At 62.9% G+C, this 57,092-nt stretch carries 53 protein-coding genes and 3 tRNA genes (2 of these 56 only partly in view); 42 read left to right on the plus strand and 14 right to left on the minus strand.

Annotated features, from left to right (window positions below; genetic code table 11):
- The 9 genes from kynA to I6E58_RS02955 all read left to right on the plus strand — a co-directional run.
- Positions 1 to 565, plus strand: the 3' portion of a protein-coding gene (gene kynA / locus I6E58_RS02915; protein WP_197130216.1) for a tryptophan 2,3-dioxygenase. 293 nt of this gene lie to the left of the window's left edge; the window shows 565 of its 858 coding nt (coding positions 294-858); its start codon lies off the left edge, out of view; it ends in the stop codon at positions 563 to 565.
- Positions 562 to 1,710: an amidohydrolase gene (locus I6E58_RS02920; RefSeq protein WP_197130219.1), complete on the plus strand. Its 1,149-nt coding sequence runs from the start codon at positions 562 to 564 to the stop codon at positions 1,708 to 1,710. The genes kynA and I6E58_RS02920 overlap by 4 nt, the downstream gene beginning before the upstream one ends.
- Positions 1,707 to 2,942, plus strand: coding sequence for a kynureninase (locus I6E58_RS02925; RefSeq protein WP_129072354.1), 1,236 nt, complete (start codon positions 1,707 to 1,709; stop codon positions 2,940 to 2,942). The genes I6E58_RS02920 and I6E58_RS02925 overlap by 4 nt, the downstream gene beginning before the upstream one ends.
- Positions 2,943 to 2,948: 6 nt before the next feature.
- Complete coding sequence (locus tag I6E58_RS02930) at positions 2,949 to 3,767, plus strand: PaaX family transcriptional regulator C-terminal domain-containing protein (RefSeq protein WP_197130222.1); 819 nt, start codon at positions 2,949 to 2,951, stop codon at positions 3,765 to 3,767.
- Between the two features lie 254 nt (positions 3,768 to 4,021).
- Positions 4,022 to 8,212, plus strand: coding sequence for an ExeM/NucH family extracellular endonuclease (locus tag I6E58_RS02935; protein WP_231595128.1), 4,191 nt, complete (start codon positions 4,022 to 4,024; stop codon positions 8,210 to 8,212).
- A 179-nt stretch (positions 8,213 to 8,391) separates the two neighbouring features.
- Positions 8,392 to 9,330 (plus strand): cysteine synthase A, encoded by a 939-nt coding sequence (cysK, locus tag I6E58_RS02940; RefSeq protein ID WP_197130228.1) that lies wholly within the window; start codon positions 8,392 to 8,394, stop codon positions 9,328 to 9,330.
- Positions 9,331 to 9,384: 54 nt separating this feature from the next.
- Positions 9,385 to 9,954, plus strand: a complete 570-nt coding sequence (gene cysE / locus I6E58_RS02945) for a serine O-acetyltransferase (RefSeq protein ID WP_197130231.1) — start codon at positions 9,385 to 9,387, stop codon at positions 9,952 to 9,954.
- A gap of 100 nt (positions 9,955 to 10,054) precedes the next feature.
- Positions 10,055 to 11,011, plus strand: a complete 957-nt coding sequence (locus tag I6E58_RS02950) for an ABC transporter ATP-binding protein (protein ID WP_197130236.1) — start codon at positions 10,055 to 10,057, stop codon at positions 11,009 to 11,011.
- Positions 11,008 to 12,066, plus strand: coding sequence for an ABC transporter permease (locus I6E58_RS02955; RefSeq protein ID WP_197130239.1), 1,059 nt, complete (start codon positions 11,008 to 11,010; stop codon positions 12,064 to 12,066). The genes I6E58_RS02950 and I6E58_RS02955 overlap by 4 nt, the downstream gene beginning before the upstream one ends.
- A gap of 20 nt (positions 12,067 to 12,086) precedes the next feature.
- Here the strand turns inward: I6E58_RS02955 and I6E58_RS02960 are convergent, their stop codons facing one another.
- The gene (locus I6E58_RS02960; protein ID WP_231595129.1) at positions 12,087 to 12,800 is read right to left on the minus strand and encodes a DUF981 domain-containing protein; all 714 of its coding nucleotides are present in this window, start codon (positions 12,798 to 12,800) and stop codon (positions 12,087 to 12,089) included.
- Between the two features lie 261 nt (positions 12,801 to 13,061).
- Between I6E58_RS02960 and I6E58_RS02965 the strand changes: the two genes are divergently transcribed.
- The 3 genes from I6E58_RS02965 to I6E58_RS02975 all read left to right on the plus strand — a co-directional run bounded on the left by I6E58_RS02965 (position 13,062) and on the right by I6E58_RS02975 (position 16,556).
- A complete protein-coding gene (locus I6E58_RS02965; protein WP_197130242.1) occupies positions 13,062 to 14,393 on the plus strand; it encodes an ABC transporter substrate-binding protein in 1,332 nt (443 codons plus the stop codon).
- A gap of 64 nt (positions 14,394 to 14,457) precedes the next feature.
- Complete coding sequence (locus tag I6E58_RS02970; RefSeq protein WP_129072344.1) at positions 14,458 to 15,591, plus strand: carbohydrate ABC transporter permease; 1,134 nt, start codon at positions 14,458 to 14,460, stop codon at positions 15,589 to 15,591.
- A complete protein-coding gene (locus I6E58_RS02975) occupies positions 15,588 to 16,556 on the plus strand; it encodes a carbohydrate ABC transporter permease (protein ID WP_129072343.1) in 969 nt (322 codons plus the stop codon). Before I6E58_RS02970 ends, I6E58_RS02975 begins: the two co-directional genes overlap by 4 nt.
- A gap of 18 nt (positions 16,557 to 16,574) precedes the next feature.
- Here the strand turns inward: I6E58_RS02975 and I6E58_RS02980 are convergent, their stop codons facing one another.
- A complete protein-coding gene (locus I6E58_RS02980) occupies positions 16,575 to 17,453 on the minus strand; it encodes a DMT family transporter (RefSeq protein ID WP_129072342.1) in 879 nt (292 codons plus the stop codon).
- Positions 17,454 to 17,485: 32 nt separating this feature from the next.
- On the opposite strand from I6E58_RS02980, the gene recQ reads away from it, so the two are divergent.
- Positions 17,486 to 19,582 (plus strand): DNA helicase RecQ, encoded by a 2,097-nt coding sequence (recQ, locus tag I6E58_RS02985; RefSeq protein WP_374189182.1) that lies wholly within the window; start codon positions 17,486 to 17,488, stop codon positions 19,580 to 19,582.
- On the opposite strand, the gene I6E58_RS02990 is transcribed toward recQ, so the two are convergent.
- On the minus strand, positions 19,579 to 20,940 hold the full coding sequence (locus tag I6E58_RS02990) for a HAMP domain-containing sensor histidine kinase (protein ID WP_197130245.1): 1,362 nt from the start codon (positions 20,938 to 20,940) through the stop codon (positions 19,579 to 19,581). The genes recQ and I6E58_RS02990 overlap by 4 nt on opposite strands.
- Entirely contained in the window at positions 20,937 to 21,629 is a 693-nt protein-coding gene (locus I6E58_RS02995; RefSeq protein ID WP_197130247.1) for a response regulator transcription factor, read from the minus strand. Before I6E58_RS02995 ends, I6E58_RS02990 begins: the two co-directional genes overlap by 4 nt.
- Before the next feature lie 117 nt (positions 21,630 to 21,746).
- On the opposite strand from I6E58_RS02995, the gene I6E58_RS03000 reads away from it, so the two are divergent.
- The 7 genes from I6E58_RS03000 (at position 21,747) to I6E58_RS03030 (ending at position 28,060) form a co-directional block, all read left to right on the plus strand.
- Positions 21,747 to 22,436, plus strand: a complete 690-nt coding sequence (locus I6E58_RS03000) for a DUF2202 domain-containing protein (protein ID WP_197130251.1) — start codon at positions 21,747 to 21,749, stop codon at positions 22,434 to 22,436.
- 96 nt (positions 22,437 to 22,532) lie between these two features.
- On the plus strand, positions 22,533 to 23,027 hold the full coding sequence (locus I6E58_RS03005; RefSeq protein ID WP_197130255.1) for a helix-turn-helix domain-containing protein: 495 nt from the start codon (positions 22,533 to 22,535) through the stop codon (positions 23,025 to 23,027).
- A gap of 37 nt (positions 23,028 to 23,064) precedes the next feature.
- The gene (locus tag I6E58_RS03010; RefSeq protein WP_197130258.1) at positions 23,065 to 24,018 is read left to right on the plus strand and encodes a siderophore-interacting protein; all 954 of its coding nucleotides are present in this window, start codon (positions 23,065 to 23,067) and stop codon (positions 24,016 to 24,018) included.
- Positions 24,019 to 24,039: 21 nt separating this feature from the next.
- Positions 24,040 to 25,077: an iron ABC transporter permease gene (locus tag I6E58_RS03015; protein ID WP_197130261.1), complete on the plus strand. Its 1,038-nt coding sequence runs from the start codon at positions 24,040 to 24,042 to the stop codon at positions 25,075 to 25,077.
- Positions 25,074 to 26,123 (plus strand): iron chelate uptake ABC transporter family permease subunit, encoded by a 1,050-nt coding sequence (locus I6E58_RS03020; RefSeq protein ID WP_197130265.1) that lies wholly within the window; start codon positions 25,074 to 25,076, stop codon positions 26,121 to 26,123. Before I6E58_RS03015 ends, I6E58_RS03020 begins: the two co-directional genes overlap by 4 nt.
- On the plus strand, positions 26,120 to 26,917 hold the full coding sequence (locus tag I6E58_RS03025; RefSeq protein WP_197130268.1) for an ABC transporter ATP-binding protein: 798 nt from the start codon (positions 26,120 to 26,122) through the stop codon (positions 26,915 to 26,917). Before I6E58_RS03020 ends, I6E58_RS03025 begins: the two co-directional genes overlap by 4 nt.
- A gap of 132 nt (positions 26,918 to 27,049) precedes the next feature.
- Entirely contained in the window at positions 27,050 to 28,060 is a 1,011-nt protein-coding gene (locus tag I6E58_RS03030) for an iron-siderophore ABC transporter substrate-binding protein (protein ID WP_197130271.1), read from the plus strand.
- A gap of 92 nt (positions 28,061 to 28,152) precedes the next feature.
- Here the strand turns inward: I6E58_RS03030 and trxA are convergent, their stop codons facing one another.
- Positions 28,153 to 28,554 carry a thioredoxin gene (gene trxA / locus I6E58_RS03035; protein WP_129072333.1) on the minus strand — a complete coding sequence of 134 codons (402 nt, stop codon included), beginning with the start codon at positions 28,552 to 28,554 and terminating at the stop codon, positions 28,153 to 28,155.
- Between the two features lie 230 nt (positions 28,555 to 28,784).
- Here trxA and I6E58_RS03040 point away from each other — a divergent pair, with 230 nt between their 5' ends.
- On the plus strand, positions 28,785 to 30,908 hold the full coding sequence (locus I6E58_RS03040) for an acyl-CoA dehydrogenase (RefSeq protein ID WP_197130274.1): 2,124 nt from the start codon (positions 28,785 to 28,787) through the stop codon (positions 30,906 to 30,908).
- 115 nt (positions 30,909 to 31,023) lie between these two features.
- Here I6E58_RS03040 and I6E58_RS03045 read toward each other — a convergent pair whose 3' ends face one another.
- From I6E58_RS03045 to I6E58_RS03055, 4 genes are all read right to left on the minus strand, one after another.
- Positions 31,024 to 32,646: a DHA2 family efflux MFS transporter permease subunit gene (locus I6E58_RS03045; RefSeq protein WP_197130278.1), complete on the minus strand. Its 1,623-nt coding sequence runs from the start codon at positions 32,644 to 32,646 to the stop codon at positions 31,024 to 31,026.
- Entirely contained in the window at positions 32,643 to 33,440 is a 798-nt protein-coding gene (locus I6E58_RS03050; RefSeq protein ID WP_197130280.1) for a tryptophan-rich sensory protein, read from the minus strand. The genes I6E58_RS03045 and I6E58_RS03050 overlap by 4 nt, the downstream gene beginning before the upstream one ends.
- A 140-nt stretch (positions 33,441 to 33,580) precedes the next feature.
- Positions 33,581 to 33,712: a hypothetical protein gene (locus I6E58_RS14290; protein ID WP_255531452.1), complete on the minus strand. Its 132-nt coding sequence runs from the start codon at positions 33,710 to 33,712 to the stop codon at positions 33,581 to 33,583.
- 28 nt (positions 33,713 to 33,740) lie between these two features.
- A complete protein-coding gene (locus I6E58_RS03055; RefSeq protein ID WP_231595130.1) occupies positions 33,741 to 34,754 on the minus strand; it encodes a formylglycine-generating enzyme family protein in 1,014 nt (337 codons plus the stop codon).
- 129 nt (positions 34,755 to 34,883) lie between these two features.
- On the opposite strand from I6E58_RS03055, the gene I6E58_RS03060 reads away from it, so the two are divergent.
- Positions 34,884 to 35,750, plus strand: coding sequence for a neutral zinc metallopeptidase (locus I6E58_RS03060; protein WP_197130283.1), 867 nt, complete (start codon positions 34,884 to 34,886; stop codon positions 35,748 to 35,750).
- A gap of 105 nt (positions 35,751 to 35,855) precedes the next feature.
- Here I6E58_RS03060 and I6E58_RS03065 read toward each other — a convergent pair.
- The 3 genes from I6E58_RS03065 to I6E58_RS03075 all read right to left on the minus strand — a co-directional run bounded on the left by I6E58_RS03065 (position 35,856) and on the right by I6E58_RS03075 (position 36,180).
- Positions 35,856 to 35,928, minus strand: a tRNA-Phe gene (locus I6E58_RS03065).
- A gap of 78 nt (positions 35,929 to 36,006) precedes the next feature.
- Positions 36,007 to 36,080: transfer RNA gene (locus tag I6E58_RS03070), tRNA-Asp, on the minus strand.
- A gap of 24 nt (positions 36,081 to 36,104) precedes the next feature.
- Positions 36,105 to 36,180, minus strand: a tRNA-Glu gene (locus I6E58_RS03075).
- Between the two features lie 310 nt (positions 36,181 to 36,490).
- On the opposite strand from I6E58_RS03075, the gene I6E58_RS03080 reads away from it, so the two are divergent.
- The 3 genes from I6E58_RS03080 to I6E58_RS03090 all read left to right on the plus strand — a co-directional run bounded on the left by I6E58_RS03080 (position 36,491) and on the right by I6E58_RS03090 (position 40,120).
- Entirely contained in the window at positions 36,491 to 37,711 is a 1,221-nt protein-coding gene (locus I6E58_RS03080; protein WP_307841948.1) for a peptidoglycan DD-metalloendopeptidase family protein, read from the plus strand.
- A gap of 180 nt (positions 37,712 to 37,891) precedes the next feature.
- Positions 37,892 to 39,250: a M23 family metallopeptidase gene (locus tag I6E58_RS03085; protein WP_231595292.1), complete on the plus strand. Its 1,359-nt coding sequence runs from the start codon at positions 37,892 to 37,894 to the stop codon at positions 39,248 to 39,250.
- Between the two features lie 51 nt (positions 39,251 to 39,301).
- Positions 39,302 to 40,120: an SDR family NAD(P)-dependent oxidoreductase gene (locus I6E58_RS03090; RefSeq protein ID WP_129072326.1), complete on the plus strand. Its 819-nt coding sequence runs from the start codon at positions 39,302 to 39,304 to the stop codon at positions 40,118 to 40,120.
- 104 nt (positions 40,121 to 40,224) lie between these two features.
- On the opposite strand, the gene I6E58_RS03095 is transcribed toward I6E58_RS03090, so the two are convergent.
- Positions 40,225 to 40,716, minus strand: a complete 492-nt coding sequence (locus I6E58_RS03095; protein ID WP_197130292.1) for an inorganic diphosphatase — start codon at positions 40,714 to 40,716, stop codon at positions 40,225 to 40,227.
- A 48-nt stretch (positions 40,717 to 40,764) separates the two neighbouring features.
- Here I6E58_RS03095 and tilS point away from each other — a divergent pair, with 48 nt between their 5' ends.
- From tilS to I6E58_RS03175, 16 genes are all read left to right on the plus strand, one after another.
- Positions 40,765 to 41,787: a tRNA lysidine(34) synthetase TilS gene (gene tilS / locus I6E58_RS03100; protein WP_197130295.1), complete on the plus strand. Its 1,023-nt coding sequence runs from the start codon at positions 40,765 to 40,767 to the stop codon at positions 41,785 to 41,787.
- Positions 41,777 to 42,328, plus strand: coding sequence for a hypoxanthine phosphoribosyltransferase (hpt, locus tag I6E58_RS03105; RefSeq protein ID WP_129072323.1), 552 nt, complete (start codon positions 41,777 to 41,779; stop codon positions 42,326 to 42,328). The genes tilS and hpt overlap by 11 nt, the downstream gene beginning before the upstream one ends.
- Before the next feature lie 10 nt (positions 42,329 to 42,338).
- Positions 42,339 to 43,772 (plus strand): serine hydrolase, encoded by a 1,434-nt coding sequence (locus I6E58_RS03110; protein WP_197130299.1) that lies wholly within the window; start codon positions 42,339 to 42,341, stop codon positions 43,770 to 43,772.
- 171 nt (positions 43,773 to 43,943) lie between these two features.
- On the plus strand, positions 43,944 to 45,950 hold the full coding sequence (gene ftsH / locus I6E58_RS03115; protein ID WP_197130301.1) for an ATP-dependent zinc metalloprotease FtsH: 2,007 nt from the start codon (positions 43,944 to 43,946) through the stop codon (positions 45,948 to 45,950).
- 7 nt (positions 45,951 to 45,957) lie between these two features.
- Complete coding sequence (gene folE / locus I6E58_RS03120) at positions 45,958 to 46,542, plus strand: GTP cyclohydrolase I FolE (protein ID WP_197130303.1); 585 nt, start codon at positions 45,958 to 45,960, stop codon at positions 46,540 to 46,542.
- 10 nt (positions 46,543 to 46,552) lie between these two features.
- On the plus strand, positions 46,553 to 47,362 hold the full coding sequence (gene folP / locus I6E58_RS03125) for a dihydropteroate synthase (RefSeq protein ID WP_307841949.1): 810 nt from the start codon (positions 46,553 to 46,555) through the stop codon (positions 47,360 to 47,362).
- Entirely contained in the window at positions 47,359 to 47,778 is a 420-nt protein-coding gene (gene folB / locus I6E58_RS03130; RefSeq protein ID WP_197130305.1) for a dihydroneopterin aldolase, read from the plus strand. Before folP ends, folB begins: the two co-directional genes overlap by 4 nt.
- A complete protein-coding gene (folK, locus tag I6E58_RS03135) occupies positions 47,775 to 48,305 on the plus strand; it encodes a 2-amino-4-hydroxy-6-hydroxymethyldihydropteridine diphosphokinase (protein ID WP_197130307.1) in 531 nt (176 codons plus the stop codon). The genes folB and folK overlap by 4 nt, the downstream gene beginning before the upstream one ends.
- Entirely contained in the window at positions 48,299 to 48,787 is a 489-nt protein-coding gene (locus tag I6E58_RS03140) for a DUF3180 domain-containing protein (protein ID WP_197130309.1), read from the plus strand. The genes folK and I6E58_RS03140 overlap by 7 nt, the downstream gene beginning before the upstream one ends.
- Positions 48,784 to 49,269 (plus strand): PH domain-containing protein, encoded by a 486-nt coding sequence (locus I6E58_RS03145; protein WP_197130312.1) that lies wholly within the window; start codon positions 48,784 to 48,786, stop codon positions 49,267 to 49,269. Before I6E58_RS03140 ends, I6E58_RS03145 begins: the two co-directional genes overlap by 4 nt.
- Complete coding sequence (locus I6E58_RS03150; protein WP_307841950.1) at positions 49,266 to 51,107, plus strand: PH domain-containing protein; 1,842 nt, start codon at positions 49,266 to 49,268, stop codon at positions 51,105 to 51,107. The genes I6E58_RS03145 and I6E58_RS03150 overlap by 4 nt, the downstream gene beginning before the upstream one ends.
- Complete coding sequence (locus tag I6E58_RS03155) at positions 51,107 to 51,856, plus strand: Rossmann-like and DUF2520 domain-containing protein (RefSeq protein WP_197130314.1); 750 nt, start codon at positions 51,107 to 51,109, stop codon at positions 51,854 to 51,856. Before I6E58_RS03150 ends, I6E58_RS03155 begins: the two co-directional genes overlap by 1 nt.
- Complete coding sequence (gene panC, locus I6E58_RS03160; RefSeq protein ID WP_129072310.1) at positions 51,853 to 52,716, plus strand: pantoate--beta-alanine ligase; 864 nt, start codon at positions 51,853 to 51,855, stop codon at positions 52,714 to 52,716. Before I6E58_RS03155 ends, panC begins: the two co-directional genes overlap by 4 nt.
- Before the next feature lie 58 nt (positions 52,717 to 52,774).
- Entirely contained in the window at positions 52,775 to 54,274 is a 1,500-nt protein-coding gene (lysS, locus tag I6E58_RS03165; protein WP_197130317.1) for a lysine--tRNA ligase, read from the plus strand.
- A gap of 11 nt (positions 54,275 to 54,285) precedes the next feature.
- On the plus strand, positions 54,286 to 54,516 hold the full coding sequence (locus tag I6E58_RS03170; protein WP_197130320.1) for a hypothetical protein: 231 nt from the start codon (positions 54,286 to 54,288) through the stop codon (positions 54,514 to 54,516).
- A 98-nt stretch (positions 54,517 to 54,614) separates the two neighbouring features.
- Complete coding sequence (locus tag I6E58_RS03175; protein ID WP_168187202.1) at positions 54,615 to 54,791, plus strand: hypothetical protein; 177 nt, start codon at positions 54,615 to 54,617, stop codon at positions 54,789 to 54,791.
- Between the two features lie 66 nt (positions 54,792 to 54,857).
- On the opposite strand, the gene I6E58_RS03180 is transcribed toward I6E58_RS03175, so the two are convergent.
- Positions 54,858 to 55,880, minus strand: coding sequence for a LacI family DNA-binding transcriptional regulator (locus I6E58_RS03180; protein WP_197130323.1), 1,023 nt, complete (start codon positions 55,878 to 55,880; stop codon positions 54,858 to 54,860).
- Positions 55,881 to 56,114: 234 nt separating this feature from the next.
- On the opposite strand from I6E58_RS03180, the gene I6E58_RS03185 reads away from it, so the two are divergent.
- Positions 56,115 to 57,092, plus strand: the 5' end (the start) of a protein-coding gene (locus I6E58_RS03185; protein ID WP_197130326.1) for a beta-galactosidase. It continues 1,062 nt past the right edge of the window; the window shows 978 of its 2,040 coding nt (coding positions 1-978); the start codon lies at positions 56,115 to 56,117; the stop codon falls past the right edge of the window.

Below are 57,092 nucleotides of genomic sequence, written 5' to 3' on the forward strand. Positions count from 1 at the left end.
CACCGAGCAGTGGTCGGTGCTCGCGACACTGACGCCGAGTGAGTACTCACAGTTTCGCGACTACCTTGGCAGCTCATCCGGGTTCCAGTCGTACCAGTACCGCGCGGTCGAGTTTCTGCTCGGCAACAAGAACGCGGGCATGCTGAAGGTCTTCGAAGCGCATCCCGAAGCGCATGCCCTGTTGAGCAAGTTGCTGGCCGAGCCGAGTGTCTACGACGAGTTTTTGCGTTACCTCAGCCGGCACGGCTACGAGGTTCCGGATGCCGTCCTCAATCGCGATGTCACCCGAGGGTACGAGCAAAACGATGACCTCATCGACACCTTCCGCCACATCTACGACAACGAAAGCGAACACTGGCTCGCCTACGAAGCGTGCGAAGAGTTCGTCGACCTCGAAGACAACTTCCAACTCTGGCGGTTCCGTCACATGAAAACCGTCATGCGCATCATCGGCATGAAGCGCGGCACCGGCGGCTCAAGCGGCGTCGGCTTTCTGCAGAAAGCGCTCGACCTCACCTTCTTCCCCGAGCTGTTCTCCGTGCGCACCGAGATTGGCCGCTCGTGAGCGCCGACCCAGCCTCCGAACCTGCCCTCAGCGTCGACTACGCCGTCGACGGCTACTGGCTGCGCGAGTGGCACGGCCCCGCCACGGTGCGGGTGAGCCCCCACGGTATTCGACCGATTTCGGATGCCGCGACCCCGACCGCAGTGCGTCTTCCGGGAGTGCTACTTCCGGGCTTTCGCGACGCGCACGTGCATCTCGGGCTGACGGAGCCGCGCGCTCTCGTGGCGGGCGGTCTCGCTGCCGTCGACGACCTGGGTGGGCATCCCGATCGCCTTCGTGAGTGGGCTGGTGATGATGCGGTGCCGGCCGTGCACTATGCCGCGGCGTTCATTACGGCGCCGGGCGGGTATCCGAGCAATCGGGCCTGGGCGACGACGCTCGCGGTGGCTGAGGTCGAAACCGGCGAGCAGGCAATGGCGGCGGTCGCAGAGCAGCTCGCTGCCGGAGCCACATTCATCAAGGTCGCCCTCAATTCTGACGATGGCCCGGTCATCGACGATGACACCCTGAGCGCTCTCGTTGAGCACGCGCACAGCCGCGGCGCCGAAGTGGTGGCCCACGTGCAGGGTGTCGGCCAGGCGCAGCGTGCATTCGTCGCCGGAGCCGATCGCCTCGCCCACACGCCGTGGACCGAGAAGCTTAGCGACGCTCTGATCGCCGAGATGGTGCAACCGAATTCCCGTTTTCTTGCTGGCCGCCACTCGTGGATCAGCACCCTCGACATCCACGGTTATGGCCAGCGTGGCCGCGATTTTGCGACCGCGAGCGACAACCTGAGCCGCTTCCATGCCGCCGGCGGCACTGTTCGCTACGGCACTGATCTCGGCAACGGTGACCTTCCTCCCGGGCTGAACGAGCGCGAGCTGACCGCGCTGCAGGATGCGGGCGTGCGCTACGACGCTCTCTTGCGGGCTCTCTGCTTGCCCGGATTCGGCAGCACCGTGAGCTACCTGCCGACCGTGCCGCGGGCGGATGCGAATCTCGCGTCGTGGCTGATGACCGCCACCGTCGTGACCGCGCGCGAATTGCTGCACCCCGAGTTTGCTGCCAGCGCAGCACGGGTGGCCGCCACGAACTACGGCGGCGACGAGGCCGTTTCTGCCGCCACAACTCCCATCCCGACCGCCTGGAGGATCGACCTATGACCGACACGACCGCACCTTTTGACACAAGCGCCGAAGCGGCGGCAGCCTTCGATGCCGCCGATCCGCTCAAGCAGTACCCGGCCAAGTTCGTGCGCTCCGCCGAAGTGCAGGCGTACCTCGACGGCAACTCGCTCGGGCGACCCACCACTGCGAGTGCCGCCCGCCTCGCCGAGTTCGTTGACGAACAGTGGGGCGGCCGCCTCATCCGCGGCTGGGACGAGTCCTGGTACGAACTGCCCTTGACCCTCGGCGATCGTCTCGGCGCTGCAACGCTCGGCGCGGCTCCCGGCCAAACCTTCATCGGTGACTCGACCACTGTGGTGCTCTACAAGCTGATCCGTGCCGGCCTCAGCGCCCGCCCCGACCGCAGCGAAATCGTCATCGACACCGGCAACTTTCCGACTGACCGCTACCTCGTCGAGGGCATTGCGGCCGAACTCGGTAAGACCTTGCGCTGGATCGATCCCGCGAGCGACGGGGGAGTCACCGCTGACGAGATGAAGGCCGCCCTCAACGAGAACACGGCGCTCGTCGTGATCAGCCACGTTGCCTACCGTTCGGGCCATCTTGCCGATATGCCTGGCATCACTGCGCTCGTGCACGAAGCGGGCGCTCTCGTGCTCTGGGATCTCTGCCACTCCGCGGGAGTCGTCGAGACTCAGCTCGATGACTGGGGCGTCGACCTTGCCGCTGGCTGCACGTACAAATACCTCAACGGAGGCCCGGGCTCCCCAGCCTTCGGCTACGTGCGTGCCGAGCACATCGAGGCCATGACCCAGCCGATCCAGGGGTGGATGGGCAGCAACACCCCCTTCGAAATGGGCCCCGGTTATGCGCCCCACGACGGCATTCGTCGCTTCATCAGTGGCACGCCCTCGATCGTCGGCTCGCTCGCGATGCAAGACATGCTCGGGCTCATCGAAGAGGCCGGCATCCCCGCGATCCGTGCCAAGTCGATCGCGCTCACCGAATACGCGCTGGCGCTCATCGACGAACTGCTCGTGCCGCTCGGCGTCACCCTCAGCTCGCCGCGGGATGCCGCCGAACGGGGCAGCCACGTCACGATCGACCACGAGAGCTTCGCCGCCGTGAACGCCGAACTCTGGAAGCAGGGGATCATCCCTGACTTCCGTCGACCCCACGGCATCCGTCTCGGATTATCGCCGCTCTCGACAACCTTCGCCGAAGTTCAGTTGGGTATCGCCGCCATTCACGAGCAGCTCACCCAGTAATCGCCCGTGATTCTGGATGACTTCGACTCCCGCCCGGGGAGTGCGACCTCGCTACTGCGCACCTTTGTGGGCTCGCAGCTGCGTCAGCTCGGGGGCTGGATCTCGTCGGCGCATCTCGTACGCATTCTCGAGGCGCTGGGAGTACCGGCCAATGGCGCTCGCAGCGCCATCGCACGAGTGAAATCCAAGGGGCTCCTTGTGCCAGAAATGGCGCTCGGCCAGCAGGGCTATCGGGTGAACCTCGAAGCCGTGCCGATGCTTGAGAGTGGCGATCGCCGCATTTTCAACTTTCGCCAGCAGCGCGAAGCTGACCAATGGTGTCTCATCTCGTTTTCCATCCCGGAGTCGCGCCGGGATGCCCGCCACCAGTTGCGGCGTCGTCTCGGCTGGATCGGCTGTGGCACCGTCGCGACCGGGCTGTGGATTTGCCCCGCCCATCTCAAAACAGAGGTCTTGGGCATCCTCAACGACCTTGATCTCAGCGACTGCGCGACGCTCTTTATCGCCGGTCGCCCCGAAGCAAATCGCTCGTTTGCGGATGCCGCAGCCGAGTGGTGGGACTTAGACCGCTTACGTGAACTACACGACCGCTTTCTCGCGCAGCACTCCGCTCTCGTCGGCCCCGCGTCGAGCGACGCCGAAGCCTTTGCGTGTTACATCCACGCGCTGGATCAGTGGAGGGTCATCCCGTACCTCGACCCCGGGCTACCGAATTCGGCGCTTCCCGCGGACTGGCCGGGGCAAGCGAGCCTCGATCTCTTCGGCCGCCTTTCGCGCTCGCTCGCGGCGCGGGCCCACGCTTTCGCCCGCTCCAGCGGAAGGTAGCTTCGCCCCTCCCTCCCGCGCCGCACGCACGCGACACTGATCAACCGCGCACAATAACAATGGGTTACGCGCACATGAGCAATCCGTTTAAAACCTTGGAATGAGCTGTGTGCGCGGCTATCGTCTGTCATACCCCTATTGGGGGTAGACCGCCGATTTCACTATTCATAAGGGGACTGCCCGCTATGCATCCACGAAGTAGCCGGCCACTGCGATTCGCGATCGGGGCTCTTGCCACGTCGTGCGCTATCGCATTGACCACAATCACAGCTCCGGCCGCCCTGGCCGCCGAAGTAACAGCAACTATCGCCGACGTTCAAGGCACTTCCGCCGCGAGCACCATGGTCGGCAACACCGTCACCGTCGAGGGCGTTGTCACCGCTGACTACCGTGGGGCTTCTGGCTACCGCGGGATCGTCATCCAGACTCCGGGATCGGGTGGCGAAACCGATGCCACGCCGGGCGCCTCCGATGGAATCTTTGTCTATCTCGGCAGCGCGAACCCCGCCGTCTCTCTCGGAGACAAGGTCACCGCTACCGGCACCGTCGACGAGTACTTCGGGCTGACTCAGCTCGGTTCGGTCTCTGCAGTCGAACTGGTCACGGCCGCAGCTGACCTCGACCCGGCTGACCTCGTTCAGGCATCCGCTCTCGACGCCAGCGTTGTTGGCTCCGACCGCGAGTCCCTTGAGTCGATGCTCGTCACTCCCACCGGCGACTACCTCGTGAGCTCCAGCCACCAGCTGTACAACTACGGCACCCTCTGGCTCAGCCCAGAAGAGCTCGCTGTCAAGAGCACCGAGACTACGGATGCCGGAGCCGACGCCGATGCGATCGCCGCCGCTAACCGTGCCAGCCGCATCTTCCTCGATGACGGCTACAGCAGCCAGATCTCGTCGAGCTCGCACCCCGGTGAGCAGCCGTACTTCTCGGCCGACTCTGTCGTGCGCAACGGTGACACCGTTGAGTTCCCCGCAAACCCGTACGTTCTCAGCTATGGCTTCGACGACTGGCGTTTGCAGCCGACCATCGCCATCAACGACTCGAGCCCGGCGGAATACCGCCCCACATTCGAGTCCACGAACCCGCGTGAAGAATCGGCGCCTGTTGTCGGCGGCGATTTCAAGGTTTCGGCCTTCAACGTCTACAACTACTTCACCACGCTGAAGAGCGAAGATTCGGATGCTCGTGGCGCTGCCACTGCTGAAGAGTTCGCTATCCAGCAGTCGAAGATCGTCGCGGCTATCAACTCGCTCGACGCGGATGTCGTCGGCCTGATGGAGATCGAAAACTCCATCAAGCTGGGCGGAAACCTCGACGAAGCGCTCATGGATCTCGTCGGTGCGCTCAATGCTGCTGCCGGGGCAGGAACGTGGGACTACGTTCGCACGCCTGCAGCGCTCAACGATGCTGCGATCACCGACTTCATCACGAACGCGATCATCTTCAAGCCTGCTGCGGTCACCCCTGCGGGCGACAGCTTCACGCAGGTTGACGAGACCGTCTGGGACATCGCGCGCGAGCCGATCGCTCAAACCTTCGAGTCGAACGGCGAGCTCATCACGGTGATTGCTAACCACTTCAAGTCGAAGGGTGGTTCGGGAACCGAGCCGACCGATGGCCAGGGCTACTTCAACGTGGAACGCGTTGAACAAGCGAACGCCGTCAAGGACCTCGTTGACTCGATCGCTGCAGACGAGACCAAGAGCGAGAATGTCGTTCTTCTTGGTGACTTCAACGCCTACTCCGAAGAAGACCCTATCCAGGTCTTCACCGAGGCCGGCTTCGTTGACACTCTCGCCGCTGAAGGCGACAACGAGTACACCTACAGCTTTGATGGTGAACTGGGGTCGCTCGACCACATCATCGTCTCGCCCTCGCTCGCTGAGCACGTGACTGATGCTGCTGTCTGGAACATCAACTCGCCCGAGTGGTCTGACCGCGGCTACGCCTTCGGTGCCGCTGAAGCGGGAACGGTCTTCCGTTCGAGCGACCACGACCCGATCAGCATTGGCCTCAGCACTGAGGCTGCGCCGGTCGAGATCGAGATTCTCACCACGAACGACTTCCACGGTCGTATCGAAGCGGGCAGCGGCATCCCCGGCGCAGCAATGCTCGCGGGCATGGTTCGTTCGTGGGAGTCGCAGAACCCCAACACCACGTTCGTCGGTGCCGGTGACTTCGTCGGAGCCACGACGTTTACCTCGTTCATCCAGAACGACCAGCCCACGATCGACGTGCTCAACGAAATCGGACTCGACACGAGTTCGTTCGGTAACCACGAGTTCGACCAGGGCCGTGCCGATGTCGACGACCGCATCTTGGATGCCGCCGACTGGCCTTACCTTGCGGCGAACATTTACGACCGTGAGACCAACGCTCCCGCGTACGACGAGTACTTCCTTCAGGAGTTCGAGGGCGTCAAGGTTGGCTTCATCGGTGCGATCACCGAAGACCTCAACGAGTTGGTTAGCCCCGAGGGAATCGCTTCGCTCGAAGTTCGCGGAGTTGTCGAAGAAGTTGACCGCGTAGCGGACTATCTCACTGATGGAGACGACTCCAATGGTGAAGCAGACGTTCTCGTGCTGCTGATTCACGAAGGTGCGGCATCCACTGATATCGCCGCTTCGATGGATGACTCGGCATTTGGTCAGATCGTCACCGACGTTAGCCCCAAGATTCGGGCGATCGTTTCTGGACATACTCACCTGGCCTACGACCACGAGATTGCGGTCGACGGCATGGATGACCCGCGCCTGGTGATTTCTGCCGGCCAGTACGGTTCGTACTACGGTCACTTCGACCTCAACGTCGACCCGGCCACGAAGGAGATCATCGACTTCGACGCTGAGGTTCTACCGATCGAGGGCTTCGAGCCGGATGCTGCAGTGCAGGCAATCGTCGACGAAGCGACCGCAGCGGCTGCCGAACTCGGCAACGCTTCAGTCGGTGAGATCTCCGAGAGCATGTACCGTGCGGTGCAGACTCCGACGGCGGCAGCGCCGTTCCCCGAGAACCGCGGTGGAGAGTCGACCCTCGGCAACTTTGTTGCTGACGTTCAGCTCTGGGCAGCATCCGATTCAGATGCCGAGATCGCGTTCATGAACCCCGGTGGTTTGCGCACCGACCTCGTGTACGAGTCCTCGAATGAGAATGACCCCGATGGCAACGTCACGTACCGCGAGGCCGCGAATGTGCAGCCCTTCGGCAACACGCTCACGACGATGTCGCTGACGGGTGCTCAGATCAAGTCGGTGCTCGAAGAGCAGTGGCAGCCCGCTGGCGCCCAGCGTCCGTTCCTCAAGCTCGGTGTTTCGGAGGGGCTCACGTATTCGTACAACCCCGCCGCAGCGCAGGGTGAGCGAGTGACCGCGATGTACCTCAACGGTGTCGCCGTGGATGTTGCAGCCAGCTACACGGTGGTCGCTAACTCCTTCCTCGCAGCCGGTGGCGACAACTTCGCCACCCTTGCCGAGGGTACGGATCGCGCCGACAGCGGCCGCGTCGACCTGCAGTCCATGGTCGAGTGGTTCGAAGAGAACACGGTTGCTAACCCGCCGCTCGAACAGCGCGCCATCGGTGCTGTTGTTTCGGCTCCGGATGCCGACGGTTACAACCCCGGAGACGACGTCACCCTCGACCTCTCGTCGCTCACCTTCAGCCGCGGCGGCTCAGACGCCACCACGGTCGAGGTTTCGGTTGATGGCGACGTGCTCGGTTCGGCAACGATCGACCGCACCATCGTCGACACCACGGATGAGCAGGGTCGCGCTAGCGTGACCGTTACGATCCCCGCCGGCGTACCTTCGGGCACGCTCGCGCTGACCGTCACGGTTCCGGGAACGGATACCGCTGTTGTCGTTCCGATCGAGGTTGCGACCACGGCTGAGGTCATCGAGAACACGAAGGCCCCGGGCATCCGCGGCAACGTTCAGGTGGGCAAGACCGTCAAGGCCACGAACGGCAACTGGAGCGTGAAGTCACCGGACTACAGCTACCAGTGGCTGCGCGATGGTCAGCCGATCACTGATGCGACCGACAGCCGTTACCGCATCACGACCGACGACATCGGTACCGAACTGAGCGTGCAGGTGACTGCAAGCAAAGACGGATACGCGGATGGCGTGGCTGAGTCCGACGCGCAATCGGTGGAGAAGATCTCCTCCAGTGTTCGTTCGAGCCTCTCCTCCTGGTTCGTCTGGGGTAACCGCTCCGTCACGGCGGATGCCAGCGTCTCGGTCGGCAAGGATGGCACGACCGCTGGCGAGGTGACCTTCTATGACGGTCGCACCGCCGTCGGCACGAGCACGGTAGACAAGCGCGGCAATGCCTCGCTGAAGCTGCCGAAGCTCAGCCGTGGTATCCACTTCATTACGGTCGAATACTCCGGTAACGACACGGTGGAGTCGAGCTCTAGCTTCCCCCGACTGGTGTTCGTCTTCTAGATAACACCCGGCAGCTAGCCACATAATGCGAAGAGGGTCCCGCGCTGCGGGGCCCTCTTTCGCGTTGCGCCTGTTACAGAATTTTCCAGATTGATGAAATAAAGTTGGCCCGCTGATTGCTACTAACTATGGTGAGCAAGCTCCCATCGATCTCCAACCTGCGAAGGAACCCCTGAATCATGGCTAGTCGTATCTATAAGAACGTCACCGAACTTGTCGGCAACACTCCTCTGGTTCAGTTGAACTCAGTAACGGATGGTGCTGGCGCTACGGTTCTCGCGAAGCTTGAATTCCAGAATCCCTCGGCCAGCGTTAAGGACCGCATCGGTGTTGCGATCATCGACGCCGCTGAGAAGGCCGGCGCCTTGAAGCCCGGCGGCACCATCGTCGAGGGCACCAGTGGTAACACCGGCATCGCACTCGCCATGGTTGGTGCTGCCCGCGGTTACCGCGTTGTACTCACGATGCCCGAGAGCATGAGCAAGGAACGCCGCATGTTGCTGCGCGCCTTCGGTGCCGAGCTGGTTCTGACCCCCGCCGGCGAAGGTATGCGCGGCGCAGTTGAGAAGGCTGCCGAGATCGTTGCCAACACCGAGGGTGCTGTCGCCGCTCGCCAGTTCGCGAACGCCGCCAACCCCGCCATTCACCACGCCACCACGGGCCCCGAAATCTGGAACGACACCGACGGAACGGTCGACATCTTCGTTGCCGGCATCGGAACCGGTGGAACCATCACGGGTGCGGGTAGCTTCCTCAAGGAGCAGAACCCCGAGATCAAGGTCGTCGCGGTTGAGCCTGAAGAGTCGGCCATCCTCAATGGCGGCGCTCCTGGCCCGCACAAGATTCAGGGAATCGGCGCCAACTTCGTGCCCGAGATTCTTGACCGCGATGTCTACGACGAGGTTCTCGACGTCAATATCACGCAGTCGGTCACCATGGCTCGCCGCCTTGCTGCCGAAGAGGGCATCCTCGCCGGTATCTCCTCAGGAGCAACCGTTCACGCCGCTCTCGAACTGGCCAAGCGCCCCGAGAACGCCGGCAAGACCATCGTCGTGATCATCGCGAGCTTCGGTGAGCGCTACCTGTCGACTCTTCTGTACGAAGACCTCGTCGACTAAGACGTTTCGCCTCAATCGCTGATCGCTAACCACCACTAACGACGGATCTCCCTATTGTTTGCTCGAACTCGTGAAGACATTGCTGCTGTGCGCCGGCGCGACCCGGCTGCCCGCGGCTCCTTCGAGATCTGGCTGACCTATTCGGGAATGCACGCCGTGTGGGGCTACCGGTTCGCACACTGGTTGTGGACCGCGCGGGCATTCTTCCTTGCCCGCGTGGTCTCCCAGTACGTTCGTTTCTTGACGGGCGTAGAGATTCACCCCGCCGCCGAACTTGGCCGCCGCGTCATCATTGATCACGGCTCCGGTGTCGTTATCGGCGAGACCGCCATCGTGGGCGACGACGTTCTCATCTATCACGGCGTAACTCTCGGCGGCACGAGCTCGGAGGGCGGCAAGCGCCACCCCACGCTCGGCAGCGACATCGTTGTGGGCGCGGGTGCCGCGATCCTGGGCAACATCACGATCGGTTCCGGATCCGTCGTGGGTGCTGGCGCCGTTGTCGTAGCGGATGCTCCCGCCGACTCTCTCCTCGTCGGAGCTCCCGCGGTCGCGCGCCCGAAGCGCGGCACCAAGGCCCCCGTCGACGACTTCGGCTACACCGACCCCGCGATTTACATCTAAAACACCCCGCGATCTACATCTAGCAGCCCGCTAGTCCGTCATCGACGGAGGCGACCAAGGTACTCACGATCTGGCGCAACAGTAAGTTATGCTCAGCGTTATGGTGACTACAGAGCTGCTGCCCGCTGATCCCGAAGTTGGCGGCATCGTCGTCACGAATGTTGCTCGCTCCTTCGGTGATGTCCATGCGGTTAGAGATGCAAGTTTCGTCGCCGTGCCCGGAACGGTTACTGGCCTCATCGGTCCCAATGGTTCGGGCAAGACCACGCTCATGCTCATGCTGGCATCGTTGCTTAAGCCGGATGCCGGCAGCATCCGCATCGCCGGTTACGACCCCTTCGGTGAGACGGCCGAGGTCCGTTCGCGGTTGGGGTGGATGCCCGACGTGCTGGGATCGTGGGCGACGATTAGCGTGCGCGACACCTTGACTTACGCGGCGCGCATGTACGCGATGGACAAATCCACGGCGGCGGCTCGAGCAGCGGAAATTCTCACGCTTGTTGATTTGGGCGATCTCGCCGACAGCCCGACCCGCGTTCTCTCGCGAGGGCAGAAGCAACGGCTCAGTCTTGGCCGTGCACTCGTGCATGACCCTGCAGTGCTGTTGCTCGATGAGCCTGCTTCGGGCTTAGACCCGGTGGCGCGCGCACATCTACGCACCCTCGTCCGTCGGCTTGCCTCCGAGGGCAAGACCCTTCTCGTCTCGAGTCATGTTCTTTCCGAACTCGATGAAATGGCGGATGGCGCCGTTTACCTATCGAAGGGCGTCACGGCATCGGCGGAGGCGCTGGCGCGCAGTCGCGCCACGGCTCGACCCTGGCGCATCCGCTCGAGCGACGTGGCGGCGCTGCGGGCAGCACTCATTGCGGACGGCATCGCGGATGAAGCGATTGCGACCGATCGTACTGACCTGCTCGTTGCGATCGACGGCGAAGCGGCAGCATCCGAACTTCTTGCTCGACTGGTCGGGGCAGGCGTTGCGATCAGCACGTTTGCGCCCGCTGTGGGCGATCTCGAACATGCCTTTATCGACTTGAGCTCGGCGGAAAGCAAATGAGCCCGTTCATCTCCGGCGTCGGAGTGATTCTTTCCCTCTCGCTTCGCCAGCGCGTGCGTACGAGGAGCTGGTACATCCTTCTTGCCGTCTTCGTCGCGCTCATCTTGATCGTGACGGTACTGCTGTCGTTCGCCCTCTACGGATTCGGCAGCGTAGACAACGGCGCCGCGGGGGTGTACTCCACCGTCATCTATTTCGTTCTGCTGTTGGGTACGCTCGTGGCACCTGCCTTGAGCGGCAACGCGATTAATGGCGATCGGGATGCCGGCACTCTCGCCACCACTCAAGTGACGCTCATCACCACCGGCCAACTGATCGTGGGCAAGTTTCTTTCAGCCTGGATCACGGCGCTCGCGTTTTTGGCGGCCGCTATCCCGTTCCTCGTCTACGCAGCTCTTGCTGGCCAGCTTCGCGCGAGCACCATCATCGTGTCGATCGTCGTGCTTGCAGTTGAACTGGGCGTCGTTGCCGCGGTCGGAGTGGGGCTTTCGGGGCTCCTGTCGCGCCCGCTGTTCTCCATCGTCGTGACGTATCTGGTCGTAGCGGCGCTGAGCGTTGGCACGATTATCGCCTTCACTCTTGGCGGGCTGGCACTGCAAACTACCGCGACTCAGACCGCAAGCTACGGCATGGAATACGACAGTTCCGGCAAGATAATTTCGTGTTCGGAGCCCGAAGAATATGACTACCAAACGCCACGGTTCGACCTGTTCTGGGGTGCGCTCGCGGCAAACCCCTATGTGATTTTGGCGGATGCCGTGCCGACGACATACGACTCGAACGATCAGCCGACAGACCTTTTCGGCTATTTCAAGTTGACCACCCGCATGGCTCAAATTCCGCAGGACTACGGTTACGCCAACACCTGCGTCGTCGGAGAGTTCGATCAGTATCCCGATTCCCCGACCGCACGTAGCGTAATGGAGTCCACCACTCCGAGCTGGGCCGTGGGTCTCGCAACCTATCTCGTGCTCGCTGGGGCGCTGCTGATCGGCGCCTGGGCTCGAACCAAGACTCCGGCGGCAAAGCTGAGCCGCGGTAGCCGCATCGCCTAGACGACGCGGCCCTCGCGGGGTTAGCCCATCGTGTTAACGATGAGGCCGATGTGGGTGAAGAAGTTGAGCGCGCCGAACAGCAGGAATGCGACTCCGCCGAGAGCAAGGGCGATAGCCGTAACCCACTGAACCTTGGTGGGAGCGCTGCGGACGGCGAAGCTGCGGGTGGCAAACGGGAACAGCAGTGCTCCGAGGCCGACGAGCGCGAAGAGGCCCGACATGAAGATCGCTTCAACCCAGGGCCACTCGGCGAATGCACCAGAAATGGGCTCCTCGGGCGGGGCCGCAAAGAGCTGGAAGATCACTCCGGCGAACGCGATTGCTACGAGGGCAAGGCCGAGACCGAAGATAAGAACGCCGAGAGGCTCAGCGGTGCGAGCGATCGCGCGGGCGGCATCCTTGGATTCTTCGAGCACGGATGCGCGACGCCAGAGTACAAAGCTTGCGGCGAGAAGCAGCACGCCGAACGCGAGGCTGGGCTCGCCGAAGATGATGTTGTCGAAGGGGAAGTAGGCCGCGAAGGGCCACGTCAACGTCATGTGTGCGCCAGTCACGGTGAGAATGACGCCCAAGACTCCGAAGTTCACGGCATACCCTCGGAACTCCACGTCGGTTCCGGCCATGAGTTTGCGAGCAAACAACACGAGACTGAGCAGGCCTGCACCGGCAGCCACCGCCATGATCGTGTTGTAGGTCGGCATTTGCGTCCAGTCGATTACTAATCCTTGATCCATATCGCCAGTTAACACCTCACCTCGGTACTAGTCAAAGTTGCCCATTCTGCCGTTAAGTGCAACGCGGTCGCAGGCCTCAGGTCTCATTCCGGTTGCGGTAGACAACTCTGTAGCGCAAGCGCTTGCATAACGGTGCGCGCGTGACCTAGCGTGAGTCATGAACACGCTCTCTTGATCTCCACAAGCGGGTGAGTTCAGAGCTGCAGTTGTTCCCCCGCACGCTGCTCGGTCTGCGGGCAAACCTCGACGAGGAGGATTTGTATGATTTCCCATAACTTTCGGCGGGCCCTAGTGCCCATCGCAACTCTCGGCGTGGCCAGCATGGTTCTCACGGGCTGCGCCTCCGGAACCAGTGGCACCGGTGGCCCCGGCGATGCGGGTGAAGCGGATGGCGTAGTCACCATCTACGGCACCATCGCCGACACTGAAGCGGAACTTCTCGAAGAATCCTGGGCCGACTGGGAAGAAGAGAACGACATCGACATCCAGTACGAGTCGAGCAAAGAGTTCGAAGCGCAGATCAGCATCCGCGCTCAGGGTGGCAATGCCCCTGACATCGCGATCTTCCCGCAGCCCGGCCTTCTCGGCGACCTCGCTTCGCGCGATTACATCCAGCCGGCACCCGAGGGTGTCGCCGCCAACGTCGCTGAGTACTGGTCAGAAGACTGGGCCGCGTACGGCACCACCGGAGACACCCTCTACGGTGCGCCCCTCATGGCCAGCGTTAAGGGCTTCGTGTGGTATTCGCCATCGCAATTCGCCGAGTGGGGTGTTGACGTTCCTGAAACCTGGGACGACCTACTGGCTCTCACGCAGACCATCGCCGACGAAACCGGAACCGCACCGTGGTGCGCTGGATTCGGTTCGGATGCCGCTACCGGCTGGCCCGGCACTGACTGGGTCGAAGACCTTGTGCTGCGCGAAGCTGGGGCTGACACCTACGACAAGTGGGTCTCGCATGAGATTCCGTTCAGCGATCCCGCGATCGTCTCGGCCTTTGATTCGGTCGGAGACATTCTTCTCAACCCTGACTTCGTGAATGCCGGCTTCGGTGACGTGAAGTCGATCAACTCCACGCCGTTCGGTGACCCGGCCCGCGCTCTCGGCGACGGAACCTGTGCGCTCCACCACCAGGCATCCTTCTTCGACGGTTTCATCCAGGACCCCAAGAACGGAAATGCCACGGTGGGACCGGATGCTGACATCTGGGCCTTCGTGACCCCGTCCGTTGAAGCTGGCGGCAACGCCGTCACCGGTGGTGGCGAAATCGTCGGAGCTTTCTCCAACGATGAAGAGACCATCGCCGTGCAGGAATACCTGTCGAGCGCCGAGTGGGCAAACTCTCGCGTAGCTCTCGGTGGAGGCAGCAGCGCCAACAACGGCCTCGACCCCGCCAACGCGAGCAGCCCCATCCTGCAGCAGGCTATCGAGATTCTGCAGAACCCTGACACGACGTTCCGCTTCGACGCTTCCGACCTCATGCCGGGTGTTGTGGGCGCTGGTTCGTTCTGGACCGGAATGGTCGACTGGGTCAACGGCAAGTCAACAGAAGAAGTGCTCTCGACCATTGACGCTTCGTGGCCCTCTGAGTAGAACTGTTCATAACTGAACGTGGGCTGGAGCAGCGATGCTCCAGCCCACACTCGAAAGGTCGCTCATGTCAGCTTTTCTCTCGTGGATAGCCACTCTCCCTTCGCTGGCGCAGATCCCGCTTGTGCTTCTGGCGTTCTTTGCGGTGATCGCGCTGCTGATCTTCTTCATCGAGATTGCTCCACGCAGCGGCCGTAAATACACGATCATTCGTGCAGCGGCCTGTGTCTTATTCCCCGCGCTTATCTTTCTAGCCCTCGGCTCCGTGTTGTGGGCTGCCGCCGCAGCAGCTGTATTCGGCGGCCTCTTCTTCCTTCTCGATTACCGCTCCAAGCAGGGCGCTGGCTACTTGTTCCAGCTCGTCGGTTTCATGAGCCCCGCGGTATTCCTGCTGGCGATCGGCCTCATCTACCCCACGATTCAGACCACGATTCAAGCGTTCATGAACAGCCGCGGAACGCGATTCGTTGGCCTCGAGAACTTCATCTGGATCTTTACGCAAGACACCGGCATCCGCACCGTTCTCAACACCGTCGTGTGGGTATTGATCGTGCCGACGGTGTCCACGATCTTCGGCCTCGCCTACGCCGTCTTCATCGACAAATCGCGCGGCGAGAAAATCTTCAAGATTCTGGTCTTCATGCCGATGGCAATCTCGTTCGTGGGTGCCAGCATCATTTGGCGCTTCGTCTACGCCGTGCGCCCCGAAGGGCAAGAGCAGATTGGTTTGCTCAACCAGATTGTGGTCTGGATGGGCGGGCAACCGGTCGACTGGATCTCCAATTCCCCGTGGAACACGTTCTTCCTCATCGTCGTGCTCATCTGGATTCAGACCGGTTTCGCCATGGTGATCTTGTCGGCAGCGATCAAGGGCGTTCCCGCCGAGCAACTGGAGGCCGCGGAGCTTGACGGCACCAACGCCTGGCAGCGCTTTATCAATGTGACCGTGCCGGGCATCCGGAGCTCACTCGTGGTTGTGCTCACGACGATCTCCATTGCCTCGCTGAAGGTCTTCGACATCGTGCGCACCATGACCGCCGGGGCGAACGAGACCAGCGTTATTGCGAACGAGATGTATTCGCAGTGGCAGGGCTTCGAGGTTGGTCGTTCTGCCGCCTTCGCCGTGGTGCTGTTCGTGATGGTGTTGCCGATTGTCGTGTACAACGCGAGACAGATCGCTAAGCAGAGGGAGATCCGATGACCGCGACAGTGCCCGCCAAGCTTCCGCTCGACAAGAACGCGAAAAAACAACTGGCGCGCGGCGAGAAAAACGGAGCCGCCAAGCGCACGAAGAAGCGCCTCACGAGCCGTGGGGCGACTATCGCCGCGCTCGTTATCGCGGTGCTCTGGACGACGCCGACCTTCGGACTCTTCGTGTCATCCCTTCGCCCGCCGGAGGAGATTCTGCGCAACGGCTGGTGGACGATCTTCCAAAACCCCGGGTTCACGCTCAATAACTACACGGAAGTTCTGGCGGCCGGAAACAGCACGCTGAACCTCGCCGGGGCGTTCATCAACTCGATCGCCATCACACTGCCGGCCACGATCTTCCCCCTCGTGATCGCCAGCCTCGCAGCCTACGCATTCGCGTGGATCAAGTTCCCGGGACGCAATTGGATCTTCATCGGGGTCTTCGCGCTGCAGATCGTTCCGCTGCAAATGGCGCTCGTTCCGCTGCTGAGCCTGTTCTCTCGCGGGCTCTCGATCGGTGACATCGAACTCTTTTCCAGCCTGAACGCCTCCAACTCCTATTCTCAAGTGTGGATAGCGCACACGATCTTCGCGCTTCCGCTCGCGATCTTCTTGCTGCACAATTTCGTCTCCGAGATCCCCTCCGAGCTCATCGAAGCGGCACGAGTGGATGGCGCTGGTCACGGCCAAGTCTTCTTCCGCATCGTGCTTCCGCTGACAATGCCGGCGATCGCCTCGTTCGCGATCTTCCAGTTCCTTTGGGTGTGGAACGACCTTCTGGTGGCGTTGGTGTTTGCCGACGGACGCGTCGCTCCAATGACGAAACTCCTGGCGGAGATCACCGGTAGCCGGGGTCAAGACTGGAACCTGCTGACCGCCGGTGCCTTCATCTCGATCCTTGTGCCGCTGCTCGTGTTCTTCGCACTGCAGCGCTACTTCGTGCGCGGACTGCTCGCGGGTTCGACGAAGGGGTAGCAAGTCGAAGGCCGCGCGCTAGCCGCCAACCACGAGTAGTACACTCGCGGCGATGCCGAGCACAATGCCCACATACTGCACGGGCGCGATCCGCTCCCGCAGCACGATCGCGGCCAGCAGAACGGTGCCGGCCGGGTAGAGCGCGGTGAGCACAGCGATAACCGAAAGGTCGCCCGTGCGTACGCCCGTGATGATGGCCATGTTGGCGAGCACGTCGAGCGTGCCGCCGGCCATCGCAAAGTAGATTCCGCGACGCCAGAGGGGCGATCGGGCGGGGGCTGGCGCTCCGGATCGTTTTCGCTTAGCCAGCGCGGTCACCGCGAAGAACGTGCCGAACATGAGCAGCGCATTCACGACACGGTTTCCGACGACCGGGATGATGCCGGAATCGTCGGGGGCGGCATCCAGAATCACAAAGAATAGGCCAATCGAGACGCCAGCGCCCACCGCCATCAGCAGGGCTTTGGCGCTCGGGCGCACGGCACCCTTTTCGGGAACGAATCCCACAAGCACGACAGCGATGAGCGCGACAGGGATAGCGATGAGGCCGAACGCACCGAGTGATTCTCCGCGCAACAGACCCACGGTCACTGGCACAATGGCCGACATCACAGCGGTCACGGGGGAGAGGATGCTCATCGGGCCGATCGCAAGGCACGCGTAGAGCAACCCGATCGCGAACGCGCTGTTCACGCCCGCGAGAGCACCGTAGAGCACCGCTTCTGTCGACCACACGGCGGGAACGAACGGGAAGATCAGCAGCAGCACCGCAAGGCCGGTGACGGCTCCGACTGCAGTGGCCAGAATGGCGCTGATTCGCTTCGCCGCTATGCCGCCGAAGAAGTCAGCAGCACCGAAAGTGAGCGCACCCGAGAGTCCGAGAAATACGGTGAACATGGCGCCTGTCGCTATGGGGACGAATCAAGCCAATGGTAGTGGCTGCGCCTAGACTTCTCGGCATGGTGTCTGCCCAGTCTGTTCTTGAGTCCACGTTCGGTTACGACTCGTTCCGGGGGCAGCAGGGCGAGATTATCGACACGATCGTGCAGGGCCGTGACGCCCTCGTGCTCATGCCTACCGGCGGCGGCAAGTCGCTGTGCTACCAAATCCCCGCGATCGTTCGCGAGGGCACTGGCGTTGTCATTTCGCCCCTCATTGCCCTGATGCAAGATCAGGTGGATGCCCTCGCCGCCGTCGGCGCGCGTGCCGAGTTTCTCAACTCCACCCAGTCCGCCGACGAGCGCACTCGCGTCGAAAACGCGTACCGGGCTGGTGAGCTGGATCTGCTCTACCTCGCGCCCGAGCGCCTCCGCGTCTCGTCCACCGTGTCACTGCTCAAGCAGGGCCAGATCGGGCTCTTCGCCATCGACGAGGCGCACTGTGTGGCGCAGTGGGGCCACGACTTTCGCCCCGACTACCTGCAGCTCGATGTGTTGCATGACCTGTGGCCGAGCGTCCCGCGCATCGCGCTCACGGCCACCGCGACCGAAGCCACTCGCAAAGAGATCGCGCAGCGGCTGAAGCTCGATAGCGCTACTCCGTTCGTTTCTAGTTTTGACCGGCCCAACATCCAGTACCGCATCGAAGCGAAGGCGCAGCCGCTGCAGCAACTGCTTACGCTGCTGAACACCGAGCACTCGGGCGACGCCGGCATCGTGTACTGCCTGTCGCGGGCCTCGGTTGAGAAGACCGCGCAGTTCTTGGTCGAGAACGGTATCCCCGCGCTGCCGTATCACGCGGGTCTCGACTCCAAGATTCGCGCCAGCAACCAGAGCCGCTTCTTGCGCGAAGAGGGCATGGTCATGGTCGCAACGATCGCTTTCGGCATGGGCATCGACAAGCCCGACGTGCGCTTCGTGGCGCACCTCGACTTGCCCAAGAGCGTCGAGGGCTACTACCAAGAGACGGGTCGTGCCGGTCGTGACGGCCTGCCCGCGACCGCGTGGTTGGCCTACGGCTTGCAGGATGTCATGCAGCAGCGCCGCATGATCGATCAGTCGGGTGGCGACCTGGCTCACCGCCGCAATCTGAGCGCTCACCTTGATGCGATGCTCGCCCTGTGCGAAACCGTCGAGTGCCGTCGTGTGCAGCTGCTCGGCTACTTCGGCCAGGAGTCCACAGCGTGTGGCAATTGCGATACCTGCCTGTCTCCGCCCGAGTCGTGGGATGGCACGGTCGCGGCCCAAAAGCTGATGTCCACAATTGTGCGACTGGAGCGCGAGCGCAACCAGAAGTTTGGCGCGGGTCACCTGGTCGACATCCTCATCGGCAAGACCACACCGCGGGTGACGCAGCAACGTCACGACGATCTCGCGACCTTCGGTATCGGTTCGGATGTGTCGGAGCAAGACTGGCGCTCCGTCGTGCGGCAACTGCTCGCGCAATCGCTGCTCACGGTGCAAGGGGAGTACGGCACGCTCGCGATCACTCCCGAAAGTGGGTCGGTGCTGAGCGGCGACCGCACCGTGAAGCTGCGCAAGGAAGCACCGCGCAAGGCTCGCGGTTCGGGTGCCAGCGGCGGTGCCGCCAAGCGCAAGGTCATGACCGATCTGCCCGCTTCGGCGACCGACCTGTTCGAGAACCTGCGCTCGTGGCGTTCCGGTGTGGCTCGCGACAACGGTGTTCCCGCCTATGTCGTGTTTGCGGATGCCACTCTGCGCGGTATCGCCGTGACCAGGCCCGAGTCTCTCGCCGAGCTCTCGGAGATCAGCGGTGTTGGCGAGAAGAAGCTTGAGACGTACGGCGCCGCTGTGCTCGCGGTTGTGGCCGGCGGATCAGGTGAGGCCGAAGCCGGAAGCGGTGCTGTCTCGGCAGCTGTGCCGGCGTTCGCTGCAGCAGCTCCAGGTGCTCCGGCGCGTCAGTCGCGGCCCGCAGCAGCATCACGGCCAGCGGCTTCGAGGCCGGCATCGCGCCCGGCCGCGTCACGCCCTGCTCCGACCAAAGCGACCCCAGTTCCCGGTGACGAAGACGACATCCCGTTCTACTCGGATGACGACGCTCCCTACGACGGACCGCCTGAGTTCTAGACCGCTGCGAGGGGAAGCCGGATGATGATCCGGGTGCCTTCTCCGACAGCGGACTCGACTTCTGCGCTACCGCCGTGCTGGGTAACAATTTCGCGCACCACGGCGAGGCCAATACCGGAACCCACGATGTCGCGAGCGGTGGCTCCCCGCCAGAGCCGATCGAAAACGTAGGGCAGATCGTCAGCAGGGATGCCGGGTCCGGTGTCCGAAATTGTGAGTACGGCTTCGTTCTCCTGTGCGGCTACCGCGATCGTCAGTGAGTCTTGGTCGCGGCAATAGCGCACAGCGTTGGCGATAACGTTGCCGATCGCTTGATGAAGGCGGTCGGCGTCGCCCTGCACGAACACCGGCGCGGGCAACTCAGCGACGACGCGCAGCCCAGCCGCGCGAAGCTGGGCGGCGTGAAGCGCTAGCTCTTCCTGGGCGATCTGAGCCAAATCGACACGGTTCTCGTGGGGAAGGGCGCCGGCGGATTCGGCGGCAGACAGCTCGGCGAGATCCGCGACTATGCGTCCGAGCCGGAGCGATTGATCGTGCAGCGCCGCCAGGCGTTCAGCATCGGGGTCGATCAGACCGTCGCGAAGCTCTTCCAGACCTGCTTGGAGGGCGGCAAGGGGAGTGCGTAGTTCATGGGCAACATCGGCCGTGAGTTGGCGACGGTCGCGCTCGGAGCGAGCAACGTCATCGGCCATCGCATTGAACGCCACGGCGAGCTCTCCGAGTTCGCCCGGCGCTTGGCCAGCCACCCGTGAGGCACGATCGCCGGCGGCGAAAGAGCGGGCGGCAGCCGTCACCATGTGCAGCGGCCCGACGAGAAAACGCGTGACAATCCAACTCGCTGCGAAGGCGATCGCGAGAGCGACGAAGGCGGCGATCACGATCCACTTCCACGCGATATCGACCACTGGCGACGATGTTGAGGCCGATAGTGCGACGCGCACGGAGCCTACCGATGAACCGTCGACGGTGATCTCGGCAACGCTGGCGGAGGAACCGAGAACTCCGCCTCCGCCGGGAGAATTATCGTTGGGGATTCCGCTCGAAGTCACTGTTGTTCCCGAAGCGTCGAGGATGACCAAGCGAGCGGATGCCGCCTCCCCGATCCGCACAGCACGGGACAGGTTGGCGTCATCCCAGTTTCCCGCACGCTGGTAGTCCTCAGCAGCAGCGGCGGCGACGGAGTCGGCGACCTCTTGGCGGTCTGCTTGTTCGCCAGCTTGCACCCCGCGGTCAACGCCGGTGAGGGCGGCCCCCGCTAGTACCACTACCGTGGAGAGGGCGACGGCAACGAAGGCCAGGAGAATGCGGGTCCCGAGCGCACCGAGTCTGAACAGGTTGAGGCCGGAGGAGCGCGTCATCGCTGTTCCTCGTCTCTGCTGAGTCCGAGGCGATAGCCGACACCCAGTACTGTTTCGATGACCTGAGATCCCTCGGCGCCCAGTTTGCGGCGCAGGTTCTTGATGTGGGAGTCGATCGTGCGCTCGTAGCCTTCGTATTCGTAGCCGCGAACCCGATTCACTAACTCGTAGCGTGAATAGACCCGCCCGGCGGCAGCGGCGATGGCAGACAGCAGCCCCCACTCGGTGGGGGTGAGGTCGAGCTCCGCGTCATCCAACCAGGCCCGGTGGGAATTGTCATCGATTCGGAGCCGCCCGCCGCCGTAGGTCGCGATCTCACTTTCGGCTGCGGAGCCTCCGTGGCGATTGAGCACCGCCTGAACGCGCAGGACCACTTCGTGAGGGCTGAAGGGCTTCGTAACGTAGTCATCGGCCCCGAGTTCGAGCCCTCGAATGCGTTCCTCCGTCGAGCTTCGCGCGGTCAAGACAATGACCGGGAGGCTGCCCAGGGCTTTGATCTCACGAAGCAGGTCGGTGCCTTCGATGTCAGGTAGGCCGAGATCGAGCAGCACGAGATCTGCCGAGGCAAACAGTGTGAGGGCTTCGGCCCCCGATCCCGTGGTCAGCACGGAAAATCCGGCGCGCTCAAGGTAGCGGCGAAGCACCTCGCGGATGTCTCGCTCATCTTCGACGACCAGCACGGTTGGCATACCTCACCTTATTCCACGACGCGAAAATGCAGTCTCCACACCATCTCCACACGGATGCGTCCTGTCCTCCACACCGCACGAGCACTGTGGAGCTACACCAAGAAAAAGGAGAACCACATGCGCAAGGCAACCATCATCACCACTTCGATCGTCGGCGGCGTCGTCGCGGTCGCTCTCATCGCCGGGTCTAGCTTCGCTGTCGGAGCAAAGGTCGGCCACATCGCGAACACCGCCGGATTCAGCCAGAGCGGTCACTCTTTGGAACGTTCAGATCGCATGATGGGCGATGAGTCGCCGTCGTGGAAAACAGATCGTGACGGTCGCGGCGGCCACGGCTCGGACCACTCCGAGACGGGCGAGATTAGCGGTCTCGACAGTGGCACGCTGACGGGCGAACAGGAAGCGACGCTCTCACTGATGGCCGAGGAAGAGAAGGTCGCCCACGATCTGTACATCGAGTTTGGCGATCTCTATGGCGACAAGGTCTTCGGTAACATCGCTAATGCTGAGAGCAACCACCTGTCGGCAGTGCAGACGCTGCTCGAACGCTATGAGCTGACCGATCCCACCGTCGGGCAAGCCGTAGGCGAATTTGATTCGGAGAGCATGCAGGAGCTTTATGATTCCCTCCTCGCGCAAGGCTCCGAGAGTCGAGACGGTGCCTACGAAGCAGCCCGCACGGTCGAAAAGACCGATATCCGAGACCTTGCAGCCGCAGCGGATGACGCGACGGCGCCTGACGTAATCGTCGTCTACGAACGACTGCTCGCGGCATCCGAAAAGCACCTGACGGCGTTTGGCGGTTGATGCCGGAAGGCTGGCGGGCCACCGGCGGCAAGGTGGCGCGCCACTGACGGGTGGCTGGCGTGGCCCGCATCCGCCGTATCGTGGAGTATTGGTCACATGAACGAAACACGCATAGTTGACCTGCGCCGAGAGCGCGGCTGGACCCAAGAGAAGCTTGCCGCCGAATGCGGAGTTGGCATCCGCACCATCCAACGATTGGAGGCGGGTAGCGATGCCAGCCTCGAGACGCTCTCGCTCGTGGCCGATGCGCTTGGGGTGCCCGTTCGGGATCTCTTCGCCGCGATCGAGAGCGATGAATTGAGCGGGCGGGTTGACTCCTTTGAATCGCGTGCTCAGGACCAGCAGCGCGCTCGCAACCGGGCGTTGAGCGCCTGGGTGTGGCTATTCATCGGTGTGGGGGTGGTCGTCAGCATGTTCAGCTTTGCGATCAACACCCAGTTTTCGAGCGTGGGTTTGGTCGCCTACTGGCTCGGCGGCACTCTCATCTTCATCGCCCTAGAGCGCCTTGTTCTCGAGCCGTACCTTGAGCGCACATTCCCGCTGTCGCGCAGCAAGCGTGAGCGCAAGCTGCAGCGGAGCCGCGAAATCTAACCTGTTTGACTCAGGTTAGGTATGCCATACTTAGGCAATGCTTACCTTGGAGCGCGAGATTGCGAAAGATGCCCGTCCGGGCTATCGGCCGTTCGCTGCGCGGGTCGAAAACATCCGGGTACTCTCGCCTCATTTTAGACGCGTCACCTTCACAGGCGCCGAGTTCGAGACCTTCGGAACTGACGGCTTCGACCAGCGCATCAAGATCGTTTTCCCGTTGCCGGGCATCGGCCTGAGCGACGTCGGTGCCACCGATCCGCAGACCATCGCCGAGGGCACGTGGTACGCCCGCTGGCGTGCACTGCCCGACGAAGCCCGCAACCCGTTCCGCACCTACACGATTCGTGCCGTGCGCCCCGAACTCCGCGAGATCGACGTTGACATGGTCTTTCACGGCGCTAATGGCCCCGCTGGCCGCTGGCTCGACAACGCGGCGATCGGCGACGAGGTAATCATCGTCGGGCCCGACGCAGCAAGCATCCACTCGGGTATCGGCATCGACTGGCACCCGGGCCCCGCCCGCACCGTTCTTCTGGCTGGTGACGAAACATCCGCCCCCGCCATCTGCAGCATCCTTGAACGCCTCGACCCCAGCGTGCAGGCGCACGCGTTCATCGAGATTCCGGATGCCGCAGACCAGCCGCCGCTGAACCTTGCGAGTAACTGCCACGTCACGTGGCTTTCGCGCGGCGAGCAGCCCGCAGGTTCCGCGCTCGACCCCGCCGTTCGGGCGTGGACGAAAGCTAACGCCTCACTCGTGTTGCCCGCACTCTCGCCGGCAGCTCAACCCCTCGGTGACATCGACGTGGACACCGAGCTTCTCTGGGATTCGCCGGGCGAAGCATCCGGAACGCACTTCTATGCCTGGCTTGCCGCCGAGGCCTGCGTCATCAAGCTTCTGCGTCGCTTTCTCGTGAGCGAGACCGGCGTTGACCGCAAGCAAGTGGCGTTCATGGGGTACTGGCGTCTCGGCAAGTCCGAAGCGCAGTAGCTCGCACCACCGCACCCGACCATGACCCAGACTGCTCCGGCTTCGCGCGCACGGCTGAGCCTGCGCACCCAACGCTGGGTCACTCTCGGTTCTGCCCTTGGGCTGCTCGCGATTGTGCTCGTGCTGAGTCTGGCGCTCGGCGCTCGCGGCGTTGAGTTTTCTCAGATCTGGCAAGCGCTCTTTGCCCCCGAAGCAGGCAACAACGATCAGCTCGTGATTCGCGAACTGCGGCTGCCGCGCACGATCGTCGGGCTCCTCGCCGGGCTCTCGCTCGGCGTTGCCGGAGCTGTCATGCAGGGCGTCACGCGTAACCCACTCGCCGATCCCGGGCTGCTCGGAGTCAATGCTGGTGCGTCGCTCGCGGTCGTGTTTGCGATCAGCGTGCTCTCGATCACGAACCCCACCGGCTACATCTGGTTCGCCTTTGCCGGAGCTGCCGCGGCGGCCACCATCGTCTACGCGATCGGCTCCCTCGGCAGAGAAGGCGCAACCCCGGTCAAGCTCGTGCTCGCGGGAACCGCCGTCACCGCCGGCATCACCTCCGTCATTTCACTCGTTCTCATCTCCGACACCGACACCCTCAACACTTTCCGTTTCTGGTCGGTGGGCTCGCTCGCCAGCCGTGACCTCGAGGCCGTGCGCCTCACGATCGGGTTCGTCATCGCCGGTGCCGTCCTTGCGATCATTTCGGGGCGGATGCTCAACCTCGTCGCCCTTGGAGATGACCTCGCTCGCGGCCTCGGCCAGCGGGTCTACGTTGCGCGGGCAGTCGCCGCCGCAGCTGTCGTACTGCTCTGCGGATCTGCCACTGCGCTCGCCGGACCGATCGTCTTCGTCGGCCTCGTGGTGCCGCACATCGTGCGCCCTTTCACGGGCCCCGACTACCGCTGGATCATCGCCGTCTCCGCCATCGTCGGCCCAAGCCTGCTGCTCATCGCTGACATCGTGGGTCGCCTTATCGTCGCGCCGTCCGAACTCGAGGCGGGGCTCGTTGTTGCCGTCATCGGTGCTCCGGTCATGATCGCGCTCGTGCGCCGAGTGAAGTTGGCCGGGCTGTGACCGCCGTGCCCGGTGCGAACGTGGGGGCAAGTCCAGCCTCCCGAAACCCGCTGGCGGCTCGCACGGTACGAATAGTCGTCGGGCTGAGCGTCGTCGCCGTAGCACTCGCTCTCGTCAGTATTGCGGTTGGGGCATATACGCTCACGCTGCCCGATCTGCTCGCGACACTGGTCGGTGGTGGCACCTCCTCCGACCAGTTCATCGTGTTCAAGCTGCGGCTGCCGCGGGTGCTGCTCGCCATTCTGGTGGCGGTGGGCTTCGGCCTCGCCGGGGCCCTGTTCCAGACGCTTCTCCGCAACCCGCTAGCGAGCCCCGACATCATCGGTATCAGCGGGGGAGCCAGCGTTGCGGCCGTCCTCAGCCTGCTCGTCTTCGGCGCGACCGGCCTCGTTGTCTCGCTCTCCGCCCTGGGTGGAGCCCTCCTCGTGGCCTTCACGATCTACCTGCTGTCGTGGCGCTCCGGCATGAACGGCATGCGCTTCGTTTTGATCGGCGTTGGCATCGCATTCATGGCGCAATCGGTGATCGGCTACCTCATCACGCGCGGCGACGTGCGCGACGCGCAACAGGCGCTCGTGTGGATGGTCGGTGGGCTCGGTGGTGCCAGCTGGGATGACATCCTCATCATGGCCGTCAGCCTAGCCATCCTGTTGCCTGCCGTCTTTTTGCTCGCATCCAAGCTCCGGATGCTGCAGCTCGGCGATGATCTTGCTGCGGGTCTCGGGGTCTCTGTGCAGCGATCGCGGCTCGCCCTCATCGTCGTAGCCGTCGCTCTCGTCGCGATCGCGACAGCACTAGTAGGGCCACTCGCCTTCGTCGCGTTTGTCTCCGCCCCGATCGCTCGACGCCTGGTGCGCGGGGGAGGTCTCGCGCTCGTGCCGAGCGCGCTCGTCGCCATCGTTCTCGTGCTCGGTGCCGACTTCGTTGCTCAACACCTGCTCTCCACTGGCACTCAAGTGCCCACGGGGATCGTCACCGGCATTGTGGGCGCCCCCTACTTGCTGTGGCTCATCTCCACCACCAACCGCGAAGGACGTGCATCGTGAAGCAGAAACAGGCGCACACGCTCCGCGCCGAGAACATCACCCTCAACTACGGTGGCCGCGATATCGTGTCCGACTTGAGCGTCGAGATTCCTGACGGCAAGGTCACGGTGATTGTGGGCGCCAATGCCTGTGGCAAATCGACGCTGCTGCGGGGGCTGTCACGATTGCTACGACCGGCGTCGGGTCACGTCACGCTCGACGGACGTGACATCCATTCGGCGCCCTCGAAAGAGATCGCGCAGGTCGTAGGTATCTTGCCGCAGTCCCCGATCGCGCCAGAGGGCATCACGGTTCGCGATCTGGTGGCTCGCGGGCGTTACCCGCATCAGGGCTGGTTTCAGCAGTGGTCAGCAGCGGATGAGGCAGCCGTCGAGAACGCACTCGAAGCGACTGACACGGCCCAGTTAGCATCGCGCCGCATCGAGGAGCTCTCGGGTGGGCAGCGCCAGCGGGTCTGGATCGCGATGGCCCTGAGTCAGGACCCGGACATTCTGCTGCTCGACGAGCCCACAACGTTCTTGGATGTGCGCCACCAACTTGATGCTCTCGACGTGCTCGCCGACCTCAATCGCGAACGTGGCACAACGATCGTCATGGTGCTGCACGAACTCAGCCTCGCCGCCCGCTACGCCGACCACATGATCCTCATGTGCGAAGGGCGCGTCATCGCGCAGGGCACTCCCGCTGAGGTGGTGACTGCCGAACGGATGCTGGAGGCCTTCGGCCTTGAAGCCCGGATCATCGAAGACCCGGTCTCGCATTCGCCGATGGTGATTCCGCTGAGGCGGCGTTAGCGCGTTACGCGGTTACCCGCGCACCTCGTCATTAGCTCGCCTCGGCGCTGTTGGCGACAGCAACTCCGCTTGCACTATTCACTAAGGCAAGCCTATCCTTACCCTGCACCCATAGTCCGATCGAGGAGATCAATGTCACGCCGACCCCGCCTCGCAGCATTCGCTGCGGCCACCGCTGCCCTCATTGCGTTGAGTGGATGCGCCGCGTCCACTTCCGAGTCCGACACCGAAGCGCCGGCAGCATCCGACGCGTTCCCGGTCACGATCGAGCACGCGTTCGGCGAGACCGTCATTGAGAGCGAACCGCAGCGCGTCCTGACCCTGGGCTGGGGTAGCGGCGACGCCGTTCTCGCCCTCGGGGTTGTACCTGTCGGCATGGAAGCTCAGAACTACGGCGGCGACGAGAATGGCGTTTTGCCATGGGCGGCGGATGCTCTCACCGAGATGGGTGCCGAGACCCCGCTGATCTTCCCTGCCACCGCGGATGCTCCCGCTTATGAGCAGATCGCGGAAGCCGCTCCCGACCTCATCCTCGCCACCTACTCGGGAATAACTGAAGAGCAGTACGACCTGCTCAGCGAGATTGCCCCCGTCGTCGCCTACCCCGACCAGCCGTGGACCACTCCGTGGCGCGACGTGATCAGCATCACGGGCGCCGCTCTCGGCCAGTCGGCTGCAGCGGATGAGGTCCTGGCAAGCATCGACGCTCTCGTCGCGGAGAAGGCGGCCGAGAATCCTGAGTTCGAGGGCAAGACTGTCGCTGCGACCTTCGACGTCGGTGGAACCTTCTACGTCTACAAGCCCGCCGACCCCCGCGTCGAGTTCTTGCTCGACCTCGGTCTCGAGAATGCACCCGCCGTTGATGCTCTGTCGAATGGCGACTCCACCTTCTTCTACACGCTCAGCTACGAAAAGCTTGACGACCTCGACAGCGACCTGCTGATCGCGTACGCCGAGACCGAAGAAGTCGGCGACACCTTCGCCGCGCAGCCGTATGCGCAGAGCATCCCTGCTGTCGCGAACGGTGGCCTCGTTGCCGTCAATGGCGCATCGCTCGTCGCGTCAGTGTCGCCTCCCACGGCGCTCTCTCTGCCCTGGGGGATCGATAGTTTCGTAGACGCGATTGCTGGCGCTCTGAACTAACGCACGTGCTCGTCCACAGAAAAGGCCCCGCCGACATTGCGTCGGCGGGGCCTTTGTGGTCTGCGGTTGTGCTAGCGACTAGCGACTAGCGACTAGTGGGAGTGCTCGGCCGGCGCTTCGCCAGCTTCTGCAGCCGCCTGCTGTTCAGCAACCTGCTTGTGAACCTCGACCATGTCGAGATTCTTGGCGCCTTCGATGACCTGCTCGAGAGCAGGAGCGGGGAGGGCGCCAGGCTGCGAGAAGACGAGTACGCCTTCGCGGAACACCATGAGCGTCGGAATCGAGGTGATTCCGGCAGCGCCCGCGAGTTCCTGCTGGTCTTCGGTGTCTACCTTGCCGAACGTGATGTCCGGGTGGGCTTCGCTTGCGGCTTCAAAGATGGGCCCGAACTGCTTACAGGGGCCACACCATTCAGCCCAGAAATCAACAAGCGTGATTCCCTCTTTAGTGATCGCCTGGCCAAAGTCTTCTGAGGTGAGTGTGATTGTCGACATAGTTACATCCTTTCATGCACCCCAACAACGGCGGCTGAACAAAGATTCCCGGGCCAATGGTCACTGGATTCGCACGACATCCCACAACGCTACGGCGACTGTTTTGCGGTTTCGCACAAACGGATGCGGTGGGTCCGGCATCCCCTTGGTTGACGGTGCACGAGACACTTTGCGCGCGCGCAGACCGGTCGTACGTTGTGGTTACCGCACTTTCACGAATCGAGATAGCCATGACCCAGGTTCACAACCACACGGCGACCGAGTCGGCGCCGGAGTCATCCACCCCCGCCGACGACGCCGCGACCTCCAGCACTGCAGCTGCCGCTAACGCTGCTGCTGCTCCCACCATCAACGTTGAATGGTTGGGCGAATACCTTCTCGGTAAGTGGGCGAAGGAGCGCAAAGAATCGCGCACGCTGATGTCGAACCCTGAGTTCCATCGCGTCGACGGTCTCTCGATGGAAGACCACCGCGAGCGAGTGCTTCACCAGCTCTCGCTGCTCGTCGACAACAACGCTGTTCACCGCGCATTCCCGGTCGACCTCGGCGGCGAAGACAACCACGGCGGAAACATCGCGGCTTTCGAAGAGACCGTTCTGGCCGACCCGTCACTGCAGATCAAGTCGGGCGTGCAGTGGGGTCTCTTTGGCTCCGCCGTTGTCCACCTCGGCACGAAGGAACACCACGACAAGTGGCTTCCCGACATCATGAGCCTCAAGACTCCCGGTGCCTTCGCGATGACCGAGATCGGTCACGGTTCGGATGTCGCGAGCATCGCCACGACCGCGACCTACGACCCCGACACTGACGAGTTCGTCATCAACACTCCGTTCCGTGCCGCCTGGAAGGAATACCTCGGCAACGCGGCCCTCCACGGCAAGGCAGCGACGGTCTTCGCCCAGCTCATCACCAAGGACGTCAACCACGGCGTTCACGCGTTCTACGTTCCGCTGCGCGATGACAACGGCCCGCTCCCCGGAGTCTCGACCGAAGACGACGGTCTCAAGGGCGGCCTCAACGGTATCGATAACGGCCGTCTGCACTTCGATCACGTTCGCGTACCTCGCACCAACCTCCTCAACCGCTACGGCAACGTCGACGAGAACGGTGACTACACCTCCGACATCGACAGCCCCGGCCGTCGCTTCTTCACGATGCTCGGCACGCTCGTTCAAGGCCGCGTCTCGCTCGATGGCGCCGCGGTGCTCGCGAGCAAGCTGGCCCTGAACATCGCCATCAAATACGGTTCGGAGCGCCGCCAGTTCACGGCATCCAGCAACACGAACGAAGAAGTGATTCTGGACTACCAGCGTCACCAGCGTCGCCTGTTGCCGCGCCTGGCGCAGACCTACGCGATGTCGTTCGCGCACGAGGAGTTCCTCGACAAGTTCGATGGCGTTTTCTCGGGTCGCTCCGACACCGATGCCGATCGTCAAGACCTCGAAACGATCGCGGCGGCGCTCAAGCCGCTCAGCACGTGGGCTGCGCTCGATACCCTGCAAGAGGCCCGCGAGGCTTGCGGCGGTTCGGGCTTTATGGCCGAGAACCGTCTCACGCAGATGCGCGCTGACCTCGACGTTTATGCCACCTTCGAGGGCGACAACAACGTGCTGCTTCAGCTCGTTGCTAAGCGCCTGCTCACCGATTACTCGCGCAAGTTTGCGGGGGCGGATGCGGGTGCGATGGCTCACTACGTTGCCGACCAGGTCAACGAGGCCGCCGTCAATCGCACGGGTCTTCGCCGCTTCGCTCAGAACGTGGTGGATTTCGGTTCCACCGCCCGCTCGATCGGCTACGTTCGCGACACCGACTCGCAGCGCCAGCTGCTCACCGATCGTGTCGAAACGATGGTGGCGGATGTCGCGGGCAAGTTGCGTCCGGCCAGCAAGCTTCCGAAGGCCGAGGCTGCCGCTCTCTTCAATAGTCACCAGAACCAGCTCATCCTGACCGCGTACGCGCACGGCGAGCTGCTGCAGTGGGAGGCGTTCACTCGCGCTATTGAGAAGATCGAAGACAAGGACACCGCTCAGGTCATGACCTGGTTGCGTGATCTCTTCGGCTTCACGCTGATCGAGAAGAACCTCGCGTGGTACCTCATGCACGGTCGCATCTCCACGAACCGCGCTCAAGCCATCACCGACTACATCGATGACCGTCTGTTGCCGCGTTTGCGTCCGCAGGCTCTGGATCTCGTGGCTGCGTTCGGTCTGACCGACGAGCTGGTGCGCGCACCGATTGCCTCTGGCCTTGAGGCGAAGCGCCAGAACGAGGCTCGCGACTACTACGCCGCGCGCCGGGCATCGGGCGAGGAGCCCGTGCATGAGAAGGATCTGAAGCAGAAGACGCGCCGCTAAGCGCCTGCACTAAAAAAGGCTGGTTGCCCGCACTATGCGGGCAACCAGCCTTTTCTGCGCGCGCTGCACGCCGAGCTAGTTGCTGGGTGAGTCGGTTGCTGGCGCGAGCCAGCTGCTAGGCGTCGCTCGTGGTCGCTGAACTCTCGTCTGCTGCCGTGCCTTCGGCGTCGTCGTCGCCGCGACGTCCGCTGTCGAGGCGGAGGCTCGCGAGGAACCCGAACGCCAAGAAACCGGCAGCCGCGAATGCGGAATACCGTGTCGAGTCGGTGAAGGCCTGGCGGGCGTCGGCTGCGGCATCCGGAGACTGAGCATCGAGGGCACTGATGCCGGTGCCCGCGGAGTCGACGACGAGGTCGACGATCTGGCTACGTGCCTCTGAGGGAATATCGGCGCGCTCGGCGAGCTTGGCATCGAGCCCGGTGCCGAGGCTCGAGAAGAGCACGGTGCCGAGAATTGCGATGCCCAGCGCGGAGCCGATCTGGCGGGCGGTGCTTTGGGTTCCCGAACCTTGACCGGACTGGCTGAGCGGAACATCCTTGAGCACCACGCTCGTGAGCTGGGCGGTGGCGAGACCGACACCAAAGCCGTAGACAAACAGCCCGGGGGCTATGTGCCACCAGACGGCGTCGGGGCTCAGAACAAGTGCCACGAGCAGGATGCCGATGATTTCGGCACCGATTCCGAACCGAACAATCGTCACGGGAGTGACCTTGTTGCCAAAGGCTCCCGCGAAACCGCTCGCAACGAACGAGCCAATAGCCAGAGCGAGGATGACGAGGCCGGTCTGCAGGGCGTCGTAACCGAGCACGTTTTGAAGCCACAGTGGTAGCGAGAGGATGATGCCGAACTCGCCGAGCGCGACGATCATCGCCGCGATGTTTCCGTTGCGGAACGAGGGAATCTTTAGCAGCCCGAACGCGAGCATCGTCGACTTGCCGGCACGTTCGCGAGCGAAACCCCACCGCACAAACACGATGCCACTCACGAGAGCGAGAGCGAAGGCGAATGGGATGGGGGAGACATCCAGTGTCCAGAAATCGGGAGGGGTATCGCTCAAGAACCAGCCGTAGCTGCGGCCCTCGATGAGGGCGAAGACGAGCGACGCGAACAGAACGACGGAGAGAAGCGCGCCTACGACATCCACTCGTCGCTGGGCGGACGGCTCTTTCGACTCGGTCGCATAGATCAGCACGCCGATGACGATGATGATGCCGAGAGGCACGTTGATGCCGAACGCCCAGCGCCATGAGTAATACGTCGTGAGCCAGCCGCCGAGGAGTGGGCCGACAGCGGCCATTCCGCCGATCGTGGAACCCCAGACGGCGAACGCGATGGCGCGTTCCCGACCGCGGAAAGTGGCGTTGATGATCGACAGCGACGACGGGAGGATCATGGCCCCGCCGATGCCCTGCACGAGGCGGGAGGCGATCAGCAGTTCTCCGCTGGCAGCGTTGGCCGCCAGGATCGAGGAGAGAGCGAAGACGATAACGCCGATGAGGAGAACGCGGCGCCGGCCGTAGCGATCAGCGAGCGTACCGAATACCAGAAGGAGAGCGGCGAAGACGAGCGTGTAGCTCTCCTGTACCCACTGCACCTGGGTGGAATTGAGATCGAGATCTTCGACGACCGACGGGATCGCGACGTTGACGATTGTCGAGTCGACAATGATCAGCGCCACCGCAATGCTGATGAAGAGTAGCCCTAGCCAGCGCTTGCGGGAGGCGCGACGCTCGTTCATCGGGCGGTCTGTTCAGCCCTGAGGCGTGCGGCGGTGAACACCGCGGCACTGGCGAGCACCGCGACGAGAGCGACGATAGCGGCGACCGCGGTTGGCTGCGAGATGAGGTCTCCGGTGAGGCGTCCGACGGCAACCCACGCGAGCCCCCAGCTCAGCGAAAGAGATGGCGCAAAGTGCGCGCGGCCGCGGGCGGCCAGCGCGATACCGACGGCGCCGGCGACGAAGACAACAGCGACGCCCCAGACATCTTGCGAAACGCCGAAGCCAGTAAACCCGGTGGCGGTGAGCCACGCGGCGATGTTAGCCGCGGTCGCGACGCAGACCCAGCCAAGGTAGAGACCGATCGTACCGTCTGTGATGACGGCATCGATCGCGCCGGCGGCGGGCAGCTTGACGGTAATCAGGTATGCCCTGACGAGCACAACGAGCAAAAGAATAATCACGGGAACGCTTAGGGCGAGCATGTCGAACTGGATAGAGAGAATCCAGGCCGCATTCAACACCAGAGAGGCAGCAACCCAGTACCCCACGCGACGGTGCAGTTCGGTGTTGGTCTGTTTCGGCAACATCTGCCAAACGGCGTACGCAACGAGACCGAGGTAGATGATGCTCCAGATGGTGAACGCGGAGCCGGCCGGGGCGATGACGGTAGCGTCGGCGCTCAGTGCACCGCCCGCAACTTCTTCAACAGGGGTGCCGCCATAAGCGCCGGAGCCCACGAAGGCCCCGATGAGGGCAAAGGTCGCGCTCGCAGCAACTGTGATCTGGCGGACTACATCTTTAGATTCGCGCATGACGTTCTCCTTAGGCTTGCTGCCAGCCTAGAACTCTTGAAGCGGAGTTAGCCGAAGAATCGCTGAAATAGGCATGGCGCTCAAAAGCTATGTGCGACGGCACGAATCGTGACAGTGGGCCGTGCGACCCGACGCGATTGTTACGCGAAGCCGCCGAGCAGGCTGGGCACCGCGAGGTTCACGAGCAAAATGACGCCGGTGAGGATGACGACCCCGCCGATAACGACGAGAACAGCCTTGCCCAGAGCGGTGACGACGGAGATGAAGTTCATGCTTCGATGCTACCGCAGTGCCCTCTGGCTAGAGCGATACTGTGCGGAACCCCGCGTTGCCCATCGAGGAGTCAGGCGTGTTCTGCGAGCGAGCCGAGTTGCGGTACCGGTTGCAGTACGAGATGTGGCACAGGTAGCTGCCGCCGCGAAGCACGCGCACGGTTCCCTCGCTCGGGCCGCGGGGGTTCGCGGTGGGGGCATCGACAGGCAGCGTCGCGTAATAGTTCGCGTCGTACCAGTCAGAGCACCACTCCCACACGTTGCCGACAGTTTGGAAGAGTCCGTAGCCGTTGGGCTCGAAGGTGCGCACGGGCGCAGTAGTCAGGTATCCGTCATCGAGGGTGTTGGTGCGGGGAAAATCACCCTGAAAGATGTTGGTGCGCCAGCCGCCGGCATCCATCTCCTCGTCACCCCACGGGTACTTGGCCTGGTCAAGGCCACCGCGCGAGGCGTACTCCCACTCAGCTTCGGTGGGCAGCCGTCGCCCTGCCCAGGCGCAATACGCTTCGGCATCGTTGAAGCTGATGTGCACGGCCGGATGATCGCCCAGTCCGTCAAGGTTTGAGTCACGCCCGCCGGGGTGCTTCCAATCGGCGGCGTTCACGCCGAACCACCAGGGCGCGCCTGCAGCCTGGCCCACAATGTCTGCGTCGGGCGCGGCCACCGCGAGGTGGAACACCGCCGAGTATCCAAAGCTCTCAGCCTCGGTGAGGTAGCCCGTGGCGGCCACGAAGCGCGCGAAGTCGTCGTTGGTCACGCTAGTGACATCGATCGAGAATGCTTCGAGAGCGACCGGATGCTGGGGCACTTCGCCATCCGCTGCATTGCGGTCACCCGAGGAATCACCCATCACGAAGGTGCCCGCGGGGATCGCGGCTTGCTCGACGAGGTGGTCGCCGGAGCCTGCTGCCGAGGTCACCGATCCACTATCGGCAGAAGTTGCGGGAGGGGCGGAGAGCGGCATGCCGAGCGGCGCCGCCGCGTTGCGCTGAGGTGTGCAGGCGCAGTTATCGCCGCAGCCCCCTGTCGTCACGTCATCCATCGTTCCAGCCTACGCCCGCGAGGTGGCGGCGTAGTTGAGCAGCTCAGCCGCAGTGCGGTTGGGGTGGGCCTCTAATCTTGGTGCCCAGCACCTGATGCCGAACGTCGGCGCCGGTAGTAAAATCAGCCTGTGACTTTCAACGACAACGCTCGCATCAATTCCGACCGAGTCTCTCGCCGTGGCCCGGGCAAGGGCTTCGCAATCGGCGGCGGCAGCGCTCTCCTTGTGGTGGGGCTATTCATCGCGTCCCAGTTTCTCGGGATCGACCTCACGGGCCTCGCTGGTGGCGGTAGCACCGGCAGCGAGCAGCAACAGGGGCAAGCGCTTTCGGAGTGCGAGACTGCCGGGGCGGCTAACGACAGCATCGATTGCCGCATCGCGGGGGCCACAGATTCGCTCGATACCTACTGGGCCAGTGAAGTTGACGGTTACCGCACCACCAACGTCGTGCTGTTCACTGACCAGACGACCACCGGATGCGGCAGTGCGACGAGCGCGAGCGGCCCGTTCTATTGCCCGCCTGACGAGAAAATCTACCTCGACACCGCGTTTTACGATGACCTGCGCACCCGTTTTGGTGCTACCGGCGGTCCCCTCGCCGAAATGTACGTAGTCGCGCACGAGTGGGCGCACCACATCCAGAATTCCACCGGAATCATGGAGGGAATTGACCGTCAAGCGACTGGCCCCTCGTCTGATTCGGTTCGCCTCGAACTGCAGGCTGACTGCTTCGCCGGCGCTTGGGTGGGGGCGGCATCCACGATCAAAAATGACGACGGGGTTGTCTTTCTCGATCCTGTGACGGATGCCCAAATTGCGGATGCTCTGAGCGCTGCATCGGCGATCGGCGACGATCGCATCCAGGAGTCGACGCAGGGGCAAGTCACTCCGGAAACGTGGACGCACGGCTCGAGCGATAAGCGCCAGCAGTGGTTCACGACCGGACTAGAGGGTGGGCCGAGCGCCTGCAACCTCTTCGAGGTCGCGACGCCGTAAGTTTCGGCCGGGGGAGTGCAGTGCAGGCTTCCCCGTCGGAACTGGCTGCAAGTACGAGGGCAAAAAAATGACCCTCGCCCGGTAGAAGCCCGGGAAAGGGTCAAGTGGCTCCGACGGGCGTCGATCCCGTGACCTCACGATTTTCAGTCGTGCGCTCTACCAACTGAGCTACAGAGCCGTAAGAGTTTCCTCCTACTCGCAAGAGCTTCCCCTTGCTACAGAAAAAGCCCCTCCTTGCGAAGAGGCTTTCTGTTTGCGACCCTGACCGGACTTGAACCGGCGACCTCCGCCGTGACAGGGCGGCGCGCTAACCAACTGCGCTACAGGGCCAAGCTATTAAATTCTGTGTGTGTCTGGTGACCCCAACGGGATTCGAACCCGTGCTGCCGCCGTGAAAGGGCGGTGTCCTAGGCCACTAAACGATGGGGCCTCGAAGTCACAGAACTTCTTAGCTACCGAGGGAAAAGCATACGGTGCGTTTCGTGATTTACCAAACTGAGAAGCAAACTGCCTGATATTTCTCGAAGCGCTTTTTCCAACAGGCTTAAATGTACCCGACTTTTGAGGCGCCGGATACTACGTTCGATGAGAGGTTGAGGTTTGAGGGCCAGCTGAGGTCACCGTGAGGTATTTTCTCCGCGCGGCTGATTGCTCTTCGCCGGAGCACGCTACCCCTGAGAGGACTGATGAAGGCCATGCATTCGAGTCGAGGGATCGCCGCTCAACGCAGTCTTCGTTCCGTGGTTCTCCGCGTTTTCGGGTTCACCGCCGCGCTCAGCCTCGTCATAGGCGCGAGTGTTGTCGCGGGCACTAGCCAGGCAGCGTTCGCCGATGACTACCCCACGTGGGGTGATGTCACCGAGGCTCGTGACGATGAGGCCGCCACCCAAAAGATCGTGGAGCGCATCAAGGCAGCTCTCGTTAAGCTCGAAGCCGATGCCGCGGCTGCCCAGAAGGTGGCCGAAGAAAAGGGCAACATCTGGCAAGAGGCCGACACGAAATATCAGGCCAAAGCGACTCAGACTGAAACTCTGCAAGAACAGGCGGATGCCGCCAGCATCGAAGCCGATGAAGCAGAGACGCGCATCGGCGAGATCGCTGTGCGGCTCGTGCGTGCCGGCGGTGGCGACGTGACGACCAATCTCTTGACCAACGCTCAAGACGCAGAGACGCTGCTCTACAACTTGGGGATGTCGTCGAAGATTTCGCAGCAGACTTCTTCTCTCTTCGACCGGGCCGTTCAGGCACGCAATACGGCTCAGTCGCTGAGCGACGCTACTGAAGTTGCTCGCGCTGAACTTGAGGTTCTCAAGATTGCTGCGGAGGAGGCCTTCGTGGAGGCCCAGGCCGCAGCTCAGGCCGCCGCTACGGCTCTGGCCGAGCAACAAGAGCGCGAGATTGAGTTCGAGGCTCAGCTCGCCGCGCTGACTTCTGCTCGCGAGGCGACCGAAGCGAGCTATTTGGAGGGCGTGCGCAAGCGTGAGGCCGCCCGTGCAAAAGCTGCGGCGGCGGCTAACGTTCCCAACCTTGACGCCGGTGAAATTAGCTTGAGCGGTTGGGCTCGCCCCGCCGCGGGATACATCACGTCGGTCTACGGCTATAGCTCGAACTACGGTTCCAGCTTTCATAAGGGAACCGATATTGGTGCTGGTTGTGGCGCTGGTATTTACGCAGCCTCGAGCGGAACGGTCGTTTACGCCGGCTACGGCTGGAACGGCGGCTACGGAAATTACATCATCCTGGAGCACGCTGGCGGCGTTCGCACAGCGTACGGTCACATCGTCGATGGCGGCATCCACGTGTCCTACGGCCAAAGCGTGGCGGTCGGAACCAAGATCGCCAACGTGGGTACCACCGGAAATTCCACCGGGTGCCACCTTCACTTCGAGGTTCGCCCGCAAAGTTGGAACACCACCAACCCCGTACCGTTCATGTCGAACGAAGGCATTCGCCTCGGCTAAATTGGTGCCCGAGCGTTGAGGCGGGCCACAGGCGGGCCACAGGCGGGCCTTCAGCGAACACTAGGTTCATCAAAAGGTTGAGACTTTTGGGCCGCGTGTTGTTAGTGTGGTCAATGTTATTCGTGTGACTAATGGCCATTGGTCCGCACTGAACAAGCCTTAGGGGAACAATTGAAGGTCATGCATGCGCGTCGGGGGACCGCAGCAAAGCTCACGCTTCGCTCACTTACTTTTCGTTTAATCGGTTTTACCGCCGCGCTTAGCCTCGTCGTGGGCGTGAGCGTCGTTGCCGGAAACAGCCAAGCCGCCTTCGCCGATGACTACCCCACCTGGAGCGATGTCACCGAAGCTCGCAATAACGAAGCGGCGACTCAGGAAGTTGTCAACCGCATCAAAGCGGCACTGATCGAGCTCGAATCGCAGGCCGCTGCTGCTCAAAAAGATGCCGAAGATAAAGGCAACGTTTGGCAAGAGGCCGACACCAAGTACCAAGCCAAGTCTGCTCAGACCGATACTCTGCAAGATCAGGCGGATGAGGCCGATACAGAGGCCGAAGAAGCTGAGAAACGGATCGGCGAGCTTGCTTCGCGACTCGTGCGTGCGGGCGGCGGAGACGTCACCACCAACCTGCTTGCTAATTCTCAAGATGCAGACGCTCTGCTCTACAACTTGGGCATGTCATCCAAAATCTCACAGCAGACCTCTGCACTGTTCGATCGTGCAGTGCAGGCGCGAAACACGGCTCAGTCGCTGTCGGATGCCGCAGAAGTGGCACGGGCAGAGCTCGAAGTTTTGAAGATTGCCGCCGAAAAGGCATTCGAAGAAGCGCAAGCTGCTGCAGCTGCCGCTGAAGTTGCCGTCGCCGAACAACAAGAACGCAAAATTGAATTTGACGCCCAGCTCGCCGCTCTCACCTCAGAGCGGGTGACCACCGAAGCCGACTACCAGGCCGGTGTGAAGAAGCGTGAAGAAGAGCGCATCGCCGCCGAAAAGGCTGCCGCGGCCAAGGCCGCCGCACAGGCTAAAGCTGATCGGGCGGCGGCGGCAGCAGCGGCCGCTAGCTCAAGCGGAGGCTCGAGCAGCGGCTCCAGTGGCGGCTCGAGTTCAGGTTCCGGATCCTCGAGCTCCAATGGCTGGACAAAGCCGGCCTATGGCTACATCACGTCGGTCTACGGCTACAGCTCGAACTACGGTTCCAGCTTCCACAAGGGCACGGACATCGGCGCAGGCTGCTACGCGAACATTTACGCGGCATCCAGCGGCAAAGTTGTGTACGCCGGTTATGGCTGGAACGGCGGCTACGGAAACTACATCATCCTCGAGCACGCTGGCGGCGTTCGCACCGCCTATGGCCACATCGCGCCCGGCGGCATCAAGGTGTCGTATGGCCAAAGTGTGTCAGCGGGAGCCAAGATCGCCGAGGTTGGAACCACCGGAAACTCCACCGGCTGCCACTTGCACTTCGAGGTTCGCCCCAACGGGTGGGACACCACGAACCCCGTGTCATTCATGTCAGGTAAGGGCGTTGGCCTCGGCTAAAGTCTGAGCACACGCTTGAGGCAACGGAGTCTCGGGCAGAGGGAGCACGCCATGCACTCAGTTGCCGGACTCGTTGTCGTGATCACGGGTGCTGCCCGCGGCATGGGCGAGATCTATGCTCAGCGAGCGGTTGCTGAGGGTGCGGCTAAGGTCGTGTTGCTCGACGTCGACGCTACGGCTCTGGATGTCGCAGCCGCCGCTCTGAGCGCTGCGGGCGGCTCGATCACGAGCTACGTCGTCGATCTCTCGTCTCGCACCGCGATCGAGACTGTCGCCGAACGCATCCGCGCTGAAGTGGGAACCCCACACGTGCTTATCAACAACGCGGGCATCGTGCGCAGCGGCTACTTCTGGCAGCACGACGCTGTACGCGACATTGAAGCGACGATGCAGATCAACACGCTTGCGGCCATGTACCTCTCGCGCGAACTGCTGCCCGCGATGATCGAGGGCGGAGCGCCCAGCCGCATCCTGAACATTGCGTCAGCGGCAGGAACTCTCTCGAATCCGAACATGAGTGTGTACGCGGCATCCAAGTGGGCCATGATCGGCTGGAGCGATTCTCTGCGGCTTGAGCTCATCAAAGCGGGGCATGCGCAGATCGCGGTGACCACGTTTGCGCCCAGCTACATCAGCACGGGAATGTTTGCCGGAGTGCGAGGACCACTCTGGACCCCGATCATGACTCCCGAAATTGCGACCTCGGCGGCGTGGGCGGCCATGCTGCGCGGCAAGCCCCTGCTTATGAAGCCGTGGACGGTAGGGCTCGCTCGCGGGCTCAAAGGCCTCCTGCCCACTCGGGCGTGGGACTTCGTGGCCGGCCGAGTCTTCAAGGTCTACAACTCAATGGACGAGTTCACCGGGCGCTGAGCCGCTCAGCCCGGTTAAACGCCGATGGCGAATGCCTGAGCATCCGCCATCGGGGTGACACGTGCGGTACGTGAGCACCGCGCGTGAGGAGTGTTGAGTGCTGCTTAGTGGCCTTCGGCCTTGAGCTTCTCGAAGCCAGCCTGAACGATGGCCTCTGCTTCGGCGGCGTCGCCCCAACCGTCGATCTTGACCCACTTGCCGGGCTCGAGGTCTTTGTAGTGCTCGAAGAAGTGCTCGATCTCTTTGCGCGTGAATTCGGGAACATCGTTGATGTCCTGAATGTGCGCCCAGCGCGGGTCCTTGGCCTGAACGCAGATGACCTTGGAGTCGATGCCGCCGTCGTCGCTCATGTTGAGTACGGCAACCGGGCGAACCGAGATTCCAACTCCGGGGAAGGTGGGGGCATCGAGCAGAATCAGCGCGTCAACGGGGTCGCCGTCGAGGCCGAGAGTGTTCTCGAAGAAGCCGTAGTCGGTGGGGTAAGCGAAGGTCGTGAAGAGAAAACGGTCGAGAAATACGCGACCGGTTTTGTGGTCAACTTCGTACTTGTTCCGGCTTCCGCGCGGAATCTCAACGACAACGTCGTATGCGGCCATAGAGCTGCTCCTAAGAAAATTATGGGGTTGCTGCAATAACGTTACTGGATGCACTCCGAACGGCGCCCCCGTCTTACGCCCGCAATTGCTGATGTTCGGCGTGCAGTGCGCACCGCGCTGGGCTCGCTGCCGGTGCCCGCAGACTCAGAACCGCTCGTTCTTGTCGCCCTCAGCGGTGGCCCCGACTCGCTCGCGCTGGCGGCCGCGACCGCCTTCGAAGCCACCAAGGCGGGGATGCGGGCCGGCGCCGTGATCGTGAATCACAACCTTCAAGACGGGTCAGCGGATGTCGCCGCCGCCGCCGCGCAGCAGGCGCGCGACCTCGGGCTCGACCCCGTCGACATTCGCTCGGTACTCGTTGGTGACGCCGGAGGCCCCGAGTCCGCTGCCCGCGACGCGCGCTACGCGGCGCTTGCCGCTGCCGCCGCCGAGCACGGCGCCATCCGCGTGCTGCTCGGCCACACCCTCGACGACCAAGCCGAAACCGTGCTGCTCGGTCTCGCCCGCGGCAGCGGAGCGGGCAGCCTCAAGGGGATGGCAGCTGACACGGGCCAATACTTGCGGCCGCTACTGGCCATCGCGCGAATCACAACCGTTCAGTGCTGCCAAGACTCCGGAATCGTGGCGTGGAATGACCCGCACAACCTCGATACCTCGTACACGCGAGTGCGGGTGCGGCAGACCGTATTGCCGTTGCTGGAAAGCGAACTGGGGCCCGGCATCCGCGACGCGTTAGTGCGAACCGCAGACCAAGCACGCGAAGATGCCGACGCTCTCGATCATTTTGCCGAAGAAATGGCCGAAGATTTGGCCGAGATTTCGGAGGCCGGAATCTCGTTGCCGGTGCGTGCGCTCGCTGCGAATCCTGCCGCGCTACGCCAGCGTTTGATTAGGTTGGCGGTGGCCAGCGAGTTCCATGTGTCGCTCAGTCGAACGCACACTCTGGAGATCGCGAGGCTCGTCACCGACTGGAGGGGGCAGGGACCGATCGACGTTCCCGGCGTTAGGGTTGAACGACGAGAGAATCTTCTCCACTTTTCGGCCCACAGTGAGGAACGCGATGCAGTTTAGCGACGTCGAAGGAGACCTCAGCGAGGTCCTTCTGACCCAGGAAGAGATCCACGAGAAGATCGCCGTGATGGCGCGTCAGATCGAGATCGACTACGCCGGCGAGAAGGTGCTGCTGGTTGGTGTGCTTCGCGGTGCCGTCATGGTGATGGCCGACCTGGCTCGCGAATTGGCTCTGCCCATCGAGATGGACTGGATGGCCGTCTCCTCGTATGGCGCCGGCACGCAGTCCTCGGGTGTCGTTCGCATTCTCAAAGACCTCGACAGCGACCTCGAGGGCCGCAAGGTTCTTATCGTGGAAGACATCATCGACTCGGGCCTCACGCTCTCGTGGTTGCTCGGCAACCTCCGCAGCCGTGGTGCTGCTTCGGTAGAGATCTGCACGCTGCTGCGCAAGCCGGATGCCGCCAAGGTCGAAGTTGACGTCAAGTACGTCGGTTTCGACATCCCCAACGCGTTCGTGGTCGGTTATGGCCTCGACTTCGCGGAGAAGTACCGCAACCTTCGCGGAATTGCAGTGCTCGCTCCCCACGTGTACGCGTAGGGCCGGCTGAATGCGGGCGCGGGCAGCCATTGATCAGGCGACCGACGAGATCGTTGGTCTTTTTGAGAATCGAGTAGCGGAACAGAAGGCTCCGGCCTCGTTCTTCGCGGTCTTCGGACCCGACGGCATCGTGCTGGAGGGTGGCTACGGCGAGAAGGTTCTCGGCGACGGCAATGCTCCCGATCGCGATACGGTCTTCCGCATCGCGTCGTGCACCAAGAGCTTCACGTGCACGATGTTGCTGATGCTGCGCGATCGGGGCCAGCTGAATCTCGATGCACCGATCACTGACTTCGTTCCGGCGTTCACTCCGCTGGAGCCGACCGCCGCTCCCGTCACTCCGAGCGTGCGCCAGCTCATGACGATGTCGGCGGGGTTCCCGACCGACAACCCGGTGGGCGACCGCTTGGAGGAGATGACGCGGGCCGAGCTAGACGAGTTTATGGCGGCGGGCATCCGCTATTCGAGCACGCCCGGCACTCGCTTCGAGTACTCGAACCTTGGCTACGCGCTGCTTGGTGAAGTCATTGCCGAGATCACGGGCCTCCCCTATATCGAGGCGATTGCGGCCGAAATTCTGGAACCGCTCGGGCTCACTTCAACGACCTTTGCCGAAGATCCGGATGCCGATACCGCCCTCGGCTACCGGCTCGCGAATGGGCAGTGGCAAGTTCAGCCGTTCACCGGGCCCGGAGTCTTCTCGGCCATGGGCGGCTTGTTTTCGAGCGCGACCGACCTTGTTCGTTGGTCGCTGTGGCTCGCGGGCGCCCTCGACCCCGAAGACACCTCCGACGGTCCCCTGTCTGCTGCCAGCCGCCGCGAGCTCCAACAGATTCAGCGCGCCGTGCCCGAGGGCATGTCGAAGGCCGCAGAGTTCTCGGAGCCGACCGGGCACGGCTACGGCTACGGACTTTTCATCGATGAGGGCACGACGAAGATCGTGTCGCACTCGGGCGGTTACCCGGGCGTGAGCGCCCACATGCGCTGGCACGCACCGACCGGGCTCGGCATTGTGGCGTTCGAGAATGGCACCTTTGCTGCATCCTCGATTCCCGCGACGCAGGCTCTGCAGGCTGCGCTCCACGCCTATGGCGAGCTGACGACGCCGACAGCCGCGTGGCCAGAGACTCTGGCGGCACGCGAGGTCTTCGACGGGCTCGTTCGCGCGTGGGATACGCCCACCGCCGACGAGCTTGCTGCCGTGAATCTGGCGCTCGATGTTCCGTGGACGGAACGCATCGCCGGAATCGCGAAGGCGATCGCCGAAGTGGGGCCACTCACGAGCGCTCCGCTGACGGAACTGCCCCGCACGCTTCGGGATACTCCGGCAGCGACGAACTGGACGATCGAGGGCGAACGTGGGCGACTCACGTGCCATATCTTGCTGGGTCCGGAACTGCCGCCGCGCGTTCAGACCTTCACCGTGAAGGCCGAAAGCAACTAGCGCAGCACAGGCAGGTGCTAGCGGCGCCCATTGCGGTCATGATCGCGAGTGGGGCCCGAAAAACTGGCATTACGCCGAGGGCAAACACGCAGTGGTCTTGCAGCGCGATACCGATAACCTTGCAGCACGTTTCTTCAGAGAGAGGCACTGGGTCACCCGACTCGGAACATCATGGATTTTAAGCGCATTTTTCGCGGCCCAGTCCCGTACATCATCATCGGTATTGCCGCTGTGTCGATCGCCGCGAGCTTTCTGCTCGGCGAAGGCTACAAAGAGGTCTCCACTCAAGAGGGTCTCGACCTTCTTCAGGGATCGACAGTGTCCTCAGCCACCATCATTGACGGTGAGCAGCGCGTTGACCTCGAGCTCTCCAAAGCAGACGGCGACAACGGCACAAAGGTGCAGTTCTACTACGTAGCGCCGCGTGGCACCGAGATCGTTTCTGCGGTCAACGGCGCCGACGTGAAGGAGTTCAACGACAAGGTTCCTCAGGAGAACTTCTTCGTTTCCTTCCTCTCGATCATGCTGCCGTTCCTGATCATCGGCGTGATCTTCTTCTTCATCTTCAGCCGCATGCAGGGTGGCGGCGGCAAGGTCATGCAGTTCGGCAAGTCGAAGGCCAAGCTCGTGGGCAAAGACACCCCGCAGGCAACATTTGCGGATGTCGCTGGTGCTGACGAGGCCATCGAAGAACTTGAAGAAATCAAAGACTTCCTGAAGGAGCCGGCCAAGTTCTTGGCTGTCGGTGCTCGCATCCCGAAGGGCGTACTGCTGTACGGCCCTCCCGGAACCGGTAAGACTCTGCTGGCCAAGGCCACTGCGGGTGAAGCTGGCGTGCCGTTCTACACAATCTCCGGTTCTGACTTCGTCGAGATGTTCGTGGGTGTCGGTGCAAGCCGTGTTCGTGACCTCTTCGAGCAGGCCAAGCAGAATGCTCCCGCGATCATCTTCATCGACGAGATCGATGCTGTAGGTCGTCACCGTGGTGCCGGAATCGGTGGCGGTAACGATGAGCGTGAGCAGACTTTGAACCAGTTGCTGGTCGAGATGGATGGTTTTGACGTGAACGCCAACGTCATCCTGATCGCCGCCACCAACCGCCCTGACGTTCTCGACCCCGCACTGCTACGTCCCGGTCGTTTCGACCGTCAGATCGGTGTGGACGCTCCCGACAAGATCGGCCGCAAGCAGATTCTCGAAGTTCACGCCAAGGGCAAGCCCATGGCCGAGGGAGTCGACCTTGAGGTTCTCGCGCGCAAGACGCCCGGCTTCACCGGTGCCGACCTTGCCAACGTGCTCAACGAAGCAGCTCTGCTGACGGCGCGCTCGAACGCGCAGTTGATCGACAACCGCGCTCTCGACGAGGCTGTTGACCGCGTGATGGCCGGACCGCAGCGTCGCTCGCGCCTCATGAACGACAAAGAGAAGCTCGTCACGGCGTACCACGAGGGTGGTCACGCGGTGGCTGCCGCCTCGATGCGCAACAGCGATCCTGTTACCAAGATCACGATCCTTCCTCGCGGTCGTGCGCTCGGATACACGATGGTGATGCCACTCGAAGACAAATACTCCGTATCGCGCAACGAACTGCTCGATCAGCTTGCTTACGCCATGGGCGGCCGCGTCGCGGAAGAGATCGTGTTCCACGATCCGACCACCGGCGCCTCCAACGACATCGAAAAGGCGACGTCTATTGCCCGCCGAATGGTGACCGAATACGGTATGAGCGCTCGCATCGGTTCGGTGAAGCTTGGGTCCGGTAACAGCGAGCCCTTTATGGGGCGCGACATGGGCTCTAGCCGCGAATACTCCGACGAGCTCGCCAAGATCGTTGATGAAGAGGTTCGTCTCTTGATCGAGAAGGCCCATGACGAGGCCTGGCAGATGCTGAATGAGAACCGCAAGGTGCTCGACACGATTGCGCTTGAACTGATGGAGAAAGAGACGCTCGACCACGTTGAGCTCGACAAGATCTTCACGGGCATGGCCAAGCTTCCCGAGCGCCCGCAGTGGCTTTCGAGCGATGCCCGCCCTGTCTCGCAGTTGCCTCCCATCAAGGTTCCCAAGAAGAAGGTTGTCGAAGCAGACGCCGAAGTAAACGGCGGCGACGACAGCACGCCCTCGAAGCCGGCACGCACCCCACGGCCACGCAAGTCGCCTGGGGTAGCACCGGCCTAGGCGCGGCATGTCGATCGACCTCGCACGCATCGAAGCTGCGGTAGCCGAGATTTTGGCTGCCGTGGGCGAAGACCCGAACCGGGCTGGCCTCACCGCCACCCCGCGCCGGGTGGCTTCGGCCTACGCCGAGTTCTTCGCGGGCAACGAGATCGATCCGCTCACTCACCTCTCCGACAGCATCGAGTTCACGGCAAAAGCGGATCAGACCGGCGAGCTCGTGCTGCTGCGTGACATCGAGTTCCGCTCGATGTGCGAGCACCACTTGCTTCCCTTCTTAGGTGTGGCGCACGTCGCCTACATTCCGGATGAGCGCATTATCGGGCTCGGAAACATTGCGCGGGTCGTCGAAACGATTGCCGCGCGGGCGCAACTCCAAGAGCGACTGACCGAAGAGATCGCCGATGCCTTCGACGCCGGCCTCTCGCCCCGTGGCGTCCTTGTCGTGGTGGATGCCGTGCACGGTTGCGTGTCGGCGCGCGGTCCGCGCCAAACGGCGAGCTCCACCGTGACGCTCGCCTCGCGCGGGGCGCTGAGCGATCCCGTCGAGCGCGCCGAAGTGATGGCGCTCATCGGGCGAGGGCACGATGCGTAGAAACCCCCGCGTGGAGGTTCCCCAGATCATGGGAATCCTCAATGTCACGCCGGATTCTTTTAGCGATGGCGGTCAGTTCCAGCACGTTGATGCGGCTATTGCCCGTGGCATCGAGCTGCGCAACAACGGTGCGGATGTCGTCGATGTCGGCGGCGAGTCGACTCGCCCCGGGGCCGAACGGGTCTCGCCCGCGCTTGAGCAGCAGCGGGTAATCCCGGTGATCGAAGCGCTTACCGCAGAAGGCGTGACGGTGAGCATCGACACGATGAATGCGAAGACGGCTCTCGCCGCGGCGAAGGCGGGAGCATCCATCATCAACGATGTGTCAGGCGGACTCGCCGACCCGGAGATGTATCGTGTCGTCGCCGAAACAGACCTGTTGTATATAGCGATGCACTGGCGTGGGCACAGCGCCGAAATGGACCAGCTCTCGCAGTACGGCGACGTCGTTGCCGACGTGCGCAGCGAGCTCAAGGCGCGGTTAGCCGAGATGATGGTGTGGGGAGTGAAGCCCAATCGCGTGGTGCTCGACCCCGGTCTCGGCTTCGCGAAGAAGTCGCGTCACAACTGGGCGCTGCTGGCACGGATCGACGAGTTGACCTCGCTCGGGCATCCGGTGCTCATCGGGGCTTCGCGCAAGAGATTTCTCGCGTCGATGCTGCCGGCCGACGCGCCTCCTGCCGACAGAGACCTCGCTACCGCCGTGATCAGTAATGTCGCGGCCGAAGCCGGAGTGTGGGCCGTGCGCGTGCACGATGTTCCCTCGACCCAGATCGCACTTTCCGTGTACCGCGCCATGCAGAAGGGCAAGAAATCATGAATCCTGCACTCGACGAAATTACGCTCACGGGCCTGCGCGCCACCGCCTTCCACGGCGTCTTCGATCATGAACGTCGTGATGGTCAGACCTTCGTCATCGACGCGACCGTGTACCTCGACTTTGCCGCTGCAGCGAGCTCCGATGACTTGGCCCGCACCATCCACTATGGCGAACTCGCCGAAGAGATCGTTGCCGCTGTCGAGAGCAATCCCGTGGACCTCATCGAGACAGTAGTGGAACGAATCGCCGCGGTCATCCTTGCCCACGACGCCGCCGTCAGCACCAGGGTGACGCTGCATAAGCCCGAAGCGCCCATCACCGTCCCCTTCGCCGATGTGGCCGTCACGATCACGCGCCACCGTGCTGCTCGCGCCCAGACCGCAGGCTTCAGCGCAGTTCCCCAACCGCTCTCATGATTCGTCAACAACGACTGCGCGTTGAACTGCCGGTCATGCTTGCCATCGGCAGCAACCTCGGCGACCGCGAAGCGACCCTGCGCGATGCCGTTCACGCCATCAACGCCATCGAGGGTGTAACTGTGGATGCCGCCTCGAGCATCGTACAAACGCCAGCGTTGAAGCTTTCCGGCATCGATCACTCGGCCCCGGCGTATCTCAATGCGGTCGTGTCGGCTCGCAGCGCGCTGGAGCCCCACGCCCTTCTCGCTGAGCTGCAGCGCATCGAGGCCGATAACGGTCGCGTGCGCGACGAGCGCTGGGGCGACCGCACGCTCGACATCGACATCATCTCGTTCGCTCACCTGCAGGTGGATGACGAACTGCTGACGATCCCGCACCCTCGCGCCGCCGAGCGCTCCTTCGTTCTCGTGCCGCTGCTGCAACTCAACCCGCACGCGACTCTCGCCGGGGTGGGAGATGCTGTTGTCGCTCTGGCGGGTATTGAGAATGATGCCACCGAGTTCGAGGCGGAACCGCTGTGGTAGCCCGCACCTCCGCACTGCATCTGGTGACGATTGCCGCCGCGGGCGCTGCGGTCGGATGGTTGCTTGAGGTTCTGCTCACGGCATCCGGAAACCCCATTGTGTTGCCGTCGATTGCACTGGCGGTTTCGCTCTTTCTTATCGCCGTCATCGTGGTGATGTTGGCGGTGCCGGTCTACCGTTCTTCGCGCGGGCTGCGCAAAGAACGCGTCAACCCCTTCTTTGCGCTGCGCGTCGTTGTGCTTGCGAAAGCATCGAGTTTTTCGGGCGCTCTCTTGGGTGGTGCCGCTCTCGCGGTCGCCGTCTATCTAGTGAGCCGCACGGTTTCGCCGGGAACGGGAACCGTGGTCACGAGCTTTGTCGTTTCGGGCGGCGCGGTAGTCTTGCTGATCGCAGGGCTGGTTGCCGAACGTTTGTGCACCCTGCCGCCTGATGATGACGACACGTCATCGCGGCGTGCGACAGACCCCCAAGGAGCAGCGTGACCCAGCGACTCGATCTTCCCGACGCCGAGTGGCGCGGAGTTTCCCGCAAGTACGCGTTCGTTGAGGTGGGCGGGCTGCTCATCGTGGGCGTCATCCTCTCGATCGCTGCCTCGATCCCTGCCTTCGTCAGTGGCATCAGCTGGTTCGCGGCGCTCCCCATTTCGTTGGGCATCATCTTTCTCATCAACATCCTGCTCACCCCGCGTCGTGTGCGCGCCATCGGCTACATGTTGCGAGAGGATGACCTCGTCTTTCGCCGCGGACTGATGTTCCGCCGCGTGGTTGCTGTGCCCTATGGCCGCATGCAGCTCGTGGACATCAACCGCGGACCCCTCGACCGCGCCGTCGGCCTCAGCGAACTCAAATTTGTGACGGCAGCGGCATCCACCGGAGTAGTCATTCCTGGCCTGCCCGAGCAGGATGCCGAGGAGTTGAGAGACACGCTCGTCGCCCTAGCCGAAAGCCGCAGGGCCGGACTGTGAGCGATCCGCACGAACCGGGCGAGCCTGATTTTGCACCGGAACCCGCGCACCTGAGCGCTGCCGAACCACCGCCGGCGGCGCTGCCAACAGAACCTGCTCAGCCACCGGCCTTCGGCGCTACCGAGGATGCTCCGGCGGTGCCGCTGACCGTGCCCGAGAGCGCGCGTCGCCTCGCCGACGGGGAATGGCACCGGCTGCACCCCGCAACGCCATTCCTGCGCGGTGGAATTGCCTTCGTTGCGATCATCGGTGTCATCATCGTTAACGCCCGCGACGTCTTTCTCGACACTATCTTTGGCGGCGGCAGCCGAGAACTGCAGTTCCTCGAGCGCTTCGCCGAATCCAGCCTGATTCTGTTGGCGATCCTCGCCGTGATCGTCATCTTGTTGCTGAGCGTTGGCGGTTTCTATCTGTCATGGCGGATGCACACCTTCCGCATCACCGATGAGCTCGTCGAGGTGCGCAGCGGCATTGTGTTTCGCACCAACCGTCGCGGTCGCCTCGATCGTATTCAGGGCATCAATATCTCGCGCCCCTTCTTGGCTCGACTCTTCGGGGCCGCCAAGCTTGAAGTGAACGTGGCTGGTCAGGACGCGAATGTCGAGCTGGCCTATCTGGGGTCGAAGGGCGCGGATGACTTGCGCCTCGCGATCCTGCAGCTTGCCTCGGGCACGCGGGCAGCCGAAGCAGCCGCAGCAGCAAGTGTTGCTCCGGTCGGCGTCGGAGGACTCGTCGAATCCCGGGTCAACGAACTTCTGGCCCCCGAGCTCGACCCGAACACGGCACCGCCAGAGTCGATCGTGCGCATCAGCATTCCGCGGCTCATCGGGTCGCTTCTGCTGAGCGGGCCGACGGTGTTCGCTGTGTTAGCGGCCATCGGCATCATCACCACGGTCGTCACCACGGGTGATGTTGGATGGATCTTCATTATTCTTCCCGGTTTTCTGGGGCTCGCCGGTTATCTCGGATCGCGGCTCACGCGGTCGCTGCGGTACTCCATCGCGTCGACGGCCGACGGCATCCGCGTCGGGTATGGCCTGCTGTCAACGACAAACGAGACGCTGCCCCCCGGCCGTATCCACGCGGTCGAGGTTTCTCAGCCGCTCATGTGGCGCCTCGCTGGCTGGTGGGAAATCAAGATCAACACCGCGTCGCAAGCGGCGAGTTCAGGCGGGGCCACCGCCAAGACGACACTGTTGCCCGTGGGTGATATGAACGATGTCCATCGCGTACTGCAGCTTGTTCTACCGAGCCTCGCCGATGAGAAATCGCGCGAACTGCTTGAGTGCGGCCTCGCTGCCGGAGCCCACGATGACGACTACGTCACGTCGCCTAAGCGCGCGGCGATCTTGCGCTGGTTCTCTTGGCGTCGCAACGGTTTCGCTTTGATTTCGGATGCCGTGGCGCTGCGCAAGGGAGCCATCTGGCGCTCCCTCGTGCTGGTGCCCCAAGCGCGCATGCAGAGCGTCAGCATGCACGAAGGGCCGTTGTTGCGTCGGATGCGCCTCGCGGAGCTGCGTGTTCACACCGTTGCTGGGCCCATTTCGGCCACGATCGGTGCCATGGATCGCACGGATGTCGTGCGTTTCTTCGACGAGGTCGCTCACGCCGCGGTTCACGCCGCCGGCGTCGACACGAGTCACCGCTGGCGCAGTGCTGCCGCGGCACCTGAGGTCGCCGCAGCGACCGAAATGCCCGAAGCCGAGACTGTGCCTGAGACACAGGCGGCGCCCGAGGTTCCCGAGGTTCCCGCAGCGACCGCGATTCCAGCGATTCCAGCGATTCCAGCGACTCCAGCGACTCCCGAGAACCTTGCACCTTCGGAGGACCACGCGTAATGGCACAGGCAGCAGGCCGGCTCGGAATCGGCATCATTGGCGCGGGCAAAGTTGGGCCAATTCTGGGCGCAGCGCTTGCGGGCGCGGGTCACGCGATCGTCGGTATCGCGGCATCCTCGGAACGCAATCTGGAGCGCGCGAGCGCGATTCTTCCGGAGGTTCCGGTGCTCGACATCCCGACACTGGTGGAGCGCAGCGAACTGGTCATCCTTGCAATCCCCGAGGGAGAGATTGAGTCTTTCGCTCAGGGTCTCGCCGATGCCGGAGTCTGGCAGCCGGGGCAACTCGTGCTGCACACCGCCCCCGGTCTCGGCTATGAAGCCTTGGCTCCAGCACTGAAAGCTGGCGCGATTCCCCTTGCCGTGCATCCGGCCATGGTGTTCACGGGAACGAGCCTCGACCTCACCCGCCTGCACGAAACCTATTGCGCCGTGAGTGCACCCACCCCGGTGCTGCCGATCGCTCAAGCGCTCGTTGTCGAGATGGGTGCCGAGCCGATCGTCATCGCCGAAAGTGAGCGCGCCGCTTGGGCCGAAGCGGTCAGTACCGCAACCAGTTTCTCGGCCGCCATTGTCGGCCAATCCCTTGATTTGCTCGCGAGCGTTGGCGTAGATGCCCCCGCTCGCGTTCTGGGACCGCTACTGCGCTCCTCGGTCGAGAGTGCGCTCGCGCGTGCCACAGCGACTAGCATCGATGTTTCCTTGCTCGACCCCGAGCCGAGGCCCCATTCACAGGAGGACCCCTCGTGAGTTCACACCCCCGCCCGCAAGTTATTGAGACCGTCGCGGGTATGCGCGATGTGGTCGCGCACGAGCGCGCCGCTGGCCGCACCATTGCTTTGACGCCCACGCTGGGCGCGCTTCACCAGGGTCACCTCGCTCACGTCGAGCGTGCTGCCGAACTCGCCGATGTGCGCATCGTCTCGATCTTCGTCAACCCCACGCAGTTCGGGGCCAGCGAAGATCTCGACAAGTATCCGCGCACCATGGACGAGGATCTCGACATGCTGGGCGCGATGGGTGTTCCCTACGTCTTCGCTCCGAGTGTGGAGGAGATGTATCCGAAGGGGCCGACCTCCACCACAATTTCCGCCGGCCAGATCGGAACGATGTTCGAGGGCAAGACGCGCCCCGGTCACTTCGACGGTGTGCTCACCGTCGTCGCCAAGCTACTCGCGATCACGAGCCCGCAGTTCGTCACCTTCGGCCAGAAAGATGGCCAGCAACTCTTTCTCGTTCGCCGCATGATTACCGACCTCAACATCCCGGTGCAGCTTGAGATCATCGAAACCGTGCGCGAAGAAGACGGTCTCGCCCTCTCGAGCCGCAACCAGTTCCTGGATGACCACCAGCGCGAAGCCGCCTCCATCCTGTCGACCGCATTGAACGCTGCGACCTCGGCCGCCGACAGCGGCCTTGATGCCGTGATCGCCGCAGCCCAGGGCGCGCTCATGGGAGCGTCAGGCGTCGAGCTCGACTATTTCACCGTCGTCGATACCGACACCTTCATGCCGGTGCCCGATGGTTACCGTGGACCAGCTGTCGCTCTTGTCGCCGCACGCGTGGGGGAGACCCGTTTGATCGACAACGCGACCCTCTACGTCGGCTAGTTTTCGTCTGCAGTTTGAGGCGCGGCAGTGCGCGGCTATCCCGGCTACGATTGAGGGCGTGAATGACGCTGCTAACGCCCCCGAGCCCACCGAAGCTGAAGTTTCTGAGCAAAAAGCCGTTCGGTTAGAGAAGCGTCAGCGACTCATCGATTCGGGCGCTGAGGCGTACCCGGTTGGCGTCGCCATCACCACGAGCATTCCGGCCGTGCGCGAGAAGTACCCGTCGCTTGAAGCGGATGAGACGACCGGCGAAGTCGTCGGTCTCGCAGGGCGCATCGTGCACCTCCGCAACACCGGCAAGCTGTGCTTCGCCTCGCTGCAGTCCGGTGACGGGCAGCGCATTCAGGTCATGGTTTCTCTCGGCGAAGTGGGCGACGAGTCGCTCGCGCTGTGGAAAGAACTCGTTGACCTCGGTGACCACCTGTTCGTGAGTGGCGAGGTCATTTCGAGCCGCCGCGGCGAGCTTTCCGTCATGGTCAAGGAGTGGAAGATCGCGTCCAAGGCCGTTCTCCCCCTGCCGAACCTGCACTCCGAGTTGAGCGACGAACAGCGCGTTCGTAGCCGCTACCTCGACCTCATCGTTCGTGACCAGGCCCGGTTCACGGTGCGGGCTCGCGCCAAGGTCAACGCCAGCCTGCGCGCCACGTTCGCCGCGCACGACTACCTCGAAGTCGAAACGCCGATGCTGCAGACGATGCACGGTGGGGCATCCGCTCGCCCCTTCGTCACGCACTCCAACGCGTTCGACACCGAGCTGTACCTGCGCATTGCGCCCGAGCTGTTCTTGAAGCGCGCCGTCGTCGGTGGCATCGAGCGCGCGTTCGAGATCAACCGCAACTTCCGCAACGAAGGTGCTGACTCCACGCACTCGCCTGAGTTCGCGATGGTCGAGGCCTACCAGGCCTATGGCGACTACAACCAGATGGCCGACCTCACTCAGGAGCTCGTTCAGAACTCCGCCGTTGCTGTCACCGGATCGATGCTCGTCACGCTCGCTGATGGCACCGAGTATGACCTTGGTGGCCAGTGGGCGCGCATCTCAATGTACGACTCCCTCAACGAAGCTGCCGGCCTCAGTGTCACGCCGCAGACTTCTGCCGACGAGCTGAAGGTGCTGGCGGATGCCGTCGGCATCGAGGTGACCCAGCCCACCCACGGCAAGTATGTCGAAGAGCTGTGGGAGCACTACGTGAAGCCGGGCCTCGACCTCCCGACCTTCGTCATGGACTTTCCCGTCGACACGAGCCCACTCGTGCGCGACCACCGCACCATCGAAGGTGTTGTCGAAAAGTGGGACCTCTACATTCGTGGATTCGAACTGGCTACCGGCTACTCCGAGCTTGTTGACCCCGTGATTCAGCGCGAACGTTTCGTGGAGCAAGCACTCCTGGCTAGTCAGGGCGACGTTGAAGCAATGCGCCTCGACGAAGACTTCATCCGCGCTCTCGAGCACGGCATGCCGCCGACCGGTGGAATCGGTGTCGGTGTCGACCGTTTGCTGATGGCCATCACGGGCCTCGGCATCCGCGAAACCATTCTGTTCCCGCTGGTGAAGTAAGTAGCTCGACGATGGCCGACCCCATGCCCGAGAACACTTCTGATGGCGCTGCGACTGCAGGCGGCGCTGCGACTCCGGATGCCGCTGCCGCTTCAGATAGCACCGTGACGTCGAACGCTGCCGAGACGCCGAAGAAGTCGACGATCACGCCCATGCGCATTGCGCTGTGGGTGCTTGTGGGCGGCGCTGGACTCTTCATGGTGCTGACCGGCCTCGTTGGCGTCTTAGTGAAGGCTCAGTAGTGGATCGCAAATCATCGCGCCTCATCATGACTGTGACTCTCGTGGGACTTGTCGTTCTCATCGCCATTGTCACCCTGGTCAACGGTTAGGCTAGAGACGTGCCTCAAGAATTCTGGTCTAACGCGATCTTCTCCGTCATCCCGACGATCGCAGTGGGCGCTATTTTTTGGTTCGTTATGGCAGCGATTATTCGCTCTGACCGCACCGAGCGCAGCAGCTACGCCAAGATCGAGGCTGAAGAGCGCGCCAAGATGGCCGCAAATTCAGAACTTTAGGCTGAACGGCTGGCTGAGCTGAACCTGCTGGCTGGGCTGAACCGCTAGCTGGGCTGAACCTGCTGGCTAGGCAGAGCCCCGCAGTTTGAGCTCGGTCGGCAGTATGCGGCCGCGAGTTTCGGGCACTATGCCATTGACGAGTTCCAGCACCATCGATGCTGCTTCGCGTCCCAGCAGGTCGGCCGGTTGACGCACTGTCGAGAGTTGGGGCTGGCACCGCTGTGCCCAATCGCTATCGTCGAAGCCCACGATGCCGACGTCGCCGGGGACCGAGCGACCGCTCTCGCGAAGCACGTCCATGGCGCCGGCAGCCACAGCATCGGATGCCGCAAATACTCCGTCGAGGTCGCCAGCGCGTTCGAGAAGGGCCTTCATGCCTTCAACGCCGCTCTCGCGCGAGTAGAGCGGAAAGTCGACAACCAAGTTCTCGTCGAACTGGTCTCCCAGGGCATCCCGAAAGCCGGCTAGGCGTTCGCTACCGGAGTCGCGGTCGAGGGCGGCGGCAATCATGCCAATTTTCTTGCGGCCAGTGGCCAGAAGTTCACGGGTAATGTCTCGGGCGGCACCGCGGTTGTCAATGCCGACGTAGGGCATATCGGGAGCGCTCATCGGGTGACCGACGAACACGGCGGGGAGGCCGATGTGGGCGATGGCATCGGCAATCGGGTCGTGCTCGCGGGCAGAGACGATGACGGCACCATCCACGAAGCCGCCCTGGAGGTATTCGGCGATGCGGCTGCTGTCGCGGTCGGAACCGATGATGAGGCACACCAGCTGGTAATCGGCTTCGGAGAGACGCTCGTTGGTGCCGAGCAAAATGGCGCCAATGTTGGGATCCTCGAGAAAGACGGAGTGAGGTTCGTGCACGATGAGGGCGATCGCCTTCGACCGTTGAGTCGCGAGGTTGCGGGCCGCCATGTTGCGCACGTAACCGACTTTGGCGATGGCCTTCTCGATGGCTTCGCGGGCGGAATCGGAGACGTAAGGTTCGCCGTTCAGCATGCGGGAGACGGTGCCGCGAGACACGTTCGCTTCCGCGGCGACGTCGAAGATTGTCGCGCGGCGCGGCCGTGCCCCAGGGATTGCCATGCCCCCATGCTAGCGCTCTCCTTGGCCGCGCACGTCCCCGCGTTTGTGGGGCTGTGCGCGTTCACAGACACGCCGGATACTTGACACGACCAAACAAGCTCGCTTAGTGTGTGAACGCTCCCAGAAACCTCCCGAGGTTTTTGTCGACCACGATCTGTGCACGTTCACAGAAACGGGACGTAGGCGGGCAGAATTGCTGCTCGACAGCCCCATCCATTGCCAAAGGAGGCACGCGTGACCACACCCCGCGCAGATCGCGTCGCGAGCTGGTCACCCGATTCCCTCGTTCTCGGTTGTGACTACAACCCCGAGCAGTGGTCAGAGGATGTGTGGCAGCAGGATGTCGCCCTCATGCGTGAGGCCGGGGTCACCCTCGTCGCCATCAACATCTTCGGCTGGGCCGAGATCGAGCCGCGAGCGGGGCAGTACGCCTTCGATCGTCTCGACGCCATCATGGATCTGTTGCACTCTGCCGGCATCCGCGTGAACCTTGGCACCGGCACCTCATCGCCGCCCGCCTGGCTTACCACCGCGCACCCCGACATTCTTCCCACTGCCGCCGACGGCACCCGTCGCTGGCAGGGCGGTCGCCAAGGGTGGTGCCCGAGCTCGCCCGAGTTCCGTACTGCGGCTCTCGGCCTTGTCGCTACAGTCGCCGAGCGCTACAGCGAGCACCCCGCCCTCGCGCTGTGGCACGTGTCCAACGAACTTGGATGCCACAACGCGCACTGCTACTGCGACACCTCGGCTGCCGCCTTCCGCGTCTGGCTCGAAGCGCGCTACGGCACGGTCGATGCCCTCAACGCCGCCTGGGGTACTACTTTCTGGAGCCAGCGCTACAGCGAGTGGAACGAAATTCTGCCGCCCCGCGCCACACTCTCCTCGGCCAACCCGGCGCAGCGCCTCGACTTCAACCGCTTCAGCTCCGACGAACTTCTCGGCTACTACCGCGCCGAAGCAGAACTGCTGCGCAAGGTCAGCCCGATCCCGGTCACGACGAACTTCATGGTCACCGCCCACATTCGCAGCCAGAACTATTGGCAGTGGGCGAGCGAAATGGATGTCATCGCCAACGATCACTACCTCGATCACCGCCTGCCGCATCCGAACAGCGAATTGTCGTTCGCAGCCGACCTCACACGCGGTCTCGCACAGGGTGCGCCGTGGGTGCTCATGGAGCAGGCCAGCAGCGCCGTCAGCTGGCAGCCCCAC

Origin of the sequence: Salinibacterium sp. SWN1162 (assembly GCF_015864675.1) — a bacterium.
Classification (GTDB): domain Bacteria; phylum Actinomycetota; class Actinomycetes; order Actinomycetales; family Microbacteriaceae; genus Rhodoglobus.

Excerpts from the sequence above, each read along its gene's own strand:
- I6E58_RS02925 (WP_129072354.1), top strand. The coding sequence starts at position 1,707 with ATGACCGACACGACCGCACCTTTTGACACAAGCGCCGAAGCGGCGGCA.
- cysK (WP_197130228.1), top strand. The coding sequence starts at position 8,392 with ATGGCTAGTCGTATCTATAAGAACGTCACCGAACTTGTCGGCAACACT.
- I6E58_RS02950 (WP_197130236.1), top strand. The coding sequence starts at position 10,055 with ATGGTGACTACAGAGCTGCTGCCCGCTGATCCCGAAGTTGGCGGCATC.
- I6E58_RS02955 (WP_197130239.1), top strand. The coding sequence starts at position 11,008 with ATGAGCCCGTTCATCTCCGGCGTCGGAGTGATTCTTTCCCTCTCGCTT.
- I6E58_RS02960 (WP_231595129.1), bottom strand. The coding sequence starts at position 12,800 with ATGGATCAAGGATTAGTAATCGACTGGACGCAAATGCCGACCTACAAC.
- I6E58_RS02965 (WP_197130242.1), top strand. The coding sequence starts at position 13,062 with ATGATTTCCCATAACTTTCGGCGGGCCCTAGTGCCCATCGCAACTCTC.
- I6E58_RS02970 (WP_129072344.1), top strand. The coding sequence starts at position 14,458 with ATGTCAGCTTTTCTCTCGTGGATAGCCACTCTCCCTTCGCTGGCGCAG.
- I6E58_RS02975 (WP_129072343.1), top strand. The coding sequence starts at position 15,588 with ATGACCGCGACAGTGCCCGCCAAGCTTCCGCTCGACAAGAACGCGAAA.
- I6E58_RS02980 (WP_129072342.1), bottom strand. The coding sequence starts at position 17,453 with ATGTTCACCGTATTTCTCGGACTCTCGGGTGCGCTCACTTTCGGTGCT.
- recQ (WP_374189182.1), top strand. The coding sequence starts at position 17,486 with ATGGTAGTGGCTGCGCCTAGACTTCTCGGCATGGTGTCTGCCCAGTCT.
- I6E58_RS02990 (WP_197130245.1), bottom strand. The coding sequence starts at position 20,940 with ATGACGCGCTCCTCCGGCCTCAACCTGTTCAGACTCGGTGCGCTCGGG.
- I6E58_RS02995 (WP_197130247.1), bottom strand. The coding sequence starts at position 21,629 with ATGCCAACCGTGCTGGTCGTCGAAGATGAGCGAGACATCCGCGAGGTG.
- I6E58_RS03000 (WP_197130251.1), top strand. The coding sequence starts at position 21,747 with ATGCGCAAGGCAACCATCATCACCACTTCGATCGTCGGCGGCGTCGTC.
- I6E58_RS03005 (WP_197130255.1), top strand. The coding sequence starts at position 22,533 with ATGAACGAAACACGCATAGTTGACCTGCGCCGAGAGCGCGGCTGGACC.
- I6E58_RS03010 (WP_197130258.1), top strand. The coding sequence starts at position 23,065 with ATGCTTACCTTGGAGCGCGAGATTGCGAAAGATGCCCGTCCGGGCTAT.
- I6E58_RS03015 (WP_197130261.1), top strand. The coding sequence starts at position 24,040 with ATGACCCAGACTGCTCCGGCTTCGCGCGCACGGCTGAGCCTGCGCACC.
- I6E58_RS03030 (WP_197130271.1), top strand. The coding sequence starts at position 27,050 with ATGTCACGCCGACCCCGCCTCGCAGCATTCGCTGCGGCCACCGCTGCC.
- trxA (WP_129072333.1), bottom strand. The coding sequence starts at position 28,554 with ATGTCGACAATCACACTCACCTCAGAAGACTTTGGCCAGGCGATCACT.
- I6E58_RS03040 (WP_197130274.1), top strand. The coding sequence starts at position 28,785 with ATGACCCAGGTTCACAACCACACGGCGACCGAGTCGGCGCCGGAGTCA.
- I6E58_RS03045 (WP_197130278.1), bottom strand. The coding sequence starts at position 32,646 with ATGAACGAGCGTCGCGCCTCCCGCAAGCGCTGGCTAGGGCTACTCTTC.
- I6E58_RS03050 (WP_197130280.1), bottom strand. The coding sequence starts at position 33,440 with ATGCGCGAATCTAAAGATGTAGTCCGCCAGATCACAGTTGCTGCGAGC.
- I6E58_RS14290 (WP_255531452.1), bottom strand. The coding sequence starts at position 33,712 with ATGAACTTCATCTCCGTCGTCACCGCTCTGGGCAAGGCTGTTCTCGTC.
- I6E58_RS03055 (WP_231595130.1), bottom strand. The coding sequence starts at position 34,754 with ATGGATGACGTGACGACAGGGGGCTGCGGCGATAACTGCGCCTGCACA.
- I6E58_RS03085 (WP_231595292.1), top strand. The coding sequence starts at position 37,892 with ATGCATGCGCGTCGGGGGACCGCAGCAAAGCTCACGCTTCGCTCACTT.
- I6E58_RS03090 (WP_129072326.1), top strand. The coding sequence starts at position 39,302 with ATGCACTCAGTTGCCGGACTCGTTGTCGTGATCACGGGTGCTGCCCGC.
- I6E58_RS03095 (WP_197130292.1), bottom strand. The coding sequence starts at position 40,716 with ATGGCCGCATACGACGTTGTCGTTGAGATTCCGCGCGGAAGCCGGAAC.
- tilS (WP_197130295.1), top strand. The coding sequence starts at position 40,765 with ATGCACTCCGAACGGCGCCCCCGTCTTACGCCCGCAATTGCTGATGTT.
- hpt (WP_129072323.1), top strand. The coding sequence starts at position 41,777 with ATGCAGTTTAGCGACGTCGAAGGAGACCTCAGCGAGGTCCTTCTGACC.
- I6E58_RS03110 (WP_197130299.1), top strand. The coding sequence starts at position 42,339 with ATGCGGGCGCGGGCAGCCATTGATCAGGCGACCGACGAGATCGTTGGT.
- ftsH (WP_197130301.1), top strand. The coding sequence starts at position 43,944 with ATGGATTTTAAGCGCATTTTTCGCGGCCCAGTCCCGTACATCATCATC.
- folE (WP_197130303.1), top strand. The coding sequence starts at position 45,958 with ATGTCGATCGACCTCGCACGCATCGAAGCTGCGGTAGCCGAGATTTTG.
- folB (WP_197130305.1), top strand. The coding sequence starts at position 47,359 with ATGAATCCTGCACTCGACGAAATTACGCTCACGGGCCTGCGCGCCACC.
- folK (WP_197130307.1), top strand. The coding sequence starts at position 47,775 with ATGATTCGTCAACAACGACTGCGCGTTGAACTGCCGGTCATGCTTGCC.
- I6E58_RS03155 (WP_197130314.1), top strand. The coding sequence starts at position 51,107 with ATGGCACAGGCAGCAGGCCGGCTCGGAATCGGCATCATTGGCGCGGGC.
- I6E58_RS03170 (WP_197130320.1), top strand. The coding sequence starts at position 54,286 with ATGGCCGACCCCATGCCCGAGAACACTTCTGATGGCGCTGCGACTGCA.
- I6E58_RS03180 (WP_197130323.1), bottom strand. The coding sequence starts at position 55,880 with ATGGCAATCCCTGGGGCACGGCCGCGCCGCGCGACAATCTTCGACGTC.